Source organism: Achromobacter sp. RTa (assembly GCF_000757485.1).
Taxonomy (GTDB): Bacteria; Pseudomonadota; Gammaproteobacteria; order Burkholderiales; family Burkholderiaceae_B; genus Achromobacter.
On record NZ_JPYO01000045.1, the window covers coordinates 308,524 to 365,364 of the forward strand.

The following is a 56,841-nucleotide window of genomic DNA, read 5'->3' on the forward strand; positions in this document are numbered from 1 at the left end:
GGCAGATCGTCAAGATCGCCAACAACATGGTGCTGATGATGAATGTGGCTGTCCTGTCCGAGGCGCTGCTCATCTGCGAGCGGGCGGGCATGGACGGCAAGCAGCTGCTGGATGTGCTGGCTATCGGCTCCGCAGCGAGCCAGGCGCTGAACGTCGCCGGCATTCGCGCCCTGGCTCCGCGCCAGTTCCCGCAAGGCCGTTTTTCCGCCGCGTATGCGCTGAAGGACGTGCAGCTGGCATCCACCTTGGCGGATGCCACCGGCGTGGATGCCGCGATCCTGGCGCGCACGCGCGATCTGTTGCAGGGCGCGGTCGCCAACGGCGACGGCCAGGCCTACTACCCGGTGCTGATCAATCGGATCGCCACGCGCTAGCAGCCCGCAGTTTCCATTTCCCAATAACAAAGCAATCCGGAGACATTAGAAATGTTCATTCGTCGTATCGTCGCGGCCGCAGCCATTGCGCTGGGGCTGACCGGCGCGGCCCAGGCCGCCGATTATCCCAACCGTCCCGTCAAGGTCGTCATCGGCTTTCCCGCGGGCGGCCCCACCGATGTCGCTGCCCGCATACTGGCCAAGTACATGGGCGAACACCTTGGGCAGCCGTTCGTGGTCGAGAACCGCACCGGGGCCAGCGGCGCCATCGCGGTGCGCGGCGTCGTCGGCGTCGAGCCGGACGGCTACACCATCCTGATGGGCAATTCGGGCAGCATGTCGGTCCTGCCGTACCTGATCAAGGACCTGGGCTACGATCCCTTGACCCAGCTCGATCCCATCGGCCTGGTCGTGAACCTGCCGTCCGTGCTGGCCGTGCCCACGGATTCCCCGTTCAAGAGCGTGCCGGATATGCTGGCCTATGCCAAGGCCAATCCGGGCAAGCTGACCTATGCCTCGCAGGGGATCGGATCGCTGAACCACATCGCCACCGAATGGTTCAAGCTGATTACGGGCGTGGACATCACCCACGTGCCTTATCGGGGCGATGCGCCCTCGATCCAGGACCTGACCGCCGGCCGCGTCGATATGTCGTTCTTCAGCATCGTCAGCGCGTTGCCTCAGCTGCAGGGCAAGCGCCTGCGCCTGCTGGGCGTGGCGACGAGCAAGCCGCTGGACGAGTTGCCCGGCGTGCCCACCGTCATGTCCCAGGGCGTGTCCGGTTTCGTGGCAGAGCCCTGGAACGCTTTCCTCACTCCGAAGGGCGTGCCCGCCGATATCCGCGAGAAACTCAACAAGGCCATGAACGACGCGCTCAAGGACAAGGATGTGCTGGCCAGCCTGCGCGGTGTGGGCCTGTATCCCATGGGCGGCAGTCCGGAAGACCTGGCGAACTACATGAAGAGCCAGTCTGCGCTGTGGTCCGACGTGATCAAGCGCGCCAATATCACGCAATAACACACGGGGGCCCCGCGTCTTTACGGATGGGGCTCCATCATTGGAGATGAAAGGAATGTCTATGGACGCCATGGAATATCCGCGGCTGACGCTGCATATCGGCGGGCAATGGCTGGACGGTTCGGGACGCGAAGCGAGCGAGGTGCTGGACCCGGCCACCGGCCAGCCCCTGGGCCTGCTGCCGCACGCCACGGATGCCGACGTCGATGCCGCCCTGCAAGCGGCTCACGCCGCCTTTCCCGCCTGGCGCCGCACCTCGCCGCTGGAGCGTTCGGAGATTCTGCGCAATGCGGCGCGGCTGCTGCGCGAGCGGTCGGATGTCCTCAGCTGGATCGTCACGCGGGAATTGGGCAAGCCCTTGGCGGAATCGCGCGTCGAGGTGAGCAAGGCCGCCGAGCAGTTCGAATGGTCGGCGGAGGAGTGCCGGCGCATCTATGGACGCATCATTCCCGCCCGCGAGCCACGCACCCGCCAGATGGTCGTTCCAGAGCCCGTCGGGCCCGTGGCGGCCTTCTCGGGATGGAATGCGCCGGCGATCACGCCTTCCCGCAAGATTGCCGGCGCCTTGGCGGCAGGCTGCACGGTGGTCATCAAGCCCGCGGAGGAAACCCCCGCCACGGCGCTGTTCCTGGCCCGCGTCCTGCAGGACAGCGGCCTGCCTGCCGGCGTGCTCAATATGGTGTTCGGCGACCCGGGCCGGGTGTCGGACAGGATGATCCAATCACCGTTGATTCGCGCCGTGACCTTCACCGGTTCGACCGTAATCGGCACGAAGGTGGCCCAGCTGGCCGCAGCCGGCCTCAAGCGCAGCGTGCTGGAACTGGGCGGGCATGCGCCGGTCCTGGTGTTCGGGGATGCGGATCCCGTCGCGGCCGCAAAAACGCTGATCCAGGCCAAGCTGCGCAATGCCGGCCAGATCTGCACGTCGCCCACGCGCATGCTGGTCCATGAGTCCATCGCCGAGGCATTCGCCAAGACCATGGCCGAGCAGGCCCGCCAATGGCGCGTCGGCCCCGGCCTGGAGGACGGCGTGCAGATGGGGCCGCTGGCCAATGCGCGCCGGCTTGAAGCCATACAGTCCATGGTCGAAGATGGTTGCGACCGGGGCGGAGAGGTCCTGGCGGGCGGGAAGCGCATCGGTGACAGAGGCTATTTCTTCCAGCCTACCGTCATGCGCAGCTACGACGAAAGCTGGCGCGCCGCCAATGTCGAGCCTTTCGGGCCGCTGGCCATCCTGGGCGCCTTCTCCACGTTCGACGAGGCCATCGCCGAGGCGAATCGCTTGCCGTTCGGCCTGGCTGCCTACGTTTTCACGCACAATGCGGACACGATTACCGATGCGACGGATGCCATCGAAAGCGGCACGGTATGCGTGAATCATTGCCTGCATTCTTTGCCGGAAACGCCTTTCGGCGGCGTGAAGCAGAGCGGCCTGGGCAAGGAAGGAGGGATGGAAGGCCTGGCCGAGTTCACGCAGTACAAGTACGTGACCCAGCGTTGAGCAGAGGCACGTCCGCGCCAACGCGCGGGCTCCATCGCAGACCAGCGCCGCCGCGTCCTTCATGTTGCGGCAGCCTCAATGCCAGTGGAGTTGCGGCGTGTCCAGGTTGCTGGCTTCGCTGCCGTTCCCCGATCCCAAGCTGGATTGACGATGGGCGCTGGCGGCGCTCAGACCGCCGGAATCCGGTGGGGTGATGCGGATCGGCGCGTCACGCCAGCCGCGCCGCCAGCGCAGGCTTATCGGCCGTGATATCGCGCGATGATGCATTCACGGCCGCTCCAATAGACGCGGACCCGAACCGCTTTCTCCCAATACGTCCAGCGGGTTGCGCAAGGGGCAATCTTCCAGCGACAGGCAGCCGCAACCGATGCAGCGGTCCAGCTCGTCGCGCAGCCGTTCGAGTTTTGTGATGCGCTCGTTCAGGCGTTTCCGCCAATTCGATGAAAGCTCGTGCCATTGCGCGGCGCTGAGCTTGCTGCCGGGCGGGTAGCGGCACAGCGTTTCCTTGATTTCCTCCAGCGGAATCCCCGTTCGCTGGGCCACCTTGATGACGGCGATGTAGCGCAGCACCGCGGAGGGGAAGCGGCGCTGGTTGCCCGCATTTCGCGTGCTGGCGATCAATCCCCTGGATTCGTAGAAATGGATGGTGGAAACCGCCACGCCGGCCCGGTGCGCGACTTCGCCCACCGTGAGCATGCGCGAGAAATCCATCGGTCTCTTCCCATTCATGTGTTTGACCTCAACTTAACTTGAGCTTTTATAGTCCGGCAGGCCGATGCGGGCAAGCCCTCGGGATTGCCTGTTTCCCCGTAACCCTGCCGGCCGCGTGGCGTAGCCGCTGGCCGATTCTTCAATCGTGGAGACCCATGCAAGACCTCGTAAATAAGGCGCTGGACAGCCGCTGGCTGTGGATCCTGGCCCGTATCCTGCTGGCGGTGGTATTTCTTTCCTCGGGCTTGGCGAAGCTGATCGATTTCCAGGGCGGACTTGCCGAAATGCGCGCCGCCGGGCTGGAGCCGGACTGGCTGTTCAACATCGCGACGGCGCTGGTGCTGATCGGCGGCTCGGTCCTGCTGCTGCTGGATCGCGTGCTATGGCTGGGCGCGGGAGCGCTGTCGGTGTTCCTGCTGCTGACCATCGTGGTGGTGCATCGCTTCTGGGCGATGCCGGAGCCCCAGGCCAAGCTCGCGATGTTCTGGGCGCTGGAGCACGCTACGGTGATCGGCGGATTGATCGCGGCCGCCATCGCCAGCCGCATGCGCCGCAAGGGGCGGGCGTGAGGCTCGTCCCGCACTGGATCCGGGATTGCCATGTCTGCCTCCGTTACCGCCGATATCTTGAATTTCATCGAGCAGGCTCGAGGAAGTCGAGGTCGAGAAGCTGGGCAATGCCTGCAAATGCTTCTTCCATTGCATCGTGACGGGCGGCGAGATCCGGCCGGAAACCGACGAAACGCTGGCTTGCGGTTTTTTTCCGGTGGACGGCTTGCCCGCCTTGTCGTTGCGGCGGTAGCTTGTTCGCGCGCAAACGGACCCGCTGCCGATCCGGACTTTTAGGGGAAAATTCAGTCAGGCAGGAAAGTGTGATGGCGCCGTAAGCGGGAGAAGGCGGGGCGCTTCAAGCATCGGCGTTCCATGGCTGAGAGACGGCTTCGATTTGGCAGATGCCGATGCTGGCGCTTTGAAATACTGGCGGGCGGGAAAGAAAAATGGAAAAGAAGCGGGAGAAGATCAAGAAGAGGGTGATGGCGGCCTTGGAACTGCCATCCGCGCCGGCGGAGGAGTTGGCGGCAGTCTTGCGGGAGGTCAAACTGCACCGCCTCTATGTCGATCCGGACATAACAGACCTTCTTCGGAAGCAAGGCGGCGTTCGGGACGTGCAAGAGCTCCTGGCAGATGCCGATATTCTTGTGGCGCTGGATCGTTCATTTACCGACCGTATCGCCGCCATCGGCGCAAGATTCGATTCCCGGTCCGATGAGCTCTATCACACGATGCTGGCGCACGAGCAACAGCTCAGATCCACCTGTGGGTTGCCGACTTACGAGCATTTCAATACCGCCATCGAGGTGAAGTTCCTGGACGAGGGTCATTACAAGAACCCCTTGGACTTCGGCGCCTCGGTGGACTACGCCATGTCTTACTTCTCTCTCACGCTGCGGTCGTTCCTGGAAGCGGGGGAGAAGATGGGCGCGCACTATGAAAGTGCGAAATTCGACGCGGCATGCCTGCATCTTCCCCTGAGTGGCGAATGGGCGATTTTCCACGAACGACGGTCAATCTGGGAACACGGGCATGCGAAGGGAACGCGGCATGAGAACGTTGTGGTCTTCGATGCCAGCAAGTCTGAATTGCTGTCCGCGTTCAGGGTGTCGCTCAGCCGGCTTCGCGGCGTTAGGCAAGGAGAGTCTTTTAATCCTATGACCCATCCGGCGGTCAGCGGTTCAACCCGGAAATTACCTATCGATGGGTTCAGGTCGAACGACGAGGTGAAGTCCGCATACATGACGGCTCAGCAGTTCTACTCGGAAGATCTGCGGGAGGAAGTCCGTGGAGCCAGGTTGTGCGAATGGGTTCGCGCCTATACGGTAGTCAAGGAGATTGCGAAGAAGCACATTGAATCGCATCCCTTGATTGGGCAGCCGGCGACGTTGCTGTTGCACAAGAACGCCGATTTTTTCCTGGCCGAGTTTGTCGCGGCGGGAATCCCGGTGAAATCCGCCGAGCAGATTCTGTGCCGCTTCACCTTCAATGCGTCTTCGAAGGACATTCTTGATGCGCCATTGATCCCCTTCAATGGTGAACTGGTCCTGGTTCCTACGGCGGCCATGCTGATCGAGCCGGCTTTTTCTCTGGAGTCTCTCCTGAAAAGCATAAGAAGCAAGCGGGACGAGCCAAACCATGAGCTGCAGTTCATCGGGCCGGGCTTCGAGAAACTGACTCGCCGGGTATTGACGGATGCAGGCATCGTCGCGAGAAAGGTCAAGCATAAGAACCGGGACTGTGATGTGGCCTTCGTGCTGGAAGAGGACGTCTTGTTCCTGTGCGAGTGCAAGGGCCGGTTCCAGACCAGCGATTTCCGCAGCTACGTGGAACTGGAGGTTGAGCTTGGCCGGGATGCCGCCCAACAACATCGGAAGACGTGCGACTACTTCGAGAGCAATTTGGCCCACGTCCGGGACCGGCTTGGGCTTGCGCCGGCATGGGCGCCGTCCAGGGTGGTGAGGGTGATCTTGACGTCCGCAAAGCTGGGGCGGGTGAGAATAAGCGAGGACTTTTACGTCATTGACGAGAACATGTTCTATGCCTTCTTTGCCCGCAAAAAGCTCTCCATGCGGCCTCTGGCGTCCCGGCGGCGCACCTTCGTCCACGATGCGCGCCTGGACGGCCCAATCACAGTGGACGCGTTTGTCGCCTACATGAACGATCCGCCCAGCATTTCACGGACTCGCATGTTGCTGGAGGAGCGTGAGGTGCACTTTGAGCTGGACGGCCGCAATATCACGTTCAAGGATGTCGAGTGCTATGGAGAGTTGCTGAAGGAGCATAAGGCGGGCACGGTATGGACTTTCCCCGGAACGACGGTCCATCACTATTCCTGACGGTATCGGGCGCGTCGGGCCCCCCGCCTCGGAGCCTTTACCGCGGTGGCTTATTTTCAATAGCCAATAGCTATTGATTGGAGACGGCGCACGGCAGGGGCGGCCGCCAGGTGTGTACGCCATATGACATTCCGCCTGCGGGCGGGAAGGCGGGGAACAGCCTGAGAGCCCTTATGCTGATAGACTCGAATGGACCGTTCCTGTCGCGATGTGTCCACCAAGCTACGAAGGCATATCCCATCGATGACTTCCTCCGATCGCCCATTCTCAGAACAAGAAGATTGGCATGCGCGGCCGGCGACGGCCGTGGAGGAAGCATTACAGGCCCGTCCGACGGGCCTGACGGAAGACGAGGCCCGGGGCCGGCTGGCCCGCTACGGGCCGAACCGCCTGGTAGAGGCGCGGCGCCAGGGCGCGTTGATGCGCTTCCTGCGCCAGTTCCACAATATCCTGCTCTACGTGATGATGGGCTCGGCCGTCATTACGGCGCTGCTGGGGCATTGGATCGATACGGCCGTGCTGCTGGCGGCGGTGATCGTCAACGCCATTATCGGCTTCATCCAGGAAGGCAAGGCGGAAAGCGCCATGGACGCGATCCGGGGCATGCTTTCGCCGCACGCCATGGTGCTGCGCGACGGCGCGCGCAGCGATATCGACGCGGCCGGGCTGGTGCCGGGCGACCAGGTGTTGCTGGCGTCCGGAGACCGCGTGCCCGCGGACCTGCGGCTGGTCGAGACCAGGGAATTGCGTGTCGAGGAAGCCGCGCTTACCGGGGAATCGCTGCCGGGGGAAAAGCAGGCCGAACCCGTGGCCGGGGACGCCCCGCTGGGCGACCGCCATTGCATGGCGTATTCGGGCACCGTGGTGGTGCATGGGCAGGCGCGCGGCGTGGTGGTGGCCACCGGCGCGGACACGGAGCTGGGCCGCATCAATCAGCTGCTCTCGGGCATCGACAGCATGACCACGCCGTTGCTGCGTCAGGTGGATCACTTTGGCCGCGTGCTGGCGGTGGCGATCCTGGCGCTTTCGGCGCTGCTGTTCGCCGTGGGCACGTGGTGGCTGGCCCATCCGCCGGCGGAGATGTTCATGATGGTCGTGGCGCTGGCGGCGTCGGCGATTCCAGAGGGGCTGCCGGCCATCATGACCGTCACTCTGGCGCTGGGCGTCCAGCGCATGGCTCGGCGCCAGGCGGTCGTGCGGCGGCTTCCGGCGGTGGAGGCCCTGGGCTCGGTGACGGTGATCTGCTCCGACAAGACGGGCACGCTCACCCGCAACGAGATGACGGTGCAGCGCGTGGTGTGCGCCAGCGCGGCGGTGGATGTCAGCGGGGTGGGGTATGAGCCGTCGGGCGAGTGCAGCATCGATGGCCGTCCCGTCGATCCGGCCAGCCATTCTTCGCTGGAGCTGGCGATTCGCGCCGGCGTGCTGTGCAATGACGCCGTGCTGCGGGAAGAGGGCGGCGCCTGGCGCGTCGAGGGCGACCCCACCGAAGGGGCGTTGCTGGTCCTGGGAGGCAAGGCGGGCCTGACGCAGTCGGCGGGCCAGCAGGCATGGCCTCGCCGGGATTCGATTCCGTTCGAGTCCGAGCATCGTTTCATGGCGACCTATCACGAGGCCGGGCCGGGCGCGCCATGGATTTTCGTGAAGGGCGCTCCCGAGCGGGTGCTGGACATGTGCGACGCGCAGGCCGGCCGCGATGGGATGCCTCAGGCGCTGGACGTCGACTACTGGCGGCGCATGGCCACCGACACGGCGGCCAAGGGGCTGCGGGTGCTGGGGCTGGCCTGCAAGCGCGCCCGTCCGGCGGGCGGCGCCCTGGATTTTGAGGACGTGGAGGGCGGCTTCATGCTGCTGGCGCTGGTGGGCATGATGGACCCGCCGCGCGCGGAGGCGATCGCAGCCGTGGCCCAATGCCATCAGGCGGGGATCCAGGTCAAGATGATCACCGGCGACCACGCCGAGACCGCGCGCGCGATCGGCGCCCAGCTGGATATCGGCGTGGGCAAGCCGGCGGTCACGGGCGCGGAGGTGGCGCTGATGGACGACGCGGCGCTGCGGCGGATGGTGATGGGCGTGGACATCTACTCGCGCGCCAGCCCCGAGCACAAGCTGCGCCTGGTCCAGGCGATGCAGGCGCAGGGGCAGGTGGTTTCCATGACGGGCGACGGCGTGAACGATGCGCCTGCCCTCAAGCGCGCCGATGTCGGCGTGGCGATGGGCCTGAAGGGCACCGAGGCGGCCAAGGAGGCGGCCGACGTGGTATTGGCCGACGATAACTTCGCGACGATCGCCGCGGCGGTGCGCGAAGGCCGCGCCGTGTACGACAACCTGAAGAAGTTCGTGCTGTTCATGCTGCCCACCAATGGCGGCGAAGGCCTGCTGGTGATCGCGGCCATCCTGTTCCAGATCACCCTGCCGCTCACGCCGGCGCAGGTGTTGTGGATCAACCTGGTGACGTCCAGCACGCTGGGGCTGGCGCTGGCCTTCGAGCCGGCGGAGCCCGGCATCATGCGGCATCGCCCGCGGCCGCCTGGCGAACCGCTGCTATCGCGGCTCTTCGTGCAGCGCGTGCTGGTGGTGTCGGTATTGATGATGGCAGGCGCGCTGGGTCTGTTCCTGTGGGAGCTTTCCAACGGCATGTCGGTGGACCGCGCCAGGACCATGGCGGTCAACGCCGTGGTCGCGGCGGAAATGTTCTACCTGATCAATAGCCGCCATATCTACGATTCCGTGCTCAGCCGCGAAGGCCTGTTCGGCAATCGATACGTGTGGATCGCCATCGGCGCCTGCGTGGCGCTGCAACTGGCCTACACGTACACGCCCTTCATGCATGCCGTATTCGGCTCGGTGCCGCTGGGCTGGCGTGAGTGGCTGGACGTGCTCGGCGCCGGACTCCTGGTGTTCGCCGGCGCCGAGATCGAGAAGTACGTGATGCGCCGCAGGCGCGTCAGGCGGGCTTGACGGCCACCTTCAGCACGTTGTCGCGCTGGTGCGCGAACAGGTCGTAGGCCTCGACGATGTCGTCGAGCTTGTATTGGTGGGTGACCATCACGCCGAGGTCCACGCGGCCGGACTGGATCACGTTCATCAGGCGGCGCATGCGTTCCTTGCCGCCGGGGCACAGCGCCGTGTTGATCTTGTGGTCGCCCAGGCCGGCCGCGAACGCGCTCACGGGAATCTTCAGGTCTTCGGAATAGACCCCCAGGCTGGATAGGGTGCCGCCGGGCTTGAGCACGCGCAGGGCCGATTCGAAGGTGCTTTGCAGCCCCAGGGCCTCGATGGCCGAATCGACGCCGCGCCCGCCGGTAAGGCGCAGGATCTCTTGCACGACATCGCAGTCGCGGAAGTTCAGCGTCACGTCGGCGCCCAGCGCCCGCGCCACGTCCAGCCGGTGGGCGTTGCCGTCGACGGCGATGATGGTGGAGGCTCCCAGGAGCCGGGCGCCGGCCGTGGCGCACAGGCCGATCGGGCCCTGGGCGAAGACCGCGACCACGTCGCCGATGCGGATGTTGGCGTTCTCCGCGCCCTTGAATCCCGTGGACATGATGTCCGGGCACATCAGCACCTGTTCGTCCGTCAGGCCGTCGGGCACCGGCGCCAGGTTGGCCTGCGCGTCCGGCACGAGCACGTACTCGGCCTGGGTGCCGTCGATCTTGTTGCCGAACCGCCAGCCGGCGGTGGCCTGGTAGCCGTGGCAGCCGCAAAGCCCCATCGCCGCGAGGTAGCTGCCGTCTTGCGACGCGACGCCGTCCTGGGCCGCGTACGAATTGAAGTTGGGGCAGATCGCCCCTGCGATGACGCGCTGCCCTTCCTGGTAGCCGGTCACCGCGCTGCCGAGCTTTTCAATGATGCCGACGGGTTCATGGCCGATGGTCAGCCCGGGCGCCACCGGATACTCGCCCTTGAGAATATGGATGTCCGTGCCGCAGATCGTGGTGGTGGTGATGCGGATCAGGGCATCGTTGGGCCCCACGTCCGGTATCGGCTTGTCGACGATGTCGATGCGGCCGGGCTCGACAAAGACAGCGGCTTTCATCATGGCGGGCATGGCGGTCTCCTGAAATGCATGTCGGGGGGAATTGTCAGCGTAGCGCGTCTGGCGGCGTCTCCGGCGGGACATTGTTTGCGCCAGATCAATTTCCCCGTGAACTGGCGGACGAGGCGCGGGCGGTTTTAGTGAAAGGCCTGAACGTGGAAAATGCAGTCTGGCTTTGCATCCGGGCGAGGCGGGCTGGCGGGGGATGCGGTTTTGAGTGCGGCCGGAGCTACCTGAAATACAGGTATTTGACGTATATTTGTATTTCAACTAACTTACTTTTATTCGAATTCCAGGTATCGCACCATGCCTCTGCCTTCCCAGGTCCTGGTTACCGCCACCCAGCTCGGGGCCGAGCTGCAGGCTGCTCGCAAGGTCAAAGGGCTGACCCAGTCGGCCTTGGCCGAGCGCATCGGCCTCAGCCAGTCGCGTGTGTCCCATCTGGAGTTGAACGCCCATGAACTGAGCGTCGAGCAATTGCTGGCCTGGTGCGCGGCGCTGGGGCTGGAGTTGGCGCTGGCGCCGCGGGGCAGCGACGACTTGCCGTCCGGTAACCCGCCGGAGTGGTGACATGGGCCGCAAGTCGCACAGCCGCAGTCTCTCCATCTGGACCAACGGAATCCATGTGGCGCGGTGGACGGTGCCGGCGCGCGGGGAGATGGAACTGCAATACAGCGCGGAATGGGTGGGCGCGGATGCCGGTCGGCCTCTCTCCCTGTCGCTGCCCTTCAATTTGCAGAACCTGCCGGTCAAGGGTGAGAAGGTCGCGAATTACTTCGACAATCTATTGCCTGACAGCGATGCCATACGCAGGCGGGTGGCGGAACGCTTCCGGACGGGATCGACCGATCCCTTCGATCTGCTGACGGCCATCGGGCGGGATTGCGTGGGGGCGGTGCAGATCCTTGGAGAGGACGAGATTCCGGAAGGGATCGACCGCATCGAGGGAGTGCCGCTGTCCGAGGAGGACATCGAGCGGCACCTGGTGGAGACCGTCGCGCCGCAGGCTTTTGGCGCGGGCCGCGACCCCGACGCGGACTTCCGCATTTCCTTGGCCGGTGCGCAGGAGAAGACCGCATTCCTGCGGTGGGGCGGCCAATGGCTCGCACCGCGGGGAGCCACGCCTACGAGCCATATCTTCAAGCTCCCGCTGGGTCTGGTGGGCGGGCGGCGGGCGGACTTCAGTACCTCGGTCGACAACGAATGGCTGTGCCTCAGGCTGTTGAAGGCCTATGGATTGGACGTGGCGGACGCGCGCATCGAGACCTTCGGCCGTCAGCGCGTGTTGGTGGTCGAGCGTTTCGACCGGCGCATCGCGCCGAACGGGCAGTCGCTGTTGCGGCTGCCGCAGGAAGATTTCTGTCAGGTCGAAGGCTGCTCGCCGTTGCGCAAGTACGAGAGCGATGGCGGCCCCGGGCTCAAGGCCTTGTTCGCTACGCTACGGCAGTCGGCGAATGCCGAGGCCGACATGAAGACGTTGATGGCCGCGCAGATCCTGTTCTGGCTGCTGCGGGCGCCCGATGGCCACGCCAAGAACTTCAGCATCCAGCTGCTGCCTCGTGGACGCTTTCGGCTGACCCGCTTGTACGACGTGATGTCCGCCTATCCCGTGCTGGGCGATGGTCCAAGCCAGTGGTCGCCCCATGAGGTCAAATTGGCCATGGCCCTGGTGGGCAAGAACAGGCACTACGAGATGCACGGTATCCAGCGGCGGCACTTCAGCAGTACGGCTCGCAAGTTCGGTTATGCGCCTGGCGCGGAGCCGCTCGTCCAGGAGATTCTCGCGCATACTCCCGCGGCCATCGCGGCGGCTCATGCCGACCTGCCAGGGGATTTTTCGCCCCGCGTCGCCGACACGATTCTGGGGGGAGTGGAGCAGGCCGCGCGCGCGCTCGAGAAAATGGCTCCGTAGCGGGGCGGGGCTGCCAGCCCGGTTTCGAGGACAGCCTGGCAGGCTTGTCGCCGCCGTGCGCAGGCGTCGCGCCTCATGCGTGGAGCGCCGCCATTTCCCTATGCGCATTGGCCAGCCCGGCCGCGACGCCGTGCGGCTTGATGTCCAGGCCTTCCGCATAGACGAACTTCACGTCCGTGATGCCCATCAGGCCCAGCACCGCCTGCAGGTACGGGGTGACCGCGTCCGTGGCCTGGCCGACGTGCACGCCGCCCCGGGAGCTGAACACGATCGCCCTGACGCCTTCGACCAGCCCAAGCGGGTAGGTTTCGGTGTAGCGGAACGTCACGCGCGCCCGGGCCACCAGGTCGAACCAGTTCTTCAGCTGGGTCGGCACGTTGAGGTTGTACATGGGGGCGCCGATCAGGAGAAGGTCGCTGCATTTCAGTTCGGCGATCAGTTCGTCGGACAACGCGACCGCCTTGCGGGCGCGCTCGCTTTGGGAGGGGGCGCCGCGCAGGGCATGGAACAACTCGTTGTCGAGCACGGGCAGGTCCAGGCTGGCGAGGTCGCGCACGCGCACATCGTCGTCATGGCCCTTGGCCTGGCGTTCGGCCAGGAAGCTGCCGATCAGGGCGTTGGTCTGCGACTGGTCGCCGTTGATGCTGGATTGGAGTACGAGAATGCGGGCCATTTGGAACCTCTACGCGTCAAGTCGATGAAATGATTCTATCGCTCCAAATTTGTCTCCAAAAGCGATAGTATTTATACATTGAGTAGAGTTTTTATCTCCAATTATGCGAAACAGCCTTAAAGGCATCGATGTCTTCGTTGCCGCGGCCGAGTCCAGGAACTTCGCCGAAGCAGCCGACAAGCTCCACATCACGCGGTCCGCCGTGGGCAAGAGCGTGGCCCGCCTGGAAGAGAGGCTGGGCGTTGTGTTGTTCCAGCGGACGACGCGCAGCCAGAGCCTTACCGACGAAGGCGCGCTGTTCTACGAATACTGCCTGCGGGCGGTGTCGGAGGTTCAGGCGGGCGAGACGCTGCTGGAGACCGGCAAGTGGCAGATGAAGGGGCGCCTGAGGGTGTCGATGCCCGCCTTGTTCGGTCACTTGTGCGTGGCTCCGATACTGTTGGATCTGGCCAGGGATAATCCCGATCTGACGCTGGAGCTGTCGTTCACCGACCGGGCGGTGGATCTGGTGGAAGAAGGGTTCGATCTGGCGGTGCGTGTCGGCGTGTTGTCCAACAGCAGCGGTTTGGTGGCGCGCCGCCTGGGCGAACACAAGATGGCGTTTTGCGCCTCGCCCGCTTATCTGAGGCGCTTCGGAAAACCCAAGCGTGCCGAGGACCTGGCCCGGCATTGGGGCCTGGCCTATGCGCGCTTTGGCCGGGTGGTTCCGTGGCAGGTCATGGCCGATGGCAAGACCACGGAGTTGCCATCGGCTATGGCGCGGCTGGTTTCCGACGATTTCCGGGCGGTGCTGGACGCCGCGATTGCGGGGCTGGGAGTGGCCTGGCTGCCCTATTGGCTGGCGCGCGATGGGTTGCGGGGCGGCGCATTGAAGGAGGTGCTGCCCGGGCAGCAGAGCGTGGTCTACGCCATTCACGCGGTGTGGCCGTATACGCAACACCTTCCGTTGAAGGTGAGGGCGGCCGTGGACGCGCTGTTGCGGGACCTTCCCGCGCGGCTGGCGGAGGTCGAGGCCAGGGCTTGAGGAGACCGGCTTCGCGTGGTATCGACGTTGACTACATTTCGGATTCAAGAGTTCTTATGGTTTCCATCCACGTAAAGGGCCAGGACAAGACCCGGCAGATCAGCGACTGGAAAGTATGGTGCCGCTCTCAGGACAGCGAGCTGATGCTGACTTGCTACTTTCCCTCGGGCAAGCAGTTTTCGGCGCCGCTGAACGAGTGCGAAATCGCGCCGACCGAGACGGTGCAAGGCAAGCTCCTGGGGAAAAAAGGCGGCGTCGTCGCCAGCGAGATCGATCGGGCCGTGCTGTACGGCGGCAAATATGCCGCCGTGTATTACCCGGGTAGGCCGGCGCCTTACGTCATGAGGGCGGAAGACCTCGAATTCGCGCAGGTCTCGCCGATCAAGGAGCAGGAGGTATTCCTTTACCTGCTGGAGGTGGCCAAGGCCCGGGTGCGGGAGGCCGGGTCGGACGACGACAGGATCATCGCGGAGAATGTGCAGCGCCAGCTGGAGGGGCTCGTCCCGCAAGCGGGCACGGCCCTGCACGCCTACTGCACGGCAAGCAACGAGCCGAGGGAGCCGGCGGAAGGCCTGATCTATCCCTTCGGCCTGAACGAAAGCCAGCTCCAGGCGGTGGAACAGGCGTTCGCCTCGCAAGTCAGCTTGGTAGAAGGCCCGCCCGGCACCGGCAAGACGCAGACGATATTGAACATCGTCGCCAATATCCTGCTGCGCGGAAAGACCGTCGCCATCCTGTCCAACAACAATACGGCGGTCGAAAACGTCTGCGAAAAGCTCGACAGGGCGGGCTTGGGCCATCTGGTGGCCAGGCTGGGCAGCGCGGACAATCGCAAGGCGTTTTTTGCCGCTGCGCCCGCGGCGCTCGTGGAGGCGCCCGCATCGGCGCCGGACATGCAGCATATCGAAGCCGTGCTGACGCAGTTGAAGCAGCGCCTGCATGACCAGAACGCAGCCGCGGCGTTGCGCGCGGAAATCGACGAGCTGGAGATAGAGCGCCAGCGCCTGCTGCAGTGGCAGCGCGAGAACATGGCGGCGCCGGGGTCGGTCCCGCTGGAGAAATACCGGCTTTCCGCGCGGAAAACCGCGGACCTGATCGCCTACCTGACCTACCTGGCCGAGCATCGCATCCGGCTCAGGGACAGGATAGGCCTCTTCATGGATTTCCGGATCTTCCGTCTCAAGCCCTTCGCGGACTGGGAACGGCGCAAGTCCGCGATCCATGCCTTGCAGCTGCATTACTACGACAGGGCGCTGCAAGAGAAATCGGCGGAATTGGCGGCGTGCCAGGAGAGGCTTGAGCAGGGCCGATTCAGCGCGCTGCTCGAAGAGCTGACGGCTTCGTCGATGGCGCACCTGAAGCTGCATTTGCGCCAGCGTCCTGCGCCGCCAGAAGAATTCGATGCGGATAGCTACCGCAGGAAATTCGATGCGTTCGTGAGGCGGTACCCGATCATCAGCAGCAGCACTCACTCCATCGTCAATTCGCTCAGGCGCGGTGCGGTCCTGGACTACGCCATCATCGACGAGGCCTCGCAGCAGGACATCGTCCCGGGCGTGCTGGCGTTGGGCTGCGTCCGGAACCTGATCGTCGTCGGAGACAGAAAGCAGCTGCCGCACATTCCCGCGGACCTGGGCCTTGCGGCGCCCGCGCAATACTACGACTGCGACAGGTACAGCATGCTGGACTCCTGCATCGGCGTGTTCGGCAGCGCGCTGCCCACCACGCTGTTGAAGGAGCATTACCGTTGCCACCCGAGGATCATCCAGTTCTGCAACCAGCAGTTCTATGGCGGCCAGCTCATCCCGATGACGGAGGATCGCGGCGAGCAGGCGCTCAGGCTGCTTGTCACCGCCAAGGGAAACCATGCTCGAAGCAACCAGAACCAGAGAGAGATGGATTCCTTGCTGGCGGTGCTGGAGCAAGGCGGAGAGATCGATCCGGATGGCGCCGGCGGAAGCCGGGGATTCATTGCCCCCTACAACGCGCAGGTCTCGCTTTCGCGCAAGCGCCTGCCCAAGGACTTCGTCAAGGACACGGTGCACAAGTTCCAGGGGCGGGAATGCAGCGAAATCGTGTTCTCGACGGTGTTGGACAAAAGCCGATACAGCCAGGATCGCCTGGATTTCGTGGACGATCCGCATTTGGTGAACGTGGCGGTATCGCGCGCCAAGAACAGGTTTACGCTGGTGACCGGCGACGAGGTTTTTGCGCAGAGAAACGGGCACGTCGCCGCGCTGGTGCGCTACATCGAATACTACGCCGATGAAAAGCAGGTCAGCCGCGCTCCGGTCATCTCAGCCTTCGACCTGCTCTACAAGGAATACGACCGGTCGCTCGAACGGCTGAACGCCAGGCTGCGGCCCGCCGATTCGGAATTCAAATCCGAGCAGATCGTGGCGCAGATATTGCGCCAGACCCTGACGCTGGACGCCTATCAGGGCATCATGTTCCACATGCAGATCGCGCTCGGCAAACTGGTGTCGGCGTCGAACGAGGCGCTGACGGCGCGCGAGCGGGAATACATCGCGAACCAGGCCAGCTGCGACTTCGTGCTGTATTTCCAGGTCGGCAAGGCGCCCCTGGGGGTGATCGAGGTGGACGGCGAGTCGCATGCGGCGCCCATGCAGGCCGAGCGTGACGCGTTGAAGAACCGCATCCTGGAGGCCAGCGGCGTCCCGCTGCTGCGGCTCAGGACCGTCGATAGCCATGTCGAAGAAAAAATCGCGGCGTTCCTGGACCACTGCGTCAGCGCGCGGCCGCGTAGCGCCGCCGGAGAACCAGGCCCAGCGTAAGCGCCATGGAGGCCGCGAGCGCGGTTGCCAGCGCGGCATCCGCAGTCCAGCGCGGCGCCGCGAGCGCCAGCGCCGCGCAGAAGGTCGCCAGGCTTGCCGTGCCGAGCAGCGCGGAATAGAGGGTGGCGATGAGGCTGGCGGTGCCGAGCTTCTGGTGGATCGTTACGGCCACGACGCTGTAGCCGATGGGAAAAGCCAACAGCAAACCGGCTCCGGTGGAGCCGAGCCATTGGCTTGCGGTGGTGACGGCTGCTACCAGCGTGCCCGCGAGCAGGCCCCGCACGGCGAGGAGGCCGAACCCGGCCTTTCCTTTTGCGGGGCTGCGGGGCAGGACGAAGCGCCGGCCCAGGCGCAGGCAGATCGCGGTGACCGCAATGAACAGGAGGGCGCCGGTCGCGGGGTGCGCGGGTAGCAGCCGCAGCACGAGCGCGGCCGCGAGCCAGGCCGACACGGCGCATGCCAGACACAGCCAGGGCGGCGTTTTTGCCGCCACGGCGATATAGCACAGCAGGAAGCATTGCGTGGCGCAGAGCGAGAGCAGTGCATAGGCGGCGGTTTGTGCGACGAAGCCAGCGGGGGCTTGCGCAGCCAGGAAGTAAAACCCGGGCCCCAGGATGATGGGAAGCCCGGCCAGCGCGCCGCCGATGAGGGGGCCGAAGGCGCCCACGGCCCATGACACCGCCATCACGACGAACGCCGTGGCGAGCATTCTTACGGCAAGCGCTTCCAGCGGTACGGCGGAAAGAAGAGTGTCCAGCATCGTGATGCCCAGTGTCCAGCAAGCCGCGGATTGGCGATGCGGCGTTTTTTCTTCTCGCGGCGCGAGGCGTGGGTGCTTCGGCGCACCAGCGCCATTCCCGGCCGGACGATGAACGCTCCGGCTGTTCTTGACGCTTCAGAAGCCGGATCGTACAGTATCCGGAACGATCATTCCAGTAATGCTGAATGCCATGCGCACCAAAGCGTTTGAACCCGACGAAATCGCCGACGCCGCCATGAAGGTTTTCTGGCGGCGCGGCTATGCCGGAACCTCGATCCAGGACCTGGTCGAGGGAACGGGCCTGTCGCGCAGCAGCCTGTATGGCACTTTCGAGAACAAACAGGGGCTTTACCAGCAGGCGTTGCGCCGCTATGAGGCGGTGACCGCCGCCAACGTCGGGTTGCTGGCCGGCCCCGGGGCTCCGAAGGACTTGATCCGGCAGTTGCTGATGCGCGTCGCCGACGACGAACTGGGCGATCCGCAGCGGCGCGGCTGCCTGGTGGCGAATGCCACGCTGGAGCTGGCGGGCCAGGATGACGCGGTCGCCCGGCTGGTGGCGCGCAACTTCCAGAGTCTGCAGCAGGCGCTGGAAGAACTGATCCAGCGAGGGCAGGAATCCGGCGCGGTTGCGGCCGGCAAGCGCCCGCGGGCGCTGGCCAGGTTCTTCGTCGGCACCATGCAGGGAATGCGGGTGCTGGGCAAGGGCAGCCCCGCGCCGCAGCGCCGCCAGTGCCTGCTGGATGTGATCGACGTGGCGCTCGATATGCTGTAGCCGCGCGCCTGCGCGGGGCAGGCGTGCATCGGCGCCGCTGACACCCTGTGCGCAATCGTGGCAAGCGGTAACAGTCCGGCCCCGGGGGCGGGCATTAAGATCGATCGCTTCAATCCGCGCAACGACAGGGTGGCGAAATGCTCGAGCCCGTTCTCGCGCCGTGGGCGCTTACCGGCAGGCTGTGGCTGCGGTTCTGGCCGCAACTGATGGCTTTGGTCGCGGGCGGCGCGCTGGCCCATGATGTGCTGTTGTGGGTGGCGGTGCACGTCGGTTTCGCCAACCACCTGTCCGGGCTGGCGGTGCTGACGCTGGTTGCGCTGGTGCAGCTGGTCACGACGGTGGCCATGTTCCTTGTCCTGCTTCCGGGCCTGCCGGCCCTGCGGGGCGCGCAGGAGGCGGCGCGCGCGGGCGGCGCGGCGGAGGGCGGGAAGGGGCGCCTGGGGCAGGCCTTGACGGTGGCCTTGCTGCCGTTTTTCGCCTATTACGCGGCCTGGGGTTTCCTGGGCGATACGGTGAGGCAGTATTCGCGGCTGGCCTACGGCCTGGACCCGCTGGGCGAGCACGGCCAGGTGCTGGATGCGCTGGATTCGCGCTGGCTGCTGGTGTCGGTGGCGATTTCCTGGCTGGTCCGCAAGGCGGCGGTGGCGGCGCGCGAGCGCACGCAGCGCGGCGGCTGGCAGTGGCTGGTGGTGCTGTGCGAGACCAATTGGATCCTCATCGGTCTGTATGTGATCAGCCGCTGGAAAGACCAGGCCTGGCAATGGCTGTTCGACAAGCGCGGGCTGGATGCCCTGCTGCAATCCCTGCTGAATGCGCTGGCGCCCATCTCGGATGCATGGGCGGCCGGCATGGTTCCGGTGGAGGCGCAGGGGCCGAGCTGGGGCGCCGCGCTGACGCGTTTGTTCTTCTATGCCTTGCTGCCCGTGATCTGGCTGGTAATGGCCGCGCTGGTCTATGGCTACGACGTGCGCGAGGACGCCGAACTGCGGCGCTACGACCGGCTGCAGCGCCTGGGCGAGCGCTATCGTTCGGTGCCGCGCTTCCTGCGCGATTTCGTCGAGCATTTCGTGGCGGGCTATCGCAAGCGCTATCTGCCGCTGGCCAATGGCGTGCGTCTGGCCTTTCACAGCGGCACGCTGCTGCTGGTCACGCTGATCGTGGGCTATCGCCTGATCGATTGGGGAGGGGCGTGGCTGTGGTACGGCACGGCGCGCCTGATGGGGCCCCATGACCTGTACTCATGGCAGCTGCTGGGCCAGGTGGTGTCGCTGCTGTTCGGCAGCCCGTTCCGGGATTCGTCCACCGGCTTGCTGATCGAGCCTTTGCGCATCTGCTTCCTGGCCGCCGTGCTGGAAAGCGCGTTCGCGCCCTGGCGGTCGCGCCGTTCCGCGGCCGCGCCGGCGGCCTGACCGTTTCTTGGCCGCTCAGTTGGCCGGCTGCGGTGAAAAACGCAGGTAATCTGGCCGGTCGCTTTCCATGGAGACGGACAGCGACCAGGGCGGAACCGCGTCGCGCGGCACCATGAAAACTTCGATGACGTCGATGCTTGAGCCGGGCGTAAGGCCGCGATGGGCCGCGGCCACGCAGCCGCGCGCCGCCTTGGGCGGAATGCGCAGAACCGGGTCGACGGCGGGCAGCCACGTGCGCCCGCGCGCGTCGTGCAGGGCGATCCGGCAACCGCGCCAGCGCGCGGGCAGATCGGGGGATTCTGCCTGGACCTGGAAGACGGCCAGGGCGGCACGCGAGCCGGGCAGCCAACCCCGGTTCGCCGGCGGTTCCAGCGTGCTGAATTCATGCAGGCGCCACTGGGCGCCGCCCATCGGAGCCTGCGCGCCGGCGGCCACGTCGCGCGGACGCAGCTCGCGTTCTTCCAGCCAGTGAGCCGCGTTTTCGTGGCCGTTCCAGAACAGGGTCAGCAGAAGCAGCGGCGGCAGCAGCCAGAGGCTGCGGCGCCGCCAGCGGCGCTCGTCGGGCAAGACGTCGGTCAAGGCGCGCTCTCCTCGTCCAGGTCGTACCGGGCGACGGCTTGCGGCCGGCCGTCGGCATCGACGGGCACGTCGTCCAGCGCGATGCGGGCCTGCGAGTCCAGGCGCGGCCCGTAGCGCGAGGAAAGCAGCAGGGTGGCGCCGCGCGCCTGGTCGGAGCGGATCTCGAACACCAGCCGCACGGTGCGCGGCAGGCCCGGATCCAGGAAGTAGGGCGGCACGCCGCGCGCGAGCGAGAGGCGATCCGTATGGCGGTAGGCCAGGCCGTCCGGGCCCCGCCAGGCGGCTTCGGCGACCGTGGCCGACGTGCCGGCGGCGGCCAGGCGCAGCCACACGATGGCCCAGACGCCTCCTGTTTCGCGGGTCTGGACTTTGCCCAGGCGGCGGTACTCCAGCCGTTGCGCGAACTGCACGCGTTGCACCGTGGCTTCGAACAGGCGAGTGTTCACGGCTTCGCCCATGGCCCCGCGCTCGGCGATGGGGCCCGTCAGTTCCATGTAGCGCGGCGTGCTGCGTTGCATGGCATACAGCGCCAACGCCGCGGCCAGGATCAGCAGCAGGGAGCCCAGCCGCGCGCTCACGAGGCAGGCTCCGGCTCATTTCCCCGGGTCACCGGCAGCTCGACCCGCCCCACGATGGCTGGATTGAACCAGCCGGGCGCGCCATAGAGATTGTCGATGGGCTTGTAGGTCTGGCTTTCCACCGCGAAGGCGGCATGCGAAGGCGCCGCGGCGGCGGGCGGAAGCATCCAGATGTAGGCGACGCGTTCGGGCAGACCCGGCTGCAGGTAGGGCATCTGCTGCGCATCGCGCAAGCCCACCACGATGGGCTTGCCGATGGCCGTGCCCGCCGGGGCTCGCCAGCGGAACACTCCCAGATAATCGCTGCTGGATTCGGCGGTGCGGTTGGTCAGGTCCGCTTCGAGCACCAGGGCGGTGGTCCCGGGCTTCAAGGGCACGTCGTAGGTCCTGGCGTCCGAGACCCAGGCGCGGCGCGGCACCACGTGCCATTGGCCGGTCTGGATGGCGGCGCCGGCGCTGAATACGGTCTCGGGGCCTCGGTTGATCTTGCCGTAGGCGCCATAGAGCGCCACGCTGCCGGCGGCGACCAGGGCGCCTACGCTGGCGAGGCGGGCCGCGACACGGGTTTTGAGCGAGTGCAGTACGCGCATCCGGACTCCTGGCGCGCCTCGGCGGCGCGCATCGAGCCCCACATCGTAGGCGCGCCTTTCCGCGGGATCTTGTCCGGATGTTTCCAGGCGTGTCGCGCGCGGGCGAGGGGCGCGGTCACGCCAGGTTTTGACACAATTCTAGGGTTCGAAAGACACTCCCCAGAGGCGCGGCATGCCTTCCCAGGGCTGGAAACCCCGGATCTTGCGCGATACCGCCCAGGGCTCCATCGGGTTGAACAGCATGATGAGAGGCACCTCGTCCAGCATCTGCAGGTGCAGCGCGTCGAACAGCCGCTGGCGTTCCTGCCTGTCGGATACCACGGCTGCCTGCTCGAGCAGCGATTGCGCCTTGGGGCTGTCCCAGACCTTGCGCGGCTGCGTGGCCTTGGGGCCGGTGAAATGCTCGAAGCTCAAGGCGGGATCGATGCGCGAAGAGTACGAATGGACCATGACCTGATAGTTCCCCTTCAGGAAACGGTCCATGTGCGTGCCCCATTCGACGATATCGATGTCGGATTCCACGCCGACTTCGCGCAGCATCTGCTGCACCACGATCGCCACGTTCAGGCTGGGGATGTTCTCGCGGTTGTTGGTGGTGATGCGGATCCGCTCGCCCTTGTAGCCGGCCTCCTTGAGCAGGGCGCGAGCCCGGGCGGGGTCGAAGGCCGCGCGCTTTTTCTGCGTGTCGCTGTAGTAGTACGAACCGGTCTTCACCGTGGAGCCGTTGGGTATGCCTTTGCCGTCCGTGACCAGGGCGACGACCTGCGCGACGTCGATGGCCGCCGCCAGGGCCTGCCGCAACTTCGGATTGGACATCAGCGGGTCGCGGGTCTGGAACAGGATGGCGTTGCGCCCGCCCGTCAGGTCTTCGGCGATGGCCAGCCGCCCGTTCTTGGTCACCTCGGGCACGTCGATGTTCTGGACCTTGGCGATATCCAGCGCGCCCGAGGCCAGGCCTGCCTTGATGGTGGACGCGTCGGGAACGACCAGGAACCGCACTTCGTCGACGAGGGCTTCCTTCTTGCCGGTGGCGCCATCGGGGGCCTCGCCGGGCGGCGAGACGTAATCGGTGTAGCGGCTGAGGCTGATCTGCTGGCCGCGCGTCCAGCCGGCCAATTTGTACGGGCCTGTGCCGACGGGGGATTTCCAGCTGCCGTCCGGATTCAGCGAATCGGGATGGATGACGCCGGCCATGGCGCAGTCGGTGCGCGCCAGCGAGTCCAGGAACAGGGCCTGGGGCTTGTTGATGCGCATCACGAAGGTGCGCGGATCGGGCGCGCTGACGTCGGTCACCTTCAAGCCGTTGCGCCCGTCGAACTCGCTGCGGCAGCGCCAATCCGTGGCGGGCATCATGTAGCGCTCCCAGCTCCACAGCACTTCGGCGGAGGTGAGGGGAGCGCCGTTGTGGAAATGCACGCCGGAGCGCAGGGTGAAGGTGTAGGTCAGCCCGTCGTCCGACAGCGCGACGCGCTCCGCCAGCAAGGGCTTGACCAGCCCGTCGGCGCCGTAGCCGACCAGGCCTTCCACGATGTTGAGCATGACGCCATCGGTGTTGCCGTCGCGGTTCACGCCGGGATTGGTGCTGCGGATGTCGGCGTTCAGGACGACGGTCAGAGGCCGGGCCGAGGCGGCGGCCGGTCCGGCGGCGCATGCGGCGGCCAGCGCCAGGGCGATGAGGTTCTTTTTCACGGGAGCGGTTCCAGTGGACGGGGGATCAGTCGATGGGATGGGCGTCGCCCGCCAGGCCGTAGCGCGTGAACGACTGGCCGAACGACGGCATGACGGCGATATCCATGGTGCCGCCGGCGGTGTCCAGCACCAGGGTGGCGACGGTGGCGGTGCGGCCGCCGGTCAACGTGCCGCGGGGCGGCCGGCAGACGGAATAGGGGGTCGCCCAGTCGTCGCCGAGGGCGCGCCGCACGTCGGCCACGGCGATCCGCGGGCCGCAAGCCTCCAGCAGTTCGCGCACGCGCCAGGCCCGGTAGTAGGTGTCCACGGCGTTCTTCAGCCCCGCCTCGCGCAGCTTGCCCAATGCCACTTCGCTCATGAAATGGTTGGAGTGGGTCAGGATGCCGTCCTGGGGCAGCAGCGTGAAGCTCTCGTCCGGCGCGCATTCGAAGTCGATCACCCAGCCGGCCTGGCTGACGATCATATTGCTGGAACATGCTTTCGGCGTGGCGGCGATCAGCTGCATGGCGATGGCCACGTGCTCCTGGCAGAGCACCGCGCGCCGCACACTGCTCAAAGGCACGCCCGACTGCGTATAGTCGCGGTCGCTGCTGAGGTAGTTGCCGGTAAGGCCGATGCCGGCCGAGTTGAAGCCGTGCCGCGCGAGGCCCCCGGCCTCGACCAGGGTCAGGAAGACCAGGCCGGTTTCCAGCGTGACGCGCAGCACGATGGTGCTGTCGCAGGCGTCCGGATCCCAGTCCCAGTTGTGGGCATGGATCAGCTGGCCCGTCGCGCTGCGCGCGGGCATGACGAGCGCGGCGGTGCACTCGCCCTCGGCGGGATCCACATTGCCCATTCTGGCCAGCAGGCGCGCCTTGGCGATGACTTCCGTGCGGGCGTTGATCAGGGCGACGTCGTCGAAGTCGCACCCGGCGCCTTCCGCGATGCCGCGCATTTCTTCAGTGTGCCCGGGATCGAATCCCTGGATCTGGTCGGCGAATTCCTTGATCAGCGCGGCCTGCGCCGCCGGGCTCATGCCCAGCTTGTCGAGTTCGCCGCGGTAGTGGCGGGCGCTGTGGGCGATGCGCGCGGGCACGGCCCTGCCGTATTGCAGGCCGCGTTCATAGGGGCTGCCGGAGATCGAGACGAGGGGGAACGGAGCGTATTTCATATGGGGATGCGATAGGAGGCGGAGTTCAGGATTGGGCGCGGCCATCGAGTTCGAGGCGCAGGCCGTCGCCATCGGCGGACAGCCTTGCGCCCAGCGCGGCGGAGGACTGGACGAGGAGATCGCGTTCCGGCGCCACGGCGGATGCGGGCACGAGCACGGTCTGGTTGGCCGGATTGCGCTGGACGAAACTGAATTGCAGGGCGGCCGGGCGCGCGTCGCGGACCTCCACGCGGGCGATCATGCCGGTCCATTCGGTGTGCGCATCGGCCTGGTGCGCCACCTGGAACGAGAAATTGCCGCTGCCGTAGAGAATCGGCCTGCCTTGGTGCAGTTCGACGGGCAGGATCATGTGGGGGCCGTGACCCAGCACGAGGTCGGCGCCGGCCTCGATGGCCGCGTGCGCGTATTCGCGCTGGTATTGCAGGACTTCGCGGCGATAGCCCCAGTGCAGCGAGGCGACCACCACGTCCGCCTGGGCGCGCAGCGCCGCCACGTCGGCGCGGAACTGCGCCAGCGATTCGGGGCAGGCCCAGGTCAGGACTTCGGGAGGAACGCCCGGGCGCGTGCGCGCCGCCTGCGTCTCCAGGCGCGGGCGGTAGGCGGTGTGCGCCTTGATGATGGCGACGCCGGCCTGGTGGGCGCCGGCTTCGTGGTTGTCCGGCCAGTACACCGCGGTGCGCTGCAGAAAGCCGTAGCGCACGCCATCGCGCACTTCGATAAATGGCGCGCGCGCGGCGGTGGAATCCGCGCCGGCGCCGACGCTGGGCAGGGACGCGGCCCGGAGGGCGGCCAGCGACGACAGCACGGCTTCGTGGCCGATATTGACATTGTTGGCGTTGCCCACCGCCTGGAGGCCCGCGTCGCGCAGGGCCTGGGCGTGCCGGGGAGAGGTATAGAAGCCTCGGCGCTCCTGCGCATGCTCGGGCAGGTCGTACAGGCAGCATTCCAGGTTGGCGAAGACCAGGTCCGCCGCCAGCAGGGGCTGGCGGACCTGATCGAACAGGCCCGTGGCGTCGTCGACGCCCTTGAGATTGATGTCGCCCAGCAGATAAAGCGTGTGATTCATGGCGGCGTTCCTATTCGCTCTTCGACACTTCCCAAAGCTGAGGCGTGCCGAAAATCGACGACTCGAAGCCTTTCACGTTCTTGCGGTATGCGCCGGTGCTCAGGGTGTTGAACAGCGGGATGATGGGGACCTGTTCGAGCATCAGCCGGTGCAGCTGGTCCAGCAAGGCCTGGCGTTCGGCGGGAGCGGTGGTGTTGGTCGCCTTTTCAAGCAGCGCGCGGGCGCCGGGATCGTCCCACAGCTTGCGCGGCTGGGTCGCCTTGTCGCCGGTGACGGCTTCATAGCTGAGGGCGGGATCCATGCGGCTGGAATACGAGAAGGACATCATCTGGTAGTTGCCCTTTTGCCACTTGTCCTGCTGGGCGCCCCATTCCAGCACTTCGATGTCGGCATTGATGCCGGCCTGCTGCAGCATCGCCTGGGTGATGACCGCCGCGTCGTAGTTCGGCAGGTTGCGCTTGTTGGTCGAGATGACGATCCTCTCGCCTTTGTATCCGGCCTTCGCGAGCAGGGCCTTGGCCTTGGCCGGGTCGTAGGCGTAGCCCTGCTTTTCGGCGTCGCCGTAGTAGGGCGACACCACGGGAACCAGCGAGTTGTTGGGTTCGGCCAGGCCGTAGGTAACGCCGGCCACCAGCTCCTTGTAGTTCAGCGCCGCGGCGATGGCCTGGCGCAGATAGGGGTTGGAGAGCAGCTTGTCGCGGGTCTGGATCGTCAGGGTGGACGGAGCGAGCTGCGGCACGACGGTCGTGCCGATGGCCTGGTTCCGGGCCAGTTCCGCGACCTCGGAATAAGGCACTTTCGACATCAGGTCGATGGCGCCGCTCGCCAGGGCGGTCTTGGCCGTGGCCGGGTCCGAAATGACGACGAAGCGCACTTCGTCGACCAGCGGGCGCTTGGAGCCCACATAGCCGTCGCGCTGGCCGGGCCGGTTCGCATAGTTCTCGAAGCGCGTCAGGCTGATGTATTCGCGCCGGCGCCATTCGGCGAAGCGGAAGGGGCCGGTGCCGATCGGCTTGTCCCAGGTGCCGTCGGGCTTGACCGAGTCCCGGTGCGTGATGGCGGTCATGCCGCAGTCGTTGCGGGCCAGCGAATCCAGGAACAGCGGCGCCGCCTTGTTCAGCTTGAAGACGACGGTGGCCGGATCGGCGGCGGTGGCGCTTTCGACCTTCAGCCCGATGCGGCCGTCGAAATCGGTGAGGCAGCGCCAGCCGGTCTTGGGATTCATGTAGCGGTTCCAGCTCCAGACCACGTCATCGGCGGTCAAGGGGGCGCCGTTATGGAAGGTCACGCCCTGGCGCAGGTGGAAGGTATAGGTCTTGCCGTCCTCGGAGACGTCGATCTTCTCGGCGAGCAGCGGCGAGGCCTGGCCTTTCGCGTTGTAGCCCACCAGGCCTTCCACGGTATGCAGCACCACCGTGTCGGTATTGGCGTCGCGGTTCACGCCGGGATCGCTGCTGCGGATGTCCGCGTCCTGGTGAACGCGCAATACCGTGGCGGCCAGGGATGGCGCCGCGGCCGTCAGGAGGGTGGCCAGGGCGGTAAGCGCATACAGAGGTCGTTTCATGGTGGGTCCTTGATGAGATCGGTTTTCTGCCAGGAGACGTTCAGAAGGAAAGCGGGGAGCCCCGCTCCAGCGAATAGCGGGCGTAGGCGGTGTGGCGCCAGGGCATGCGCGCCACTTCCAGGATGCCGGCGGCGGGTTCCATGATCAGGGTGGCCGTGGTGCAGGAGGGGTAGCCCTGGGCGCTGACCCTGCCTGGCCGGCAGACGGAGAAGGGCGTGGCGTGCGTGTCCGCGAAGGCCGCCTTGAGATCCCGCGCGCCGAGGCTGCGGCCGGCGGCGGCCAGGTGCCGGCGGACGCGCTGGTCGCGATAAAGGCTCTCGGGCGAACCGGCGATGCCGGTTTCCTTCAGCTTGCCGAGCGCGACGGGGCTGACCCAGTGGTTGGCGTGGACCAGCAGGCCGTCTTCGGGGTAGACGAGGAAGGTCTCGTCCGGCGCGCATTCCAGGCTGAGCGCGAAGCCCAGCTGCGTGCCCAGGATGAGATTGCACGAGCATGCCTTGGGCGTGGCGGTCACGGCCTGCAGCGCCAGCGCGTAATGCTCCTGCTCCAGCGCCTTGCGGCGCACCAGCGGCAGCGGCACGCCGTCCTGCTGGTAGTCGCGGCTGGAAGACATGCCGTTGCCGTTCAAAGCGATGCCCGCGGAGTTCATGCCGTAGCGCGCCAGCCCGCCGGCCTCCACGAAGGTCAGCACATCCGGGCCATCTTCGCGCAAGAGGCGCAGGATGATGATGGTGTCGGCGCAATCCTGGCGGTTGTCCCAGTTCTGGCCTTGCAGGAAGTTGCCATTGGCGCTGCGGCCCGGGAGGATGGCGGCGCCCGTGCACTCGTCGCTCCCGGGTTCCGCGCCGCCTGCCTTGCGGGCGCGGCGGGCCTGCGCCACGATCTCGGTGCGCGCGTTGATCATCAGCACGTCCTCGAACGAGACGCCCGCGCCGGCGGCAATGCCGCGCATCTCTTCCAGGTAGGCAGGCTCGAAGTCCTCGATGGAGCGTGAGAAGCGGGCGATGAGACGTTGCAGATCCGCCGGCGAGAACTGGAGCTGCTGCAGCGCCCGGGCGTAGATGTCGGCGCTGCGCTTGACGCGCGCGGGCACCAGGCGGCCGTGCTGCAATCCCCGCTCATAAGGCGGGCCGGATACTTCAACCAGTGGGAAGAATGCTTCTGCTTCCATGTCTGTTCCTATGGTCCCGGGTCGCCGGGGTTCATTGATCGAATCGCCATTTCAGGCGCACGCCGCCGTTCTCGTTGGGCTCGAGGGCGGGAATGGCGGAGAGCAGCTTGCGGGTGTAGGGGTGTTGGGGGGCGTCGAAGATCTGGTCGCGCGGGCCCTGCTCGACGATCTTGCCGTCCTGCATCACGACCACGCGGTCCGCGACCTGTTCGACCACGCCCAGGTCGTGGCTGATGAACAGGCAGGAGAAGCCATGGCGCTGTTGCAGCTCGGCGAAGAGCTTGAGCACCTGGGCGCGCACCGTGACGTCGAGCGCCGAGACAGGCTCGTCGGCGATCACGAAAGCGGGCCGGCGGACGATGGCGCGGGCGATCGCCACGCGCTGGCGCTGCCCTCCGGACAATTCATGGGGATAGCGCCGGGCGTACTCGGGGCCCAGTCCCACCTCGGCCAGCACGGCGTCGACGCGGGCCATTTTTTGCGCCGCGGACATGCCGCTCACCTGGCGCAGCCCCTCGACGGTGAGCTCGCCCACGGTCATGCGCGGGTTCAGCGACGAGTACGGGTCCTGGAACACCATCTGGCAATTGAGGCGATAGTCGTTCCAGGCGGCGCCCGCCTGCGCGATGGGCCTGCCCCGGAAGTAGATGCCGCCGTCCGTGGGAGCCAGCAGTCCGGCGATGGCGCGGCCCAGCGTGGTTTTGCCGGAGCCCGACCCGCCGACCACCGCCACGACTTCGCGCGGACGGATCTGCAGGTCTATGCCGTGCAGCGCGCGTTTGGCGGCCGTGCGGCCGAACAGGCGCTGGCGGCCCGCGTAGTCGACCAGCAGCCCCCGCACGTCGACAATGGGCGCTTCCGGCGGGATCGGGCGGGCCGGCTCGCGGTGGGGCATGGCCGCCAGCAGCTGGCGGGTGTACGGGTGCGCCGGGCGGTCCAGAATCTGCTGGGTGGTGCCGCTTTCGACGATTTCTCCGTGGCGCATGACGATCATGCGCTCCGTGTACTGCGCCACCATCGGCAGGTCGTGGCTGATCATCAGCACCGCCGTGTTCCGGTCGCGCGTCAGTTCGAGCATCAATTCCAGCACGTCGCGCTGGACCACGGCATCCAGCGCGGTGGTGGGTTCGTCGGCGACCAGCAGGGCGGGCTCCAGCAGCATCACGGCGGCCAGCATCATGCGCTGGCGCATGCCGCCGGAAAACTCGTGCGGCCAGGCCTCCAGGGCGGAGGCCGGATCGCGCAGGCCGACCCGCGCCAGCATGGCCAGGATCATCTGCTTGCGCAGGACGGGGGGCAGTTCCTTGCGGTGCAGTGCCAATCCTTCATCGAGCTGGCGGCCGATCTTCATGGATGGGTTGAGCGAGGTCATGGGTTCCTGGAACACCATGCCGATGCGCGCGCCGCGCAGCTTGCGCAAGGCGGCCGGGCGGGCATCCGTCAGCGATACGCCTTCGAAGGCGATCGTGCCGGCCGAACGCACCAGCGGCGGGGGCGTGAGGCCCAGCAGCGCGCGCGCCGCCTGGGTCTTGCCGCTGCCGGATTCGCCGACGATGCCGACGAGTTCCCCGGGCTTGATGGAGAAGCTGACCCGCTTGACGATTTCCCTGCCGCCGGCTCCCACCGTCAGCGTCAGGCCGTTCACATCCACCAGCGTTGCGGCGGCGTTCTGGTTCTTGGTCGTCATGTCATTCACCCGTGCGCATGCGAGGGTCGAGGCGGTCGCGCACGGCGTCGCCCAGCAGGTTGATGCCCAGCAGGGTGAGTGAAATGCAGATGCCGGGAAAAATGCTGAGATAGGTCGCCTGCGCCATGAACGGGCGGGCAGAGGCCAGCATGTTGCCCCACGTCGGCGCGGGCGGCGGCACGCCCAGGCCCAGGAAGGACAGGGCGCTTTCCGCCAGGATGACCCAGCCGAACATCGAGGTTGCAAGCACGGTCAGCGGCGCGACGCAGTTCGGCAGCACGTGGCGGCCCATCGTGTACCACTCGGAATTGCCCAGGACGCGCGAGGACTCGATGAATTCGCGCTCGCGCAGGGACAGCACCGTGCCGCGCACGATGCGGGTCACGGACGGGGTGTACGCCAGGCCCAGCGCCAGGATGATGCCGTACTTGTTGGCCCCGACCACGGCAAGCAGCCCCAGCGCCAGCAGCAGGCCGGGAAAGGCCAGCAGGGCGTTGTTGAAGGCCATGATGATGCGGTCGGTCCAGCCGCGCACGAAACCGGTCAGCACGCCGATCGCCGTGCCCAGCACGACGGCGAACGACACCGTCAGCAGGCTGATCCAAACGCTGGTCGAGGCGCCTACCATCAGGCGGCTGAGCACGTCGCGGCCGAACTCGTCGGTGCCCAGCCAGAACTGCGCGCTGGGTGGCTTGAGCCTCGAGGCGAAGCTGATGCCCAGCGGGTCGCGCGGGGTCCATACCGCGCCCAGCAGGGCAGCGGCCAGGACGATGGCGATGATGGCTCCGCCTACCGCCGCATTGGCGGGAAGGCGGCGGCGCCGGGTTTTCGCGGGTTTGATGGCAGTCAGTTCCATATCGGGTTACTCCGCGCCTACACGGGGATCGAAAGCGGGATAGAGCAGGTCGACGAACAGATTGACCAGCACGTAGATGACGGCGACGAACAGCAGGCAGCCCTGGATGACCGGGTAATCGCGCGCGAAGATCGAATCGACCAGCAGCCGGCCCAGGCCGGGGATGGTGAACACGGTCTCGACCACGGCGATGCCGCCCAGCAGGTTGCCCAGCACCAGGCCGATGAGTGTCCAGGTGGGGCCGAAGGAATTCTTGAAGACGTGATGGGCCAGCACGGCGCTTTCGCTCAGGCCCTTGGCGCGGGCATGGGTGACGTAGTCCAGGCGCAGCACTTCCAGCGCGCTGGCGCGCGCCATGCGCATGAGCACGCCGATCTCGTGCAGGAATAGCGTCAGGATGGGCATGGCCAGGTACAGCAGGCCGGCGACCGCATCCTCGGAGACCGACACGTAGCCGACGACCGGCAGCCATTCCAGCTTCAGCCCCAGCAGCAACAGCAGCAGGAGGCCCAGCCAGAAGGTGGGAATGGACACGAGCAGCGTGGCCACGCCGACCAGCGCGATGTCGGTGGGCCGGTTCTGGCGCCAGGCGGCGATGATGCCGGCCGGCACGGCGACCAGCGTGGCGGCGGCCACGGCGGCCAGCACGATGGGGGCGCTGACGAGGAAGCGGTCCCAGACCAGGGCCAGCACGGCCTGGCCGGTTGTGATCGAATTCCCCAGGTCGCCATGCAGCAGGTTGTTGAACCAGAGCGTGAATTGGGTGGGCCAGGGCTGGTCCAGTCCCATGCGCTGGCGCAGGTCCTCCAGGCTGGCGGGGTCGGCCAGGTCGCCCAGCAGCAACTGGGCCGGGTCTCCCGGGATCAGGCGGATAAGCACGAAAACGGCGACCGACACGATCAGCAGTGTGGGTATGGCCATTCCTATGCGCGTTAGTGCGAAGCGAAGCATATGGGGCTCATGGCTCACGTCCAGGCGCCTGCCGCGGCGGCGCGGAGGGGACGATTCTGTTGACGGGGACCGCGTTCGCCGGCGCGGTTGCGGATCGGCGTAACTTTGACGTCCTGTCATAAAGAAGTAAAACTAAAATTACTTTGGGGTATATAAAGGTTTGCTTTTCAATATGGTGACTGCCCGATGAGTTCGATCCGTTTCTTCCGCACCTTCGTCGCCGTCGCGCGCAGCGGATCTTTCGCCGCGGCGTCGGAGCGCGTGTCGCTGACGCCGGCCGCGGTCAGCCTGCAGATGCGCGCGTTGGAAGATGATCTGGGCCTGACGCTGTTCGACCGTAGCGGCAAGATCGTGTCGTTGAGCGAGAGCGGGCACCGGCTGCTGCCGCGGGCCGAACAGCTGCTGGCGCTGTACGACGATCTGCGAGATGGCCCCGACGGCGACCAGGAAGTGGTGGGGTCCATCAACGTGGGCGCGGTGGCGACGTCCATGGCGTTCCTGGCGCGCGCGGTGCTGATCCTGCGGGAAGCGCACCCGAAACTGAAAGTGCAGCCCGCGATCAACTTCTCCGGCGACTTGTCAGTGAGGGTCCGCGCGGGCGAGCTGGACGCCGCGCTGGCGGTGAAGAACGCCCACAAGCTGCCTGCCGGCACGCAATGGACACCGCTCTATACCGAGCCTTTCGTGTTCATCGCGAACCGCCAATCAGCCGGCAGGGCGGACATCGGCAGCCTGATGAAACGCCGCCTGTTCCTGCGGCCTTCGCGCAATACGCATACGGGCGCGCTGATCGACGCCTTCGTGCGCAGGAACCGCCTGCGGTTCGGCGAGTTCCTGGAAATCAATTCGTTGCGGACGATGGTGGAGCTGGTGCAGCAGGATGTCGGCGTCACCATCGTGCCGCTCACGCGGGCCGCCCGCTGGGAGGACGACCCGCGCCTGCGCGTGACCTATTTCGACGATCCGACGGCGCATCGGGCCGTGGGCCTGTTCGAAAGCGAGGCGCGCAGCCACCTGACCAGCGCGCTCAGGCGCGTCCTGCTCGACACCATCGAACAGGACGCCCAGCTGCGGCAGTGAGGCGCGGGGCGGTCAGTCGACCGCGAGCTTGGCGCTCTTGACGACGCCCGCCCAGTAGGTCGTTTCGTCGCGCAGCTTGCGCGAGAAGGCGTCGGGCTGGCTGGCCACGACTTCGGCGCCGTCCTGGCGGATCTTTTCCAGCACGGCGGGCGTGCGGGCCGCCTGGCTGATCGCGGACGCCAGATAGCCTATGCGTTCGACGGGCGTGCCCGCGGGGGCGAAAACGCCGTACCAGCCTTCGATGGATACGCCTTCGATGCCTTGCCCGGCCAGGGTGGGCGCGGTTTCGAATGCGCCGATGCGGCTTTCGTGCGTGACGCCCAGCACGCGCAGCTTGCCGCCGGTGACCAGGGATTCGACGGAGGGCGGCGAGGTGATGAGCATGTCCACCGTGCCGCCCAGCAGGTCGTTGACCGCGGGGCCGGCGCCGCGGTAAGGCACGTGCACCAGCGACAGGTTCTTTTGCCGCGCAAGCAGCACGCCCGTGAGATGGGACAGCGTGCCGTTGCCCGGCGTGGCGTAGGTGACGGCGCCCGGCCGCGCCTTGGCGTCGTTCAGGTAGTCGGCCAGCGTGCGGTAGGGGCTTTCCTTCCTGACGACCAGCGCCAGTGGCGCCGAGGTGATCTGGGATACCGGAGCGAAATCCTTAAGCGCGTCGAAGCCCGTGTTCTTGTAGATGGCGGGATTCACCGCCATGACGCTGTTCTGCGAGAGCACCAGGGTATAGCCGTCGGGCTTGGCGCGCGCCACGGCGGCGGTGCCCATGTTGCCGCCGGCGCCGGAGCGGTTCTCGACCACCACGGACTGGCCGGTAATGCGGCCCAGCTCGTTGGCCAGCAGCCGCGCGACGCCGTCGTTGCCGCCGCCGGGCGGAAAGGGCGAGACCAGCGTAATGGCTTGCCGCGGATAGTCGTTGAGCGGCGTGGGCGCTTCCGCGTGCGCGCCCGGCGCGCACAAGGGGAGCAGCAGCGCGGCGGCCATGGCGGCCGTCGTGCGGCGCGGGGCGCGTGTCGCGTGAGGGATCATCGGGCTTCTCCTGTCGTTTCCGTATCGGTCTGGAATTCGGCGGCGTGTTCGCCAAGCGCGGCAATCATGGCTTCGCAGCGGGCAAGCTGGCCCAATTCCACGTATTCGTCGGGCTGGTGGGCCTGCTCGATGCTGCCGGGCCCGCAGATGATGGATGCAACGCCGGCCTGCTGGTACAGCCCGCCTTCGGTCATGTAGCTGACGTGGGGGCCGGCGCAGCCCGCGCCGGACAGCCCCATGACGAAGCGGGCGATGGCGGCGTTGGGCCCAGGGCGCAGGGCAGGGTTGTCGGATTGCTTTTCGAACAGGATGTCGGCCGCGGCGAACCGGCGCCGCATGCGCGGCAGGACGTGGTCGCGGGCATAGTCCTGGACGCTGCCGACGATGCGGTCTGGGTCGCTGTCCGGCAGGTAGCGGTAGCCGAAGATGAATTCGCAGTCGCGCGGAACGATGTTGCGCGCCAGCCCGCCGTTGACGAGCGCGGTCTGCAGGGTGTCGTAGGGCGTATCGAACGCGCTGTTCCTTCGAGGCGCCTCGGCGTACTGGTCGGCGAGGTCCTGGATATGGCCGATAAGGCGCGCGGCGTACTCGATCGCGTTGACGCCGTCCTGGGTGCGGGATGCATGCGCCTCCTTGCCGCGGACGCAGCAGCGGTAGTTGCGGCTGCCTTTGTGCGCGGTCACGACCTGCATGTCGGTGGGCTCGCCCACGATACAGGCCGCGGGCGAGATGCTTGCGGCCTGCAGGTCGGCCAGCAGGGTCCTGACGCCCTTGCAGCCCACCTCTTCGTCGTAGGTGAAGGCCAGGTGGATCGGCTGCCGCGGTTCCGCCGCGGCAAGGCCGTCGATGGAAGCAAGCACGGCCGCGAGAAAGCCCTTCATGTCGCAGGCGCCGCGGCCGTAGAGTCGGCCGTCCGCGATGCGGGCGGTGAAGGGGTCGCTGCTCCAGTCCTGTCCGTCCACGGGCACGACGTCGGTGTGGCCGGACAGCACGATCCCGCCGGGCCGCCCGGGGCCGATGGTCGCGAACAGATTCGCCTTGGCGCCGCTAGCGTCGTAGCTGAGGCGGGCGCCGATTCCGCGCCTGTGCAGGTAGTCTCGCACCCACTCGATCAGGCCCAGGTTGGAATCCCGGCTGACGGTCGGAAAGGCGATCAAGGTTGCCAGGATGTCCAGCGTCCGGCGTGTAGGTGCTTGGTGCTGCGACACGAGTCCCTCCCATGGATCGATGACACTGTAGTGTCCGGGAGGGGGCGGGACCAATTAAATAAACAGAGGGTCCTATTAGCATCGTTAATGCGTCAGGCGCGGGGCGGGCATGACGCCTGGTCCTGCCTCAACGCATGCGCGAACGCGGCGCGTTGCGTGGCGGCGCCGAGCAGGCAGGAGAGGTCCGTGCCCATCGATATGAAGCAGCCGCCAGGTCCGGCGGCCAGTTCGCGCAGCAGCTCGGGCTGTCCGGCCAGCCCGCCCAGGCCCAGCGCCTTGCCCGCGTCCAGGCAGGCGCGGCGGATGCGCGCCAGGGCGCTGCGCAGCAAGGGGTGGTCCCATTGGCCGGGCACGCCCAGGGCGGCGCCCAGGTCGTGCGCGCCGATGAACAGCATGTCCAGGCCTTCCACCGCTGCGATCGACTCGGCCGCTTCCAGGGCGGCGGCGCTTTCCATCATGGCCGCCACCAGCACACCGTCGTCCAGGGCCTGCTGCGCTTCGCCCTGCGGGTAGTCGCGGTAGTGCAGGGCGGGCTGGCCGCCGGCCACCGAACGCTGGCCCCGCGGCGGGTAGCGGCAGCAGGCCACGGCGCGCGCCGCGTCTTCCGCGCTTTCCACCTGGGGCGCGATGATGCCCATCGCGCCGCCGTCCAGGACGCGCCCGATCAGCGCGGCGTCGATGGCGGGCACGCGCGCCAGCGGCGTGACGCCGGCATCGCGCGCGGCGTTGCAGATGCGGCTGGCGGAGAGCAGGGGCAAGGACGAATGTTCCAGGTCGACGTAGAGCGCGTCGAAGCCGGCGGTGGCCGCGATGCGGCCAATCTCGGGGCCGTCGCACAGGCGCACGATGAGCGAGGCCGCCAGCCCGCCGTCGGCGAGCCGGCGCAGCAGCGGGTTGCGGGCCAGTTCCCGGGCGCTGGGCGTTTGCATGGATGGTCTCCAGGGTTGTTCAGACGAGTTGCGGGCTGAAGGGCGCCGCGCGCCAGATGGAGACCTGCTGCGCGGCGAAGGTGCCGCGGTTGCCGCGCTTGAAGTCCTGCCAGTCGGGGTCGGCCTCGAGCGCGGCGCGGCGCGCCTCGCGGTCGGCCATGCTGTCGTAGGCCCAGATGTGCAATACCTGGTTCAAGGTGCCGATGTCGCTGACGAAGAATCCCTGCAGACGGCCCAGGTGCTTCATCTGCAGCGGCAGCGCGAGTTCGCGGTAGCGCGCCAGATAGGCGTCCATGCCGCCGTGCGGCAGCGTATAGATGCGGTGTTCGATGATCATCGGTTCGGCCTCAGGCGGGCGGCGTCAGCACGGCGCCGGTTTGGAAATAGGCGTCCAGGTTGTCCAGCACCAGGCGCTCCATGGCATGGCGGGTTTCGCGGGTGGACGCGGCGATGTGCGGCAGCGTCACGACGTTGTCCCGTCCGAGCAGGCCGGCGGGCACGTTGGGTTCGTCTGCGTAGACGTCGAGCCCGGCGCCGGCGATGCGGCCTTGCTCGATGGCCTGTACCAGCGCCGCTTCGTCCACGACGCTGCCGCGCGCGATGTTGACCAGATAGCCGTCGGGGCCGAGCGCGTCCAGCACGCCCGCCGACACCAGGTGCCGGGTGGCGGCGCCGCCGGGGCAGGACAGCACCAGGAAATCGGCCCATCGCGCCAGCGCGGCCAGGTCGGGCTCGAATTCCAGGCCGCAGCCATGCTTGGGCGCGCGGCCGTGATAGCGCAGCGCCATGTCGAAGCCCGAGGCGCGGCGGGCGATGGCCTGGCCGATGCGGCCCAGGCCCACGATGCCCAGCCGTTTGCCGCTCACGCGCGTGGCCAGGGGGTAGGCGGCCGAAGGCCAGCGCCCGGCCTGCACGTGGCGGTCGGCCCCGGGTATCCGGCGCGCCACCGCCAACACCAGGGCGAAGGCCAGGTCCGCCACGCAATCGTTCAGCACATCGGGCGTGGTGCTGACCTGCACGCGATGGCGGCGGGCGGCGTCCAGGTCCACGCTTTCGTAGCCGACGCCGAAGCAGGCAAGCACGCCGCCGGGGAAGCAGGCGAACATGGCGTCGGCGCAGCCGTGGCGCGACATGGTGACGCCGCCGTCGAAGCGGCCGCGCTGATCGCGCAGATAGGCGCCGGGATTGGGCTGTTCCCACAGCGCGACGAGCTCATGGCGCTCGCGCAGGCTGGCATGCAGGCCCGGGGGCAGCGGGCCGATGGCCAGCAGGCGGCGGGGGCGGTCGGGCGGATGCATCGCGGGATTCTCCTTGCCTTACTCGGTGCGGATGCCGGCTTTGTGGATGAACGGCACCCAGCGGTCCAGGTCGGCGTCGAGCTTGGCCTGGAATGCCGCCGCGCCGAGCGGGCCGCTCAGGCCGGCGTCGGCCAGCCGTTGCGCCAGGGCCGGCGCGGCGACCACCTTGGCCAGCGCGGCCTCCAGCCGCTTGCGGGTGTCGGCGGGCGTGCCCGCAGGCGCCAGGACTCCATACCAGTTGCTCATCTGCAGTTCGGGCAGGCCGGCCTCGCGCGCGCTTTCCACGTCCGGCAGGTAGCGCGAGCGTTCCGTGTCGTAGATGACGACGGCCTTGACCCGGCCATCCTTCACGTAGGGCTGCAGCACGGGCACATCGGCATTGAGCATGTCGACCCGCCCGGCCATGAGGTCCACCAGCGCCGGGGCCGCGCCGCGGTACGGCACATGCGTGGCGTGCGCGCCGGTCGCCAGGTTGAAGAGTTCGCCGCCGATATGCATGGTCGAGCCCACGCCGCTGGATGCATAGCTGAGCGGCTTGCCTGACTTGGCAAGCGCGACCAGTTCCGCCGGGGTGGAGGCGCCCAGCGAGTTGCGCACCACCAGCAGGCTCTGCACCTGCCCGAACAGGTAGAGGGGCGTCAGGTCCTTGCGCGGATCGTAGGGCAGCCCCGGCGTGGTGCCGGCGGTCATGACGTAGCCGAGCGTGGCGACCAGCAGCGTCTGCCCGTCGGGTCGGGACTTGGCCACGTAGTTGGCGCCGATGGTGCCGCCGGCTCCGCCGCGGTTCTCCACGACCACGGTCTCGCCCAGTTCGGCGGCCAGGTCGGGCGCTACCAGCCGCGCGACCTGGTCCACGGGGCCGCCGGGAGCGAACGGGACGACGATCTTGAGCACGCCCGCGGCGTGGGCGGATCCGGCTGCAAGCGCGGCGGCGATTGCGGCCGCGATGATGAGTCTGGGCATGTCTGTCTCCTCTGCCGCGTCTGCGGCGGGTGGCGGGCGCGCGGTCCGTGCCGCGCCATTGTCCGCCGGGCTTTCCGGGTTCAGCCGCGGTAGCGCGGTTCGGGCAGTCCTTGCGCGCCGACGTCCAGCGCGAACAGGCCGCCCGCGTATGGTTCCGCGGCGAGCTGCTCGGGCGCGAGGCGCTGCGAGTGGCTGGTGATGTACAGCGTGTCCAGCCCGTCGCCGCCGAAGGCGGGGCAGGTGGGGTTGGTGACGGGCAGCTGGATGACGCGATCCACCCGGCCGTCCGGCGTCAGGCGGACCAGCTGGCCGGTGGCGACCATGCAGTTCCAGACGCAGCCGTCCGTGTCCACCGCCGCGCCGTCGGGACGGCCCGGCTGTTGGGTCCAGTCCTTGAAGACCCGGCGGTTCGAGATGGCGCCGTCGTCCAGGTCGAAGTCGAATGCCCAGATCACCTGGTTATGCGTGTCGGCGAAATACATGCTGCGGTCGTCGGGGCTCCAGGACAGCGCGTTCGGAAGAACGAAACCATCGAGCATGGCGCGGCACTGCCGGTCGGCGTCCAGGCGGTACAGGGTGCCTTTGGGCTCGCGCTTCTGGTCCTGCATGCTGCCCACCCAGAAGCGGCCGCGGCGGTCGCACTTGCCGTCGTTCAGGCGGTTCTCCGGCTTGTCGGCTTCCGGATTGACGATGAACTCGGGCGCCTGGCCGCTGGCCGGGTCATAGAAATGGATGCCGACGTTCGTGGCCAGCACGAAGCCGCCCGCCTCGCGCAGGGCAATGGAGCCGACCAGCAGTTTTTCGGGCAGGCGCTGCGCCGTGTGCCGGCCGGTGGCGGGGTCGTAGGACTGCAACGCGGGACGGCGCACGTCTATCCACCACAGGCGGCGGCTGCGATCGCACCATAGCGGCACTTCGCCCAGGATGTCGGCGCTCTGCACGACGCATTGGATGTCGGGATTCATAGGGGGCTCGGGTAGGGGGGAGGAAAGGGAGGCTACTTGTAGCGGGTGGCGGCCAGGGTGGCGAGGTCCACGCCACGCGCGATGTCGGCCTTTTGCCGTGTGTCGCCGGCGTGTATGCGCTCGGCCTCTTCAAGCACCGCCTCGGCGTGCGCGTAGGGCACGAAGACCACGCCTGCTTCGTCGGCGACGACCAGGTCGCCGGCCTGCACGCCGATGCCGGCGATGCGCACCGGTCCGTTGATTTCAACGGTGCGCAGCCGCCACTTGCCGGTGATAGGCGTGGCGCCGCGCGACCAGACGGGAAAGCCCAGCTCGCGCGATGCGGAGGGGTCGCGATGGCCGCCGTCGACGATGGCGCCCGCGCAGCCCTTGCGGCTGGCGACGGTGGCGGACTGGCCGCCGAGGTTGGAGATGCCGGGCAGCCCCTGGATGACCGCCACGTCTCCGGGCTCGGCCAGGTTGTAGGCCTCGTGCTCGCCCATTTTTCCGGCGCCGCCCTGCGCGGCGGCGGTGGGGGTGTCTTCGCGTTCGATATTGCGCACCGTCACGGCCTGGCCGATGACGCGGCGGCCAGGCAGGGTGGGCGCCAGCACGCTTGCGGGGACGGCGCCGAGCAGCCCCAGCTTGTCCATGGCGTCGGAGACGGCGCCTGCCAGGTCATCCAGCGCCGCATAGCGCCGCAGCACGTCGGGCGGGAGGCGCGGGATTTCCATCAGGCGGATGGCTTCGGGAGGAACGCGGCCGGTGAGGGTTTTGTCGGGCATGCGAGGGCCTGCAAAGGTGGCCGGGAGGCGGCGGTGGGCGATGAGTTTTTTCATGTTATCCCGCATAATAAATTTTTGTCAAAATTTTAAATAATGGGATTTGAATAAAATGTCATAAGGCTCGGCTACACTCCAGGCGTCCGTCCCTGACGCCCGACCGTTCCTGCCCATGTCTTCCAGTCTTGCCCGCGCCTTCGATGTCCTGGATCTGTTCACCCTCGAAAGCCCAAGGCTCACGAGCGACGAGGTCAGCGCCCGGCTGGGCTACTCGCGCTCGATGGCGTATCGCTATCTGAAGGAACTATGCGATGCGGGCCTGCTGGCTTCGATGGCGGGCGGGATGTACGGCCTGGGGCCGCGCATCATCGAGCTGGAGCGCCTGCTGGCCCTCAGCGATCCGCTCTATCTGGCGGGCAGGGCGGTGTTGAAAGGCAGGCGGCGCGAAGACAGCGCCTATCTGCTGCAGAACCTCTACGACGACAAGGTGCTCTGCATCTACAAGGAAGGGCCCGACATGCTGGAGCACGCGGGCCGGCGCATCGTGATCCTGCGCGGCAGAGGCCAGCCGTTTCCGCTGTTCCAGGGGTCGGGTTCGCTGGCGTTGCTGGCGTTCCTGCCGCATCACCGGATCCGCCAGGTCTATCTGCGCAGCGCCCACGAAATCGCGGCCGCCGGCCTGGGGCAGGACTGGAGCGAATTCCGGCGCGCGCTGGCGGGCGTGCGCAAGGCCGGTTTCGCCACCAGCCACGAACAGATCGCGCCCGGCCTGGGCGGCGTCGCGGTGCCCATCCTGCTCGAGGACGGCACGCTGGTGGGCAGCCTGGCCTGGACCTTTCCCATCGAACTGATGCACCCCGACGCGGAAACGGAATGGGCGCGGGCCCTGGCCGAGGTGGCCGCGGAAATCGCCCGCGAATACGTGAAGCAGGCCGCGCCCGATGGCGGCGCGGCGCTGGCGGCGCGGGCCTAGAACAGGTTCAGCGCCCGGGCCACCCACCAGCCCAGGCCGACGGCAATGCCGATGAGCAGCATGCGGCGCAGGCCGCCGCCGGCGGGCACCGCGCCCGGCGGCAACGATGCATCCGCTGCCGCATCGGCGGGTGGTGTCGAGGCGGCAGGGACCGCCGGTGGATCGGAGCCTTCGGTTTCGATCGAGAACGCGGGCTTGGCCGCGTGCTCGCGCATGGCGGGCGCCAGGTCGTTCACGTCGATTCCCGCCTGGCGCAACAGCTGCCATACGTCGCCGCCGATCTCCCCGGCGCGCAGCGCTTCGATGCGTTCGCGCTGCGCGCGCGGCACCGCGTCCAGGCTGTCGTACTTGCGGCCGTTGAGCGTGACGGCGCCATTCTTGATTTCGACCTTCAGCGGCTCGCCGTCTTCGTCGCCGGAATAGCTCCAGGTTTCGCTGACTGTCGCGCCGTCCAGCAGCGTTTCGAAATTCTCTCCGTGCCCGGACCCCAGGTCCTTGGAGGAGCTCCAGCTGCGCGTCGTCGTGGTGCTGCGCCAGGTCTTGTTCTTGTCATTCATCGTGGGAACCGTTCATCGCCTTGTCAGAAAAGCCCGCTTTTGCAGGCTTCTTACGTAGTCCTTAAAGCAAAAGACATTTCCATGTCAAGAAAATCGGACTGATCTGGTCCGTTGAGCGTATCAGATGCTCGAAAGGGCGCATAATGTTGGCACCTTTCTTGTGTCCCCTTTCACGGGATCGGTTGTTTTTCTGCAAGCGAAGAGCGTGTTGTCACTAGCTCGGCGGTTCGTGTTTCCAGGTCATGTTCGCAAGCGCGCTAGGACAACTGGAGTAATCACGGAGATGTCTATGACAGAAGACGCAAAGCCGCGCAGGCGGTTCCTGCAGGCGTTGGCCATCGTGCCGGCGTCGACGTTGGCGGTGGGCGCAATGACCACCGGCTGTACCAACGGATCGGAAAGCGCCGCCGCGCGCGCGGCCAAGCCTTACGAACCCACCTATTTCACGAAGGCCGAATGGGCCTTCATCGTCGCAGCGGTCGACCACCTGATCCCCGCCGACGAGCACGGCCCCGGCGCCATCGAAGCCGGCGTGCCGGAATTCATCGACCGCCAGATGGAAACGCCGTTCGGCCACGGCAAGCTCTGGTACATGCAAGGGCCGTTCCATCCCGACGTGGTGCCGGAACTGGGCTACCAGATCAACCAGAATCCCCGCGAGGTCTACCGCAACGGCATCGAGGCCTGCGATGCCTGGTGCATGAAGACGCACGGCAAGATCTACGCCGATCTCGAGAAGCCTCTGCAGGAACAGATCCTGAAGGACCTGCAGGGCGGCAAGATCGAATTCCAGACCGTTCCATCCAAGACTTTCTTCAGCTTCCTGCTTGCGAACACCAAAGAAGGGTTCTTCGCCGATCCGATGTACGGCGGCAACAAGAACATGGTGGGCTGGAAGATGGTGGGCTTTCCGGGTGCGCGCGCCGACTACATGGATTGGGCCGACCAGCCCAACGTGAAGTATCCCTACGGCCCTGTTTCGATTTCTGGGGAAAGGGGTTAAGGCATGGCGATCAAGAAAGAGAAAGTCGATGCGGTGCTGGTCGGGTTCGGCTGGACCGGCGCTATCGTGGGCCAGGAACTGACCGAGGCAGGCCTGCACGTGCTCGCGCTGGAGCGCGGCGGCATGCAGGACACGCCCAAGGACGCCGAATACCCGAAGGTGATCGACGAGCTTGCCTATTCCGTGCGCGGCAAGCTGTTCCAGGACCTGTCCAAGGAAACGGTGACCATCCGCCACGGCGTGGATGACGTGGCCGTGCCGTACCGCCAGAACGGGTCATTCCTGCTGGGCACCGGCGTGGGCGGGGCGGGCTTCCACTGGAACGGCATGCACTACCGCGTGCTGCCCGAAGAACTGGAGCTGCGCACCCGCTACGAGACTCGCTACGGCAAGGACTTCATCCCCGAAGGCATGACCATCCAGGATTTCGGCGTAACCTACGACGAACTGGAACCGTACTTCACCAAGTTCGAATACGTGTGCGGCACCTCGGGCAAGGCCGGCAACCTGAACGGCAAGATCGTGGAAGGCGGCAATCCGCTGGAAGGCAAGCGCAGCAAGGAATTCCCGCTGCCTCCGCTCACCACCACCTATGGCGCGCAGCTGTTCGACAAGGCCGCGCGCGAAGTGGGCTTCCATCCGTATCCGGCGCCCGCGGCCAACGCGTCCGGCCCCTATACCAATCCCTACGGCGTGCGCCTGGGCCCCTGTAATTTCTGCGGGTTCTGCGAGAACTACGGCTGCTACATGTATTCGAAGGCCTCGCCGCAGACGACCATCCTGCCGGTGCTGCTGAAGAAACCGAATTTCGAGCTGCGCACGCAATCGCACGTGATCAAGGTCAATCTGGATTCGACCGGCAAGAAGGCCGTGGGCGTGACCTACATCGATGCGCAGGGCCGCGAGGTCGACCAGCCCGCCGACCTGGTGATCCTGTCGGCCTACCAGATGCACAACGTGCGCCTGCTGCTGTTGTCCGGCATCGGCAAGCCCTACGACCCCAAGACCAACGAGGGCGTGGTCGGCAAGAATTACGCCTACCAGATGAACGGCGCGGTCAGCGTGCTGCTACCCAAGGGCACGCAGCTCAACCCCTTCGTGGGCACGGGCGCGGGCGGCGTGGGCATGGACGACCTGAACGGCGACCAGTTCGACCACGGCCCGCTGGGATTCCTGGGCGGCGCCAGCATCCGCCATGTGCGCTATGGCGGCCGTCCCATCAAGCAGACGCCCACCATGCCGGGCACGCCCACCTGGGGCACGGGCTGGAAGGCCGGGGTGCAGGATGCCTACCAGCGCCACATGTCCATAGGCATTTCCGGTTCGGTGATGTCGTACCGCGACGCCTACCTGTCGCTGGACCCGACCTACAAGGACAGCTTTGGCCAGCCGCTCTTGCGCATGACTTTCGATTGGCATGACAACGAGTTCGACATGCTGGGCTACATGGGCAAGCGCATGGAAGACGTGGCCAAGGCCATGAAGCCCGAAAAGTACGCCGTGGGGGTGCGCAAGAAGGGCGCGCGCTACGACACCCGGGTCTACCAGAGCACGCACAACACGGGCGGGGCCATCATGGGGTCCAATCCGAAGGAAAGCGTGGTCAACAAGTACCTGCAGAGCTGGGACGTGCCCAACGTGTTCGTGATGGGGGCCTGCGTGTTCCCGCAGAACATGGGCTACAACCCGACGGGCCTGGTCGGGGCGCTGGCCTACTGGTCCGCGCAGGCGATACGCGACCAGTACCTGAAGAACCCCGGCCCGCTGGTCCAGGCCTAAGGAGACGGAACAATGATTAAGCAGACCATTGTTGCGACAATCTCCGCCCTGGTTGCGGGCTCGGCGTGGGCGGCGGACGGCACTTCCGCCGCGGCCGCTGCCGACGCGCAGCTGATCAAGCAGGGCGAATACCTGTCGCGCGCCGGCGACTGCATCGCCTGCCACACCGCGAAGGACGGCAAGCCGTTCGCGGGCGGCCTGGGCATCGAATCGCCGCTGGGCACGATCTACTCCACCAACATCACGCCGGACAAGGAAACCGGCATCGGCGAATACACGTACGAGGACTTCGACCGGGCCGTGCGCCATGGCGTCGCCCGGGACGGGCATTCGCTGTATCCGGCCATGCCGTACACGGCCTACGCCAAGGTCACGCCGGACGACGTGAAGGCCCTGTATGCCTACTTCATGCACGGCGTGCAGCCGGTGAAGCAGGCCAACAAGGACACCGACATCACGTGGCCGCTGTCGATGCGCTGGCCGCTGGGAGTGTGGCGCTGGATGTTCGCGCCGGACGCCGTGAGCGGCCCCGCCGCCAGCGACCTCAAGGGCGCCGACCGCGAAGCGCTGCTGCGCGGCCAGTACCTGGTGGAAGGCCTGGGCCATTGCGGCACCTGCCATACGCCGCGCGGCTTCGCCTTGCAGGAAAAGGCGCTGACCGAGGCGGACGGCTCGGCCTTCCTGTCGGGCGGCGTGGTCGAGGGCTGGCTCGCCAAGAACCTGCGGGGCGACATGACCGACGGCCTGGGCAGCTGGAGCAAGGAGGACATCGCGGCCTTCCTGAAGTCCGGCCGCAACGGCCATTCGGCGGCCTTCGGCGGCATGGCGCAGGTGGTGGGCGACAGCACGCAGCACCTGTCCGACGCTGACGTGAACGCCATCGCCGTGTACCTGAAGAGCCTGCCTCCGGTGAACCAGGACGCGACCAAGCCGCTGGCCTACGACGAGACCGTGGCGCAGGCGCTGCGCACCGGCAAGGACAAGAGCGACGGCGCGATGGCCTTCCTGAACAACTGCGCGGCCTGCCACCGCAGCACGGGCAAGGGCTACTCGGAAACGTTCCCGCAGCTCGCGCTCAGCTCCACGGTGAACTCGGCGGATCCGGCCTCCCTGATCCACATCGTGCTCAAGGGCGCGCAGATGCCGGGAACCGCGGCGGCGCCGACTGCGTACGCCATGCCGGGCTTCGACTGGCGCATGACCGATAAGGAAGTCGCCGACGTGGTGACCTTCGTGCGGTCCAGCTGGGGCAACAAGGGGGCGGCCGTCACCGCCGCCGACGTGGCCAAGGTGCGCGAGGACGTCGGCGCGGCGCCGCAGCCGGCTCGCTGAGCCTAGACGGGGCGCCTGGCCCCCGGCTAGGCGCCCCCGGCTGGGCGCCCCCGCCTATTTGACAGGCGTGCCGGCCGGGCGCATCATCGTTTGCATGACGCGCCCGCAAACTTCGTTCGCCCGAATTATTCCCGCCATCGCAAGCATGGTGGGTTAGCGCGCGTCAGCACATTGCCAGACAAACCCGCCAGATGGCGGGTTTTTTCGTTTGGGTCTCCCGCCTTCCGGTATTCGTTCCCAGGAGCCCCGATGTCGCTTTCCCATTCCACTCCCCGCGCCCCGGCGCCGACCCTGCACTTTCTGTGCGGCAAGATCGGCGCGGGGAAATCCACGCTGGCGGCCGAACTGGCTGCCCGTCCGGCCACGCTGCTGCTCAGCGAAGACCGCTGGCTGGCGGCGCTGTATCCCGGCGAGATTCTGGACGTGGCGGACTACGGCCGCTGCGCCGCCCGGCTGCGCAACGCCATCGGCGGCCACGTGGCCGCGCTTGCGGTGGCGGGTTTGTCGGTGGTGCTGGATTTCCCGGCCAACACGCGGCGCAGCCGGGAATGGCTGCTCGGCGTGGCGGAGCAGGCCGGATGCTCGCACCGCCTGCATTACCTGGACGTGCCCGACGCGGTATGCAAGGCGCGGCTGCGCGCGCGCAACGCCTCCGGCACGCATCCCTACACCACCAGCGATGAGCAATACGACGCGATCACGGCATATTTCGTGGAGCCGTCCGAGGACGAAGGCCTGAATATCGTGCGCCACCAGGCGGACGGCGCGAGGCAGGCGGGCCTGCTATGATTACTGGATAAATACCCAGCTATCCGGCCGCGCCGATGTTTCCTCCGCACCGCTATTACTACCTGCACAATTTCGAGCGCGCGCTGGCGTGGATCGCCGAACGCTACGCCGACATCCTGGACGACGCCGAGCACCGCTTCCTGGCGGATTTCCAGGCTTTGCCGCAGGCGTCGCGGGCGCTGCTGGTGCGTATGCTGATGCGGCGCGGGCCCTGGTTCCGCGCCACCCGGCTGGCCTACGAAGAGATCCCAGGCACCCGTGAAGCCGCCGCGCCGCTGGCGGCGCTGGGCTGGCTGGACGCCGAGGCGCCCATGACGCTGGACGAGTTCTTCGGCCTGCATACCCGGGCCGAGCTCGCCGCGGCGTTTCCCGGCGCGCCGGTGAAGGCTGGCGCCCGCAAGGCGGACCTGCTGGAGGCCTTGCGGCCGCTGCACCCGCAGGCGCAGCCCTATGCCGCCTGGCATCCGGGGGCGGGCGAGCCGGTCTGGCGCGTCATGGCGGCGGACCAGTGCGAGCGGTTCCGTGTCATGTTCTTCGGCAATCTGCACCAGGACTGGTCAGAATTCGTGCTGGCGGACCTGGGCGTGTTCCAGTACGAGACCGTGCCGTTCGACGCCGCGTCGCGCGCGTTCCAGGCGCGCGGCGACGTCGACCGCTATTTGGCGCTGCACGCCTGCCGCCAGGCCCTGGAAGCCGGCGCCGAGATAGACGCGCTGCTGCCCGCGGTGGACGCCTGCGCCAGCGATAACGCCTGGCTGGAGAAGCGGCGCGGCAAGGTGCTGCTGCGGATCGGCCAGGCCTGCGAGCGCGCCCAGGACTGGGAAGCCGCGCAGCGGGCGTACGCGCTGTGCGCCTATCCCGGCGCGCGGCACCGTCGCATCCGCGTCTACGAACGCATGGCGCGGTTCGACGAGGCGCTGGCGCTGGCGGCGCAGGCGCAGGCCCACCCTGAAAGCGAAGAGGAAAGCCAGCGGCTGGCGCGCATGATGCCGCGCCTGTTGCGCGCGGCCGGGCAGTGCGCCCCGGCGCGGCGGCGGCCGCCCGCGGTGGAGCGCAGGGACTTGTCCCTGCCGCGGCCCGAACAGCCTGCCGCGGTCGAGTTCGTGGCGCGCGACCATCTCCACCGCGACGACGCGCCGGTCCATTACGTGGAGAACGCGCTCATCAATTCGCTGTTCGGCCTGCTGTGCTGGCCTGCGGTGTTCGCGCCCGTGCCCGGCGCGTTCTTCCATCCGTTCCAGCGCGGGCCCGCCGACCTCGATTCCCCCGACTTCCACCTGCGGCGCGAGGCGCGCTTCGCCGAGTGCCTGGCGCAACTCGACACGCCAGCCTACCGCGACACCATCCTGGCGCGCTACGCCGAGAAGCGCGGGGTGCAGTCGCCCTTCGTGTTCTGGGGGGCGCTGTCGGAGCCGCTGCTGGAGCAGGCGCTGGACTGCCTGCCGGCGGCGCACCTGAAGCTGTTCTTCGCCCGGCTGCTGCGCGACGTCAAGGGCAACCGCTCGGGCCTGCCGGACCTGGTCCGTTTCTGGCCCGGCGAACGGCGCTACGAGCTGATCGAGATCAAGGGGCCGGGCGACAAGCTGCAGGACAACCAGATCCGCTGGCTGGAGTATTGCGTGGCGCATGGCATGCCGGTGAGCGTCTGTCACGTGAGCTGGCACGAGGAAACCCCGTGACCGAGGCCGCTCGCGACGCGTCCGCTGCGCTGCCCGCCAGTCCGGCCGAGGAGGACGCCGCGCCCGGGCGCGGCCCGGCGTCGCGATACGCCGTCGCCGTGCGGGCGCTGTGCGAGTTCACGGCCCGCGCGGGCGATCTGGATTCGCGCTTCACGCCCGCGCCCAGCGGCCAGGAAGGCATGGCCGGGCACGCGGCGGTGACGGCGCGGCGCGGTCCGGACTACGAGACCGAGGTGCCGCTGTCGGGCGAGCACCAGAACCTGCTGGTGCGCGGCCGGGCGGACGGCTACGACCCGGCGGCGAACCAACTCGAAGAAATCAAGACCTATCGCGGCCGGCTGGACGGCGTGCGCGAGAACCACCGCGCGGCGCATTGGGCGCAGGCCCGGGTCTACGGGCACCTGCTGTGCCAGGCACGGGGCCTGGCGCAATTGCGCGTGGCGCTGGTGTACTTCAACGTGGCCACCGAGGAAGAGACGGTGCTGGTGGAAACGCACGACGCGGCATCGCTGGCGGCATTCTTCCAGGAGCAGTGCGCCCGCTTCCTGGCCTGGGCCGCGGGCGAATTGGCGCACCGGCAGGCGCGCGATGCGGCACTGGAAGCGCTGGCATTTCCGTATGGCGCGTTCCGCAGCGGGCAGCGTGAACTGGCCGTGGCCGCATACCGCACCGCGCGCGATGGCGGCTGCCTGATGGCGCAGGCGCCCACCGGCATCGGCAAGACGCTGGGCACGATCTTTCCCTTGCTGAAGGCCAGCCCGGCGGCAGGCCTGGACAAGATCTTCTTCCTGGTGGCCAAGGGGCCGGGCCGCGCCCTGGCGCTGGAGGCGCTCGAAACCCTGAACGCGCAGCCGGCGGCGCCGCGCCTGCGCGTGTTGGACCTGCAGGCGCGCGAGAAGGCCTGCGTGCACCCGGACAAGGACTGCCACGGCGAATCCTGCCCGCTGGCCCAGGGCTTCTACGACCGCCTGCCGGCCGCCCGCGAAGCCGCGCGCGAGCTCGTCCGCCTGGACGCCGCCGCGCTGCGCCGCACTGCCGACGAGCACCAGGTGTGCCCGTATTACCTGTCGCAGGAAATGGCGCGCTGGAGCGACGTGGTGGTGGGCGACTACAACTACTACTACGACGCCACCGCCATGCTGCACGGGCTGACCCAGGCCCATCAATGGAAGGTCGCGGTGCTGGTGGACGAGGCGCACAACCTGGTGGACCGGGCGCGCCGCATGTACACGGGCGAACTGGACCAGGCCGCGCTGTCGGCCGCGCGCTATGTCGCGCCCAAGCCGCTAAAGAAGGCGCTGGATGGCCTGAACCGTTCCTGGAACGCCTTGAACAAGAAGCAGGCGGACGCCTACCAGGCCTACGACGAGGCACCGGCGGGCGTGCTGGCGGCGGTGCAGAAGGCGGTGGCGGCGATCACGGACCACATGGGCGTGTCGCCCTTGGCGCAGGACGACCCGGTGCTCGCCTTCTATTTCGAGGCCCTGCATTTCATGCGCCTGGCCGAGCAGTTCGGCCCGCATGCGCTGTTCGACGTGACCCTTAACGCCTCGGGCGCCGGCGCCAAGACGCCGCCGTCGACCCTGTGCGTGCGCAACGTGATCCCGGCCGCGTACCTGTCGGGGCGCTACGCGGGGGCGCACGCCACGGTACTGTTCTCCGGCACCTTCAGTCCGCAGCAGTTCTACCGCGACACGCTGGGCCTGCCGGCGTCAGCTGCCTGGATCGACGTGGCCGCGCCGTTCCAGGCGGAGCAGCTGGCCGTGCGGGTGGTGGGCAATGTGTCCACGCGCTTTCGCGACCGCGAGCGCTCGCTCGCGCCCATCGCGGATCTGATCGCGCGGCAGTACGCCGAACGCCCGGGCAACTACCTGGGTTTTCTCAGCAGTTTCGACTACCTGCGCCGCGTGTCCGACCTGATGCGCGAGCGCCATCCCGACGTGCCGATCTGGACGCAGACGCCAGGCATGGACGAGGCCGGCCGCGCCGCCTTCCTGGCGCGGTTTTCCGAGGCGGGGCAGGGCGTGGGCTTCGCCGTGCTGGGCGGCGCTTTCTCGGAAGGGGTGGACCTGCCGGGCAAGCGGCTGATCGGCGCCTTCATCGCCACGCTGGGGTTGCCGCAGGTCAACGCGGTGAACGAGAACATCAAGCGCGCCATGGACCGGCGCTATGGCGTGGAGCACGGCTACGACTACACCTATCTGTATCCAGGCATGCAGAAGGTGGTGCAGGCGGCGGGCCGGGTGATACGCACCGAACAGGATGTGGGCACCGTGCACCTGATCGACGACCGCTACCGGCGCGCCAAGGTGCGCGGCCTGCTGCCGGGCTGGTGGCGCGTGGAGTGATCAGGCGGAGCGCAGCTCCGTCAGGGGCTGGTTCGGGTCGCGGCTGAGCTGGTAGCCGTACCAGAGGCTGCGCGCCATGCGCTTGGCCATTTCCTGGGCGGCGTCCGCCAGGGCGCGGTTGGGCAGGGCGTCGGTGGTTTCGCGCCACAGCGCCAGCCAGCGCTCGAACAGTTCGGCGCTCAGGTTGGGCATGGCGGCGTGCTTGGGCATGGGCATACCGGAAAAGCGGCGGGTGCCCAGCAATACGGCGGACCAGAAATCTGACAGGATCTGCAGGTGCTCGTCCCAGTCGTGCACCTGGCTCTCGAAGATGGGCCCCAGCGCCGCGTCGGCGCGAGCCTTGCCGTAGAAGGCGTGCACGAGCTCCCGGATTTCGGTTTCGGTGCAGATATCGTCGGCGGACACGGGCGTCTCCTGGCAAGGGGGGAATCCGCGCATGATAGGGCGGACCGGGGGCGGCGCGGTTTGATCGGGCGCAAATGCGGCCGCGGGGCCTGCGCTCCTGCGCGGGAATGGGTTTAAGTAGATAATGATACTTATTCCCATTAATGCAAGCAGGAGAACGAGCAAGTGACGCAGCAACGCAATATGCAGCGGTGGCGCGCGGGATGGCTGGCGCTGGCCCTGGCCGGCGCGGCCTCGGGATCGGCCATGGCGCAGAGCGCGGAAGGCCGGGTGTCGCCGCAGGCGCCGGCGGATACCGCGCTGACTCTGCAAAAGGGCGAGTTCCTCGCCGGCCAATGGGCCGCCGACAGCGGCGTGACGCTGGATCTGCTCGATGCCGCCGGCCAGCACGTGCGCCGCCTGAGCGACGCCGAGCGGCCCACTGGCGGCCTGATGCTGGTGGCGCCGGGGGACGGCCGCTATACGCTGCGGGCGCAGGGGCAAGGCGCGTACCGCTGGGCGGTGTCCGAACGCGTGCCGCTGTCCGCGCAGCGCGCGCCCGAGCCCGCCATCGCCAGCCCGCGGCTCGCGGCGCTTGCGAAGACACTGGCGCAGGGCGGAGGCACCGAGGACTTCTGGCGCGAGATCGCGGCTGCAGGCGCGCCGCTGGTCGAGCCCGTCGACGCCGCGCGCGACCGGGTGACTTTCCTGTGGCGCGGGGCGCGGCGCAACGTGCGGCTGTTCGGCGGCCCCTTGTCCGACCATGCGCAACTCGAGCGCCTGGGGGACTCGGACGTCTGGTATCGCAGTTTCGTCTTGCCGCGGTCTGCGCGGCTGTCGTACAAGCTGGCGCCCGACGTGCCGGAGCTGCCCGCTTCCGACTCCGCCCGGCGCCGCGCCATCCTGGCCACCGCCCAGGCCGATCCGCTCAACCCCAAGGCGTATCCCGAGCGCGGCGTGGACGCGTTCCAGTATTCGTCCGTGCTGGAACTGGCAGAGGCGCCGCCGCAGCCCTGGGTGGCGCCGCGCCCCGGCGTTGCGGCGGGCACGGTGGAGGTCAAGGCCCTGGCCAGCAAGATCCTGGGCAACACGCGAGACATCCATCTGTACCGCCCCGCGGGCTGGCGGCCGGGCGCGTCCGGCAACCACGTTCTGGTGCTGTTCGACGCCGGCCCCTATCTCAGCCGGGTGCCTACGCCGACGATCCTGGACAACATGATTGCCGAAGGCGCCATTCCGCCCACGGCGGCGCTGCTGATCTCCAACCCCACCGCCGATTCGCGCTCCGCCGAGCTGCCTCCCAATCCGGATTTCGCCGATTTCCTGGCGCGTGAACTCATGCCGTGGGCCCGCGAACAAGGCATCGCCGCGCCGGCGGCGCGCACGGTCATCGGCGGCTCCAGCTATGGCGGCCTGGCCTCGGCCTACGCCGCGTTCCGCCATCCGGAGGCGTTCGGCAATGTCCTGAGCCAGTCGGGTTCGTACTGGTGGGGGCAGCCCGGCGAAGAAGACCAGTGGCTTGCGCGCCAGTTCGCCGCGGTGCGCACGCTGCCGGTGCGTTTCTACCTGGTGGCGGGAGCTTACGAGACGGGCCGGGGCGGCCAGTCCGGGATCCTCGACAGCAACCGGCGGCTGCGCGACGTGCTCAGGGCCAAGGGCTACCGCGTGACCCACCAGGAAGTGGAGGGCGGCCACGATTACCTGAGCTGGCGCGGCACGCTGTCCGACGGCCTGATCGACCTGATCGGCACCGCGCCGGCGGCCCGCCAGGCCGCGCGCTAGGACACCGGCACGCTGCGGCGGGGCGGCGTGTCGCGTAGTATTGTGCGCGCGGCCGGATTCCCGCCGGCGCGCCCAACACAATACCCGCGCCGCCGGATCCCGCGGCGCGACAAGGAGACCTGCATGAATCCTGCCACCGAGGCCGCGGCCCCAGGCCTGGACGATATCGTGGCGATGCCGGCGCACGCGCTGTCGGACGCGATCCGCCTGCGCAAAGTGTCGTGCCGCGAAGTGATGGCCGCCTACCTGGCGCATATCGACCGGGTCAACCCCAAGCTCAACGCCATCGTCGCCCGGCGCGACGGCGACGCGCTGATGCGCGAGGCGGCCGAGCGCGACGCCCAGCTGGACGCAGGGCAGTGGCTGGGTTGGCTTCACGGCATGCCGCAGGCGCCCAAGGACCTGACGGCGGTGAAGGACATGGTCACCTCCATGGGGTCGCTCGTCTACAAGGACCTGGTGACGCCGCACGACTCGATCATGATCGAGCGCATGCGGGCGTCCGGCGCCATCTTCATCGGCCGCAGCAATGTGCCGGAATTCGGCCTGGGCTCGCATACCTACAACCAGGTCTACGGCACCACCGGCAACCCCTACGATCCCTCCAGAACGGCCGGCGGCAGCAGCGGCGGCGCGGCCGCGGCGCTGGCGGCCCGCATGCTGCCCGTGGCGGACGGCAGCGATTTCGGCGGGTCGCTGCGCAACCCGGCGGCCTTCTGCAACGTCTACGGCATGCGGCCGTCGGCCGGGCGCGTGCCCTTCGGCCCGGCGCCCGAAGTCTTTCTGAAGCAGCTGTCCTACGAGGGGCCGATGGGGCGCACGCCGCGCGACGTCGCCATGCTGCTGTCCGTGATGGCCGGCCATGATCCGCGGGTTCCGCTGTCGCTCTCGGACGACCCGTCCCAGTTCGCCCAGCCGCTGGACGCCGACCTGCGCGGCAAGCGCGTGGGTTGGCTGGGCGACTGGAACGGCTACCTGCCCATGGAACCCGGCATCCTGGACCTGTGCGAGCGGGCGCTGGGCGATCTGGCGGCGGTGGGCTGCGAGGCGGTGGACTACCGCGTGCCGTTCGCGGGCGACCGGCTCTGGCGCATCTGGCTGGCCCACCGCCACCTGATGGTGGGCGGGCAGTTCCATGCCCTGGTCCAGGATCCCGAGACGCGCAAGCTGGTCAAGCCGGCGCTGATCTGGGAGGTAGAGGGGCTGGAAGGCATGACGGCGCGGCAGGTGTACCAGGCCACCGAGGAGCGCAGCGCCTGGTACCAGACGGTGCTGCGCATGTTCCAGGAAGTGGATTATCTGGCGGTGCCGTCGGCGCAGGTGTTCCCGTTCGACGCCAAGCTGGACTGGCCCAAGCAGATCGCCGGGCGCCCCATGGATACCTACCACCGCTGGATGGAGACCGTCACGCCTTGGACGCTGGCCGGCTGTCCGGTGATCAGCGTGCCCGTGGGGTTCAACGGCGCCGGGTTGCCCATGGGCATGCAGCTGATCGGCCGGCCCCGTGCCGACCTGGACGTCCTGCGGCTGGCGCACGCCTACGGGCAGGCGCGCGACTGGGTGGAAGACCGTCCGCCCGCCGCCCTCTGGCGGCAGACCGCCTGATTCCGCGGGCATCTCGGCCCAAAACACAAGCCCTTGTAAGAGGGCTTTGCTTTTTCCCGACGAAACGGCTCCTTGAAGGGGCCGTTTTGGCGTTTTTCGTGGCTGGCGGGGCCTGCCTTTGCAATAATTGCCGACGAACTCCATATTCCGTAATACACGGAGCGGCGGCGCGCTTTATCTTGTTCCAGGATATGTCGGCCGGATCGGCGAGTTGACATTGCATAAAGGTTTCCCGGCATGAAGAATCTGACGCTCCGCCAGCGCATCCTGGCCAGCTTCCTGGTCATCCTGGCCATCATGGCCCTGATGGTGGTTGTCGATTACCGGCGCCTGCTGGTCATCGAATCGCAGGCCGAGCTGATCAACAGCGACGCCGTGCCCGGCATTTACTACAGCACCTCGATCCGCGCTTCCTGGTTCGCCGGCTTCGTGGCGCTGCACGACGCCTTCGCCACGGATACGGAACAGGAGCGCCGCGACGCGCTGGAGGCGCTGCCCAAGAGCGACCAGCTGCTAGAGGAACACATCGCGCAATATCGCCGCACCGTCGGCCGCGAGGACGATCGCCAGATGTTCGAGGAGTTCGAGCGGGAGCTGCAGGAGTACAAGCGCATCCGCGCCGACATCCTGACTCCCGCCACGCTGGCGGATCCGGCACGGGCGGAAGCGCGCATCAAGGCGGAACTGCGGCCCGCGTTCTACAAGGGCCGCGACATCCTGGCGCGGATGGTGGTCGAGAACAAGAAGCAGGCCGACGAGGCGGCCGTCTCGATCAGCAAATCCGTGGAAAGCGCGGAGCTTGGCATGCTGGTGTCGCTGGCGCTGGCCATCGCCGCGGCCATCCTCTGCGGCTTCATGCTGCTGCGCGCCATCGCCAACCCCATGCGCGACATCGTCAAGACGCTGGAATCCACCGGAGGCGGCGACCTGACCCGCCGCCTGAAGCTGGCGCGCAAGGATGAGTTCAACGCGATCGAGACCGGCTTCAACGGCATGGTCGACGAGCTGACCGGCCTGGTCGGCAAGACGCAGCGTTCGGCGGTGCAGGTCGCGACCTCGGTCACCGAGATCGCGGCCACGTCCAAGCAGCAGCAGGCCACCGCTTCGGAAGTGGCCGCCACCACCACCGAGATCGGCGTCACTTCGCGGGAAATCTCCGCTACCTCGCGCGAACTGGTCCGCACCATGGCGGAAGTCTCCGGCGCCGCCGAGCAGACCGCGGCGCTGGCCGGCAGCGGCCAAGTGGGGCTGGCGCGCATGGAAGACACTATGCGCAACGTGGTCGGGGCCGCGGGGTCGGTCAATGCCAAGCTGGCCATCCTCAACGAGAAGGCGGGCAATATCACGCAGGTCGTGACGACGATCACGAAAGTGGCGGACCAGACCAACCTGCTGTCGCTGAACGCCGCCATCGAAGCCGAGAAGGCGGGCGAGTACGGCCGCGGTTTCGTCGTCGTGGCGACCGAGATCCGCCGGCTGGCGGACCAGACCGCCGTGGCCACCTACGACATCGAGCAGATGGTGCGCGAGATTCAGTCCTCGGTGTCGGCCGGCGTCATGGGCATGGACAAGTTCTCCGAGGAAGTGCGCCGGGGCATGGCCGACATGCAACAGGTGGGCGACCAGCTGTCGCAGATCATCCAGCAGGTGCAGACGCTTGCGCCGCGAGTGCAGATGGTGAACGAAGGCATGCAGGCCCAGGCCACGGGCGCCGAGCAGATCAACCAGGCCTTGCAGCAATTGAGCGACGCGGCGCAGCAGACCGTGGAATCCCTGCGCCAGTCCACGCTGGCCATCGAAGAGTTGACGCTGGTGGCCAACGACCTGCGCAGCGGCGTGTCGCGCTTCAAGGTGTGACGGCGGCCATGGCGGACCCCGTTTCCCGCGCCGCGGCCGGACGCCGGCTGTACCTGCTCTTTCGCATCGGCGAAGACCGTTACGCGCTGGACGCCGCGGACGTTTCCGAGGTGCTTGGCCTGCGTGTCCTGAAGCAGGTGCCCGGCGCGCCCGATTGGGTCGCGGGCATGCTGGACCGCCGCGGCGCGGCCGTGCCTGTCATCGACATGAGCGCGCTGGCGGGGCGCGGCGCGGCCGCCGCCGTGACCAGCACGCGGCTGGCCCTGGTCCGGTACCGGGCCGGGCCCCATGCCCAGGACCGCCCGCTTGGGCTGATCCTGGAGCAGGCGACCGAAACCGCGCATTTCGATCCGGCCGCGTTCCAGCCCAGCGGGCTCGATAACCCGGGCGCCCGCTACCTGGGCCCGGTGCTCAGCGACGGCCGGGGCATGGTGCAGGCCGTCACCGTGGATGCGCTACTGCCCGCGCCGGTGCGCGCGCTGCTGTTCCCCGCCGATTCCGAGGGCGCGGGCCATGAGGCGCGGCCATGATGCTCGTCGATGATTTCAGCGCGCTGCTCAAGCGGCGGATGGGGCTGGACAGCGGCTCCATCGGCAAGGCGGCCGTGGAGCGAGCGGTGCGGCGCCGGATGGGCGCGGCCGGCGTCGACGACGAACGCGACTATCTGTTGCAGGCGCAGGCCTCGCCCGACGAAATGCAGCAGCTGATCGAGGCAGTCATCGTGCCGGAGACCTGGTTCTTCCGGTATCCCGAATCGCAGGCGGCGAT

Annotated in this window: 52 protein-coding genes (2 of these 52 cut by a window edge); 25 read left to right on the plus strand and 27 right to left on the minus strand. The window is 67.4% G+C overall.

All coding sequences use genetic code 11. From position 1 onward, the window contains the following. The 3 genes in view from JL37_RS25710 to JL37_RS25720 are tightly spaced (at most 55 nt apart) and all read left to right on the plus strand, a layout consistent with a single transcriptional unit that may run on beyond the window. Positions 1–374, plus strand: the final stretch of a protein-coding gene (locus JL37_RS25710) for an NAD(P)-dependent oxidoreductase (protein WP_043547826.1). It extends 514 nt beyond the left edge of the window; only the last 374 of its 888 coding nucleotides appear in the window; its start codon lies off the left edge, out of view; the stop codon is at positions 372–374. Between the two features lie 51 nt (positions 375–425). Continuing rightward, positions 426–1,391: a tripartite tricarboxylate transporter substrate binding protein gene (locus JL37_RS25715; RefSeq protein WP_043547827.1), complete on the plus strand. Its 966-nt coding sequence runs from the start codon at positions 426–428 to the stop codon at positions 1,389–1,391. 55 nt (positions 1,392–1,446) lie between these two features. After that, a complete protein-coding gene (locus tag JL37_RS25720; protein WP_081955208.1) occupies positions 1,447–2,892 on the plus strand; it encodes an NAD-dependent succinate-semialdehyde dehydrogenase in 1,446 nt (481 codons plus the stop codon). 75 nt (positions 2,893–2,967) lie between these two features. Here the strand turns inward: JL37_RS25720 and JL37_RS30610 are convergent, their stop codons facing one another. Further along, positions 2,968–3,159, minus strand: a complete 192-nt coding sequence (locus JL37_RS30610; RefSeq protein WP_156124404.1) for a hypothetical protein — start codon at positions 3,157–3,159, stop codon at positions 2,968–2,970. Next, positions 3,160–3,621 (minus strand): redox-sensitive transcriptional activator SoxR, encoded by a 462-nt coding sequence (gene soxR / locus JL37_RS25725; RefSeq protein ID WP_043547828.1) that lies wholly within the window; start codon positions 3,619–3,621, stop codon positions 3,160–3,162. It lies immediately after the preceding gene. Positions 3,622–3,758: 137 nt separating this feature from the next. On the opposite strand from soxR, the gene JL37_RS25730 reads away from it, so the two are divergent. Next, a complete protein-coding gene (locus JL37_RS25730) occupies positions 3,759–4,172 on the plus strand; it encodes a DoxX family protein (protein WP_043547829.1) in 414 nt (137 codons plus the stop codon). Between the two features lie 64 nt (positions 4,173–4,236). Here JL37_RS25730 and JL37_RS30615 read toward each other — a convergent pair whose 3' ends face one another. Beyond that, positions 4,237–4,419: a hypothetical protein gene (locus JL37_RS30615; RefSeq protein ID WP_156124405.1), complete on the minus strand. Its 183-nt coding sequence runs from the start codon at positions 4,417–4,419 to the stop codon at positions 4,237–4,239. A gap of 181 nt (positions 4,420–4,600) precedes the next feature. On the opposite strand from JL37_RS30615, the gene JL37_RS25735 reads away from it, so the two are divergent. Next, on the plus strand, positions 4,601–6,493 hold the full coding sequence (locus tag JL37_RS25735) for a hypothetical protein (RefSeq protein ID WP_043547830.1): 1,893 nt from the start codon (positions 4,601–4,603) through the stop codon (positions 6,491–6,493). 243 nt (positions 6,494–6,736) lie between these two features. Then, a complete protein-coding gene (locus JL37_RS25740) occupies positions 6,737–9,454 on the plus strand; it encodes a cation-transporting P-type ATPase (protein ID WP_043547831.1) in 2,718 nt (905 codons plus the stop codon). On the opposite strand, the gene JL37_RS25745 is transcribed toward JL37_RS25740, so the two are convergent. Then, a complete protein-coding gene (locus tag JL37_RS25745) occupies positions 9,441–10,541 on the minus strand; it encodes an NAD(P)-dependent alcohol dehydrogenase (protein ID WP_043547832.1) in 1,101 nt (366 codons plus the stop codon). The two genes, JL37_RS25740 and JL37_RS25745, sit on opposite strands and share 14 nt — an antisense overlap. Positions 10,542–10,835: 294 nt before the next feature. Here JL37_RS25745 and JL37_RS25750 point away from each other — a divergent pair, with 294 nt between their 5' ends. Further along, positions 10,836–11,099, plus strand: coding sequence for a helix-turn-helix domain-containing protein (locus tag JL37_RS25750; RefSeq protein WP_043547833.1), 264 nt, complete (start codon positions 10,836–10,838; stop codon positions 11,097–11,099). Between the two features lies 1 nt (position 11,100). Beyond that, positions 11,101–12,441, plus strand: coding sequence for a type II toxin-antitoxin system HipA family toxin (locus JL37_RS25755; protein WP_043547834.1), 1,341 nt, complete (start codon positions 11,101–11,103; stop codon positions 12,439–12,441). Positions 12,442–12,514: 73 nt separating this feature from the next. Here JL37_RS25755 and JL37_RS25760 read toward each other — a convergent pair whose 3' ends face one another. Next, a complete protein-coding gene (locus JL37_RS25760) occupies positions 12,515–13,114 on the minus strand; it encodes an FMN-dependent NADH-azoreductase (RefSeq protein WP_043547836.1) in 600 nt (199 codons plus the stop codon). Positions 13,115–13,217: 103 nt separating this feature from the next. Here JL37_RS25760 and JL37_RS25765 point away from each other — a divergent pair, with 103 nt between their 5' ends. Further along, on the plus strand, positions 13,218–14,138 hold the full coding sequence (locus JL37_RS25765) for a LysR family transcriptional regulator (protein ID WP_043547838.1): 921 nt from the start codon (positions 13,218–13,220) through the stop codon (positions 14,136–14,138). Positions 14,139–14,194: 56 nt separating this feature from the next. Further along, positions 14,195–16,933 (plus strand): AAA domain-containing protein, encoded by a 2,739-nt coding sequence (locus JL37_RS25770; RefSeq protein WP_052097599.1) that lies wholly within the window; start codon positions 14,195–14,197, stop codon positions 16,931–16,933. On the opposite strand, the gene JL37_RS25775 is transcribed toward JL37_RS25770, so the two are convergent. Continuing rightward, positions 16,887–17,693 carry a hypothetical protein gene (locus tag JL37_RS25775; protein ID WP_081955209.1) on the minus strand — a complete coding sequence of 269 codons (807 nt, stop codon included), beginning with the start codon at positions 17,691–17,693 and terminating at the stop codon, positions 16,887–16,889. The genes JL37_RS25770 and JL37_RS25775 overlap by 47 nt on opposite strands. Positions 17,694–17,883: 190 nt before the next feature. On the opposite strand from JL37_RS25775, the gene JL37_RS25780 reads away from it, so the two are divergent. Both JL37_RS25780 and JL37_RS25785 read left to right on the plus strand, forming a co-directional pair. Beyond that, entirely contained in the window at positions 17,884–18,465 is a 582-nt protein-coding gene (locus JL37_RS25780) for a TetR/AcrR family transcriptional regulator (protein ID WP_043548223.1), read from the plus strand. Positions 18,466–18,602: 137 nt separating this feature from the next. Further along, a complete protein-coding gene (locus JL37_RS25785) occupies positions 18,603–19,874 on the plus strand; it encodes a hypothetical protein (protein ID WP_043547840.1) in 1,272 nt (423 codons plus the stop codon). Positions 19,875–19,889: 15 nt separating this feature from the next. Here the strand turns inward: JL37_RS25785 and JL37_RS25790 are convergent, their stop codons facing one another. From JL37_RS25790 to JL37_RS25840, 11 genes are all read right to left on the minus strand, one after another. After that, positions 19,890–20,453, minus strand: coding sequence for a hypothetical protein (locus JL37_RS25790; protein ID WP_043547842.1), 564 nt, complete (start codon positions 20,451–20,453; stop codon positions 19,890–19,892). After that, positions 20,450–21,031: a hypothetical protein gene (locus JL37_RS25795; protein ID WP_043547843.1), complete on the minus strand. Its 582-nt coding sequence runs from the start codon at positions 21,029–21,031 to the stop codon at positions 20,450–20,452. Before JL37_RS25795 ends, JL37_RS25790 begins: the two co-directional genes overlap by 4 nt. Next, positions 21,028–21,621, minus strand: coding sequence for a hypothetical protein (locus JL37_RS25800; protein WP_043547844.1), 594 nt, complete (start codon positions 21,619–21,621; stop codon positions 21,028–21,030). The genes JL37_RS25795 and JL37_RS25800 overlap by 4 nt, the downstream gene beginning before the upstream one ends. Before the next feature lie 138 nt (positions 21,622–21,759). Then, the gene (locus JL37_RS25805; protein ID WP_052097600.1) at positions 21,760–23,310 is read right to left on the minus strand and encodes an ABC transporter substrate-binding protein; all 1,551 of its coding nucleotides are present in this window, start codon (positions 23,308–23,310) and stop codon (positions 21,760–21,762) included. 25 nt (positions 23,311–23,335) lie between these two features. Beyond that, positions 23,336–24,460 carry a C45 family peptidase gene (locus JL37_RS25810; protein WP_043548225.1) on the minus strand — a complete coding sequence of 375 codons (1,125 nt, stop codon included), beginning with the start codon at positions 24,458–24,460 and terminating at the stop codon, positions 23,336–23,338. Positions 24,461–24,485: 25 nt separating this feature from the next. Continuing rightward, the gene (locus JL37_RS29845; protein WP_052097601.1) at positions 24,486–25,526 is read right to left on the minus strand and encodes a CapA family protein; all 1,041 of its coding nucleotides are present in this window, start codon (positions 25,524–25,526) and stop codon (positions 24,486–24,488) included. Positions 25,527–25,536: 10 nt separating this feature from the next. Continuing rightward, complete coding sequence (locus JL37_RS25820; protein WP_043547845.1) at positions 25,537–27,090, minus strand: ABC transporter substrate-binding protein; 1,554 nt, start codon at positions 27,088–27,090, stop codon at positions 25,537–25,539. A gap of 40 nt (positions 27,091–27,130) precedes the next feature. Next, positions 27,131–28,261: a C45 family peptidase gene (locus JL37_RS25825; protein ID WP_043547846.1), complete on the minus strand. Its 1,131-nt coding sequence runs from the start codon at positions 28,259–28,261 to the stop codon at positions 27,131–27,133. Positions 28,262–28,292: 31 nt separating this feature from the next. Further along, the gene (locus JL37_RS25830; RefSeq protein WP_043547847.1) at positions 28,293–29,948 is read right to left on the minus strand and encodes an ABC transporter ATP-binding protein; all 1,656 of its coding nucleotides are present in this window, start codon (positions 29,946–29,948) and stop codon (positions 28,293–28,295) included. 1 nt (position 29,949) lies between these two features. Next, a complete protein-coding gene (locus JL37_RS25835; RefSeq protein WP_052097602.1) occupies positions 29,950–30,804 on the minus strand; it encodes an ABC transporter permease in 855 nt (284 codons plus the stop codon). Between the two features lie 6 nt (positions 30,805–30,810). Beyond that, a complete protein-coding gene (locus tag JL37_RS25840) occupies positions 30,811–31,755 on the minus strand; it encodes an ABC transporter permease (RefSeq protein ID WP_043547848.1) in 945 nt (314 codons plus the stop codon). Between the two features lie 186 nt (positions 31,756–31,941). Here JL37_RS25840 and JL37_RS25845 point away from each other — a divergent pair, with 186 nt between their 5' ends. Next, positions 31,942–32,835, plus strand: coding sequence for a LysR family transcriptional regulator (locus tag JL37_RS25845; RefSeq protein WP_043547849.1), 894 nt, complete (start codon positions 31,942–31,944; stop codon positions 32,833–32,835). Between the two features lie 12 nt (positions 32,836–32,847). On the opposite strand, the gene JL37_RS25850 is transcribed toward JL37_RS25845, so the two are convergent. The 8 genes from JL37_RS25850 to JL37_RS25885 form a co-directional block, all read right to left on the minus strand. Next, positions 32,848–33,861, minus strand: coding sequence for a tripartite tricarboxylate transporter substrate binding protein (locus JL37_RS25850; RefSeq protein WP_043547850.1), 1,014 nt, complete (start codon positions 33,859–33,861; stop codon positions 32,848–32,850). Then, positions 33,858–35,069, minus strand: a complete 1,212-nt coding sequence (gene argE, locus JL37_RS25855; RefSeq protein ID WP_156124406.1) for an acetylornithine deacetylase — start codon at positions 35,067–35,069, stop codon at positions 33,858–33,860. The genes JL37_RS25850 and argE overlap by 4 nt, the downstream gene beginning before the upstream one ends. A gap of 92 nt (positions 35,070–35,161) precedes the next feature. After that, positions 35,162–35,998: an HpcH/HpaI aldolase/citrate lyase family protein gene (locus JL37_RS25860; RefSeq protein ID WP_043547851.1), complete on the minus strand. Its 837-nt coding sequence runs from the start codon at positions 35,996–35,998 to the stop codon at positions 35,162–35,164. 19 nt (positions 35,999–36,017) lie between these two features. Beyond that, positions 36,018–36,335: an NIPSNAP family protein gene (locus tag JL37_RS25865; RefSeq protein WP_043547852.1), complete on the minus strand. Its 318-nt coding sequence runs from the start codon at positions 36,333–36,335 to the stop codon at positions 36,018–36,020. Positions 36,336–36,345: 10 nt separating this feature from the next. Next, the gene (locus JL37_RS25870) at positions 36,346–37,296 is read right to left on the minus strand and encodes a 2-hydroxyacid dehydrogenase (RefSeq protein ID WP_043547853.1); all 951 of its coding nucleotides are present in this window, start codon (positions 37,294–37,296) and stop codon (positions 36,346–36,348) included. 18 nt (positions 37,297–37,314) lie between these two features. Beyond that, positions 37,315–38,259: a tripartite tricarboxylate transporter substrate binding protein gene (locus JL37_RS25875; RefSeq protein ID WP_052097603.1), complete on the minus strand. Its 945-nt coding sequence runs from the start codon at positions 38,257–38,259 to the stop codon at positions 37,315–37,317. Between the two features lie 80 nt (positions 38,260–38,339). Continuing rightward, entirely contained in the window at positions 38,340–39,224 is an 885-nt protein-coding gene (locus JL37_RS25880; RefSeq protein ID WP_043547854.1) for an SMP-30/gluconolactonase/LRE family protein, read from the minus strand. Between the two features lie 32 nt (positions 39,225–39,256). Beyond that, positions 39,257–39,988: an RraA family protein gene (locus tag JL37_RS25885; RefSeq protein WP_043547855.1), complete on the minus strand. Its 732-nt coding sequence runs from the start codon at positions 39,986–39,988 to the stop codon at positions 39,257–39,259. Positions 39,989–40,157: 169 nt separating this feature from the next. Between JL37_RS25885 and JL37_RS25890 the strand changes: the two genes are divergently transcribed. Further along, a complete protein-coding gene (locus JL37_RS25890; protein ID WP_052097604.1) occupies positions 40,158–40,958 on the plus strand; it encodes an IclR family transcriptional regulator in 801 nt (266 codons plus the stop codon). Here JL37_RS25890 and JL37_RS25895 read toward each other — a convergent pair. Further along, the gene (locus tag JL37_RS25895; RefSeq protein ID WP_043547857.1) at positions 40,955–41,515 is read right to left on the minus strand and encodes a hypothetical protein; all 561 of its coding nucleotides are present in this window, start codon (positions 41,513–41,515) and stop codon (positions 40,955–40,957) included. The two genes, JL37_RS25890 and JL37_RS25895, sit on opposite strands and share 4 nt — an antisense overlap. 289 nt (positions 41,516–41,804) lie before the next feature. Between JL37_RS25895 and JL37_RS25900 the strand changes: the two genes are divergently transcribed. The 6 genes from JL37_RS25900 (at position 41,805) to JL37_RS25925 (ending at position 50,445) form a co-directional block, all read left to right on the plus strand. Beyond that, positions 41,805–42,518 (plus strand): gluconate 2-dehydrogenase subunit 3 family protein, encoded by a 714-nt coding sequence (locus JL37_RS25900; RefSeq protein ID WP_043547858.1) that lies wholly within the window; start codon positions 41,805–41,807, stop codon positions 42,516–42,518. 3 nt (positions 42,519–42,521) lie between these two features. Further along, entirely contained in the window at positions 42,522–44,297 is a 1,776-nt protein-coding gene (locus tag JL37_RS25905; protein WP_043547859.1) for a GMC family oxidoreductase, read from the plus strand. A gap of 12 nt (positions 44,298–44,309) precedes the next feature. After that, positions 44,310–45,629, plus strand: a complete 1,320-nt coding sequence (locus JL37_RS25910; RefSeq protein WP_043547860.1) for a cytochrome c — start codon at positions 44,310–44,312, stop codon at positions 45,627–45,629. Between the two features lie 249 nt (positions 45,630–45,878). Then, entirely contained in the window at positions 45,879–46,418 is a 540-nt protein-coding gene (locus tag JL37_RS25915; protein WP_043547861.1) for an ATP-binding protein, read from the plus strand. 35 nt (positions 46,419–46,453) lie between these two features. Continuing rightward, positions 46,454–48,097 (plus strand): VRR-NUC domain-containing protein, encoded by a 1,644-nt coding sequence (locus JL37_RS25920; RefSeq protein ID WP_043547862.1) that lies wholly within the window; start codon positions 46,454–46,456, stop codon positions 48,095–48,097. A 29-nt stretch (positions 48,098–48,126) separates the two neighbouring features. Further along, a complete protein-coding gene (locus JL37_RS25925) occupies positions 48,127–50,445 on the plus strand; it encodes an ATP-dependent DNA helicase (protein WP_052097627.1) in 2,319 nt (772 codons plus the stop codon). Here JL37_RS25925 and JL37_RS25930 read toward each other — a convergent pair whose 3' ends face one another. Then, the gene (locus tag JL37_RS25930) at positions 50,446–50,850 is read right to left on the minus strand and encodes a group III truncated hemoglobin (protein ID WP_043547864.1); all 405 of its coding nucleotides are present in this window, start codon (positions 50,848–50,850) and stop codon (positions 50,446–50,448) included. A gap of 165 nt (positions 50,851–51,015) precedes the next feature. Here JL37_RS25930 and fes point away from each other — a divergent pair, with 165 nt between their 5' ends. From fes to JL37_RS25955, 5 genes are all read left to right on the plus strand, one after another. Next, the gene (fes, locus tag JL37_RS25935; protein ID WP_231570433.1) at positions 51,016–52,611 is read left to right on the plus strand and encodes an enterochelin esterase; all 1,596 of its coding nucleotides are present in this window, start codon (positions 51,016–51,018) and stop codon (positions 52,609–52,611) included. Between the two features lie 123 nt (positions 52,612–52,734). Continuing rightward, positions 52,735–54,216 (plus strand): amidase, encoded by a 1,482-nt coding sequence (locus tag JL37_RS25940; protein WP_043547865.1) that lies wholly within the window; start codon positions 52,735–52,737, stop codon positions 54,214–54,216. A 237-nt stretch (positions 54,217–54,453) separates the two neighbouring features. Next, entirely contained in the window at positions 54,454–56,073 is a 1,620-nt protein-coding gene (locus tag JL37_RS25945) for a methyl-accepting chemotaxis protein (protein WP_043547866.1), read from the plus strand. 8 nt (positions 56,074–56,081) lie between these two features. Beyond that, entirely contained in the window at positions 56,082–56,603 is a 522-nt protein-coding gene (locus tag JL37_RS25950) for a chemotaxis protein CheW (RefSeq protein WP_052097605.1), read from the plus strand. Continuing rightward, positions 56,600–56,841 carry the beginning of a CheR family methyltransferase gene (locus JL37_RS25955; RefSeq protein WP_043547868.1) on the plus strand. It continues 1,012 nt past the right edge of the window, so 242 of the gene's 1,254 nt are visible here — the first part of the coding sequence; the start codon lies at positions 56,600–56,602; its stop codon lies off the right edge, out of view. The genes JL37_RS25950 and JL37_RS25955 overlap by 4 nt, the downstream gene beginning before the upstream one ends.

Coding starts and splice junctions, on each gene's coding strand:
- JL37_RS25715 (WP_043547827.1), top strand. CDS start 426: ATGTTCATTCGTCGTATCGTCGCGGCCGCAGCCATTGCGCTGGGGCTG.
- JL37_RS25720 (WP_081955208.1), top strand. CDS start 1,447: ATGTCTATGGACGCCATGGAATATCCGCGGCTGACGCTGCATATCGGC.
- JL37_RS30610 (WP_156124404.1), bottom strand. CDS start 3,159: ATGCATCATCGCGCGATATCACGGCCGATAAGCCTGCGCTGGCGGCGC.
- soxR (WP_043547828.1), bottom strand. CDS start 3,621: ATGAATGGGAAGAGACCGATGGATTTCTCGCGCATGCTCACGGTGGGC.
- JL37_RS25730 (WP_043547829.1), top strand. CDS start 3,759: ATGCAAGACCTCGTAAATAAGGCGCTGGACAGCCGCTGGCTGTGGATC.
- JL37_RS25735 (WP_043547830.1), top strand. CDS start 4,601: ATGGAAAAGAAGCGGGAGAAGATCAAGAAGAGGGTGATGGCGGCCTTG.
- JL37_RS25740 (WP_043547831.1), top strand. CDS start 6,737: ATGACTTCCTCCGATCGCCCATTCTCAGAACAAGAAGATTGGCATGCG.
- JL37_RS25745 (WP_043547832.1), bottom strand. CDS start 10,541: ATGCCCGCCATGATGAAAGCCGCTGTCTTTGTCGAGCCCGGCCGCATC.
- JL37_RS25750 (WP_043547833.1), top strand. CDS start 10,836: ATGCCTCTGCCTTCCCAGGTCCTGGTTACCGCCACCCAGCTCGGGGCC.
- JL37_RS25755 (WP_043547834.1), top strand. CDS start 11,101: ATGGGCCGCAAGTCGCACAGCCGCAGTCTCTCCATCTGGACCAACGGA.
- JL37_RS25760 (WP_043547836.1), bottom strand. CDS start 13,114: ATGGCCCGCATTCTCGTACTCCAATCCAGCATCAACGGCGACCAGTCG.
- JL37_RS25765 (WP_043547838.1), top strand. CDS start 13,218: ATGCGAAACAGCCTTAAAGGCATCGATGTCTTCGTTGCCGCGGCCGAG.
- JL37_RS25770 (WP_052097599.1), top strand. CDS start 14,195: ATGGTTTCCATCCACGTAAAGGGCCAGGACAAGACCCGGCAGATCAGC.
- JL37_RS25775 (WP_081955209.1), bottom strand. CDS start 17,693: ATGCTGGACACTCTTCTTTCCGCCGTACCGCTGGAAGCGCTTGCCGTA.
- JL37_RS25780 (WP_043548223.1), top strand. CDS start 17,884: ATGCGCACCAAAGCGTTTGAACCCGACGAAATCGCCGACGCCGCCATG.
- JL37_RS25785 (WP_043547840.1), top strand. CDS start 18,603: ATGCTCGAGCCCGTTCTCGCGCCGTGGGCGCTTACCGGCAGGCTGTGG.
- JL37_RS25800 (WP_043547844.1), bottom strand. CDS start 21,621: ATGCGCGTACTGCACTCGCTCAAAACCCGTGTCGCGGCCCGCCTCGCC.
- JL37_RS25810 (WP_043548225.1), bottom strand. CDS start 24,460: ATGAAATACGCTCCGTTCCCCCTCGTCTCGATCTCCGGCAGCCCCTAT.
- JL37_RS29845 (WP_052097601.1), bottom strand. CDS start 25,526: ATGAATCACACGCTTTATCTGCTGGGCGACATCAATCTCAAGGGCGTC.
- JL37_RS25820 (WP_043547845.1), bottom strand. CDS start 27,090: ATGAAACGACCTCTGTATGCGCTTACCGCCCTGGCCACCCTCCTGACG.
- JL37_RS25825 (WP_043547846.1), bottom strand. CDS start 28,261: ATGGAAGCAGAAGCATTCTTCCCACTGGTTGAAGTATCCGGCCCGCCT.
- JL37_RS25830 (WP_043547847.1), bottom strand. CDS start 29,948: ATGACGACCAAGAACCAGAACGCCGCCGCAACGCTGGTGGATGTGAAC.
- JL37_RS25835 (WP_052097602.1), bottom strand. CDS start 30,804: ATGGAACTGACTGCCATCAAACCCGCGAAAACCCGGCGCCGCCGCCTT.
- JL37_RS25840 (WP_043547848.1), bottom strand. CDS start 31,755: ATGCTTCGCTTCGCACTAACGCGCATAGGAATGGCCATACCCACACTG.
- JL37_RS25845 (WP_043547849.1), top strand. CDS start 31,942: ATGAGTTCGATCCGTTTCTTCCGCACCTTCGTCGCCGTCGCGCGCAGC.
- JL37_RS25850 (WP_043547850.1), bottom strand. CDS start 33,861: ATGATCCCTCACGCGACACGCGCCCCGCGCCGCACGACGGCCGCCATG.
- JL37_RS25860 (WP_043547851.1), bottom strand. CDS start 35,998: ATGCAAACGCCCAGCGCCCGGGAACTGGCCCGCAACCCGCTGCTGCGC.
- JL37_RS25865 (WP_043547852.1), bottom strand. CDS start 36,335: ATGATCATCGAACACCGCATCTATACGCTGCCGCACGGCGGCATGGAC.
- JL37_RS25870 (WP_043547853.1), bottom strand. CDS start 37,296: ATGCATCCGCCCGACCGCCCCCGCCGCCTGCTGGCCATCGGCCCGCTG.
- JL37_RS25875 (WP_052097603.1), bottom strand. CDS start 38,259: ATGCCCAGACTCATCATCGCGGCCGCAATCGCCGCCGCGCTTGCAGCC.
- JL37_RS25880 (WP_043547854.1), bottom strand. CDS start 39,224: ATGAATCCCGACATCCAATGCGTCGTGCAGAGCGCCGACATCCTGGGC.
- JL37_RS25885 (WP_043547855.1), bottom strand. CDS start 39,988: ATGCCCGACAAAACCCTCACCGGCCGCGTTCCTCCCGAAGCCATCCGC.
- JL37_RS25890 (WP_052097604.1), top strand. CDS start 40,158: ATGTCTTCCAGTCTTGCCCGCGCCTTCGATGTCCTGGATCTGTTCACC.
- JL37_RS25895 (WP_043547857.1), bottom strand. CDS start 41,515: ATGAATGACAAGAACAAGACCTGGCGCAGCACCACGACGACGCGCAGC.
- JL37_RS25900 (WP_043547858.1), top strand. CDS start 41,805: ATGACAGAAGACGCAAAGCCGCGCAGGCGGTTCCTGCAGGCGTTGGCC.
- JL37_RS25905 (WP_043547859.1), top strand. CDS start 42,522: ATGGCGATCAAGAAAGAGAAAGTCGATGCGGTGCTGGTCGGGTTCGGC.
- JL37_RS25910 (WP_043547860.1), top strand. CDS start 44,310: ATGATTAAGCAGACCATTGTTGCGACAATCTCCGCCCTGGTTGCGGGC.
- JL37_RS25915 (WP_043547861.1), top strand. CDS start 45,879: ATGTCGCTTTCCCATTCCACTCCCCGCGCCCCGGCGCCGACCCTGCAC.
- JL37_RS25920 (WP_043547862.1), top strand. CDS start 46,454: ATGTTTCCTCCGCACCGCTATTACTACCTGCACAATTTCGAGCGCGCG.
- JL37_RS25940 (WP_043547865.1), top strand. CDS start 52,735: ATGAATCCTGCCACCGAGGCCGCGGCCCCAGGCCTGGACGATATCGTG.
- JL37_RS25945 (WP_043547866.1), top strand. CDS start 54,454: ATGAAGAATCTGACGCTCCGCCAGCGCATCCTGGCCAGCTTCCTGGTC.
- JL37_RS25950 (WP_052097605.1), top strand. CDS start 56,082: ATGGCGGACCCCGTTTCCCGCGCCGCGGCCGGACGCCGGCTGTACCTG.